The sequence below is a fragment of the Azospirillum melinis genome, from assembly GCF_013340935.1.
Lineage (GTDB): Bacteria > Pseudomonadota > Alphaproteobacteria > Azospirillales > Azospirillaceae > Azospirillum > Azospirillum melinis.
The window spans coordinates 1-57,671 of the sequence record NZ_WHOS01000024.1 but is presented as its reverse complement, the minus strand read 5'-3'; the positions used below and the strand labels follow the sequence as shown (position 1 = coordinate 57,671).

Genomic DNA, 57,671 nt, shown 5'->3' with positions numbered 1-57,671 from the left:
ATGATCCCGGTGGGCTATGCCGACCTTCCCTATCTGCTGCGCTTCCGCGACAGCGCCGTGCTGATCCGTGGGCGGCGGGCTCCGCTGATCGGTGAAGCCTTCATGGGCAAGGTCCTGGCGGACGTCACCGACATCCCGGACGCCGCGCTGGGCGACGAGGCGGTGTTCGTCGGGGCGCAGGGCATCGAGACGATCACGGTGGAAGACATCGGCAAGGCCAACGGCATCCGCCCGTCGGCCATTCTGATGCTTGGGCCGCGCGTGGCGCGCCGCTTCGCCGGAGAGGTTGGGGAACAGGTGGGGGGCGTGGAATGAGCCGATGCGGACGGATGCCGAACCGGCGCCAAGTGATCGCCGGCGCCGGCACAGCGGTCTTGAACGCCCTTCTTCCGGGCGGCGCGCACGCAGGCCGGGCGACCGACAACGCATTGCTGCCGAAGCTGACCGACGGGCGGCACTGGCGCATCGGCTATGCCGAGACGATGCCCTATGGCAATTATGCGGGCACCCTGGCCAGCATCGTGAAGGGGCTGGACGCCCTGTCCTGGCTGAACGGAGCGGCACGGATGCCCTATGACGCCGGCCAGAGCGACAGCGAGGCACTGTGGCGCTGGCTGTCGGCGCGCGACCTGGGGCCGCGCATCCGCTTCGTCGCCGACGGCTGGTACGGCGGGCTGGATCAGGCGTCGGCGGAACCGATCCTCCCGCGGCTGGAGGGCGGCGGCGACATCGACCTGATGATCGTCATGGGCACCATCGCCGGGCGAAAGCTGGCGCTGGACCGCCACGCCGTCCCGACGCTGGTGTTCTCCACGACCAATGCGGTTGCCGCCGGCATCGTGGGCGCCGCGGAACAATCCGGTCGCAATCATGTCTGGGCCCATGTCGATCCCCAGCGCTATCACCGCCAGATCCGCATCTTCCACGAGACCTTCAGCTTCCGCCGGCTGGGGATCGCCTACGAGAACAGCACGGCCGGCCGTGCCATCGCCTCCATCGCAGACATCGAGGCGATGGCGGGACAGCTGGGGTTCGAACTGGTGGCGCGCCATGTCCAGGCGCCCGCCGGGCCCGACGATCAGGAACGCTATTATGCCGACCTCGCCGCGGCCTGGGGCGACCTCTCCCGGCAGGTCGACGCCATGTACATCACCTTCGGCCGCTGGAGCCTGGAGCGCTTTCCGCCCCTGGTCCGCATCTTCCAGGAGCGCGGCATCCCCACCTTCTCGCAGCTTGGACCGGAGGAGGTGGCGCAGGGCGCCCTGATGAGCGTCGCCCGCAGCGATTTCGACGGAATCGGCCAGTTCGGCGCCTCGGTGATCGCCCGGCTGGCCAACGGCGAGAGGTTGGCGGAGATGCGCCAGATCTATTTCGACACGCCGACCATCGCCTGGAATCTGGCGGTTGCGAACCGGATGGGCTACCGCCCGGCGATGTCGGCGCTGCTGGCCGCCGACAACATCTACACCAGCCTCGGCGCCATGCCTTGAGCGGCCCGCCATCAGCCGAGAGGAACCGTCACGTGCAACGCAAGACCGGCCGTTTCCTGGCGACGTTCCTGCCATCCGTGCTGCTGATCGTTGCGGCGCTGGTCTTCAGCGCTGGCGTCAATGTCGGCACCTTCCGGCGGGATTGCGGCGATGCGCTTTTCTCCACCTTCAGCGTCGCCGGCCGAAAGGTGGTCACCAGCATCGAATATGCGGTGAAATACGGCAAGACCATCGACAATTTCTTCGGCATGGAGCGGGCGCTCAACCAGCTGAGGACCTATCTGCCGCAGGCGGACGGGGTCGCGGTGGCATTGCCGAACGGACAGATCGCCTACGCCATCGGCACCTACGGCTTCAAGGATCGCGTCGGCGACCGGCTTTCCGGCTATGAACAGCGCCGGACAGCTGAGGAATTCAAGCGCAACACCTCATTCAACTATCACGATACCGACAACCGGTCGTACGAACTGTATCTGGCGATCCGCGATCCCGGCGATGGGCGCTGGATCGGCACCCTGATGATCGCGGCCAGCGATTCGGTGATCGACGATTACGTCCGCGCCTTCGAACGCCACACGCTGATCCTCGTCGGCGCGCTGGGTGGGGTCGCGATCCTCCTGCTGGGCGGCCTTGCCCTGCTGCCGGACCGCGGACGCGGCGGGCTCGGTCGGCCGCGCTCCGGACGCGCGGCGCTCGCCGTCGCGGCACTGGTGCAGATCGCGGTCGGCGTGACCGGCTACGGCGCCTTCAGCGACGCCTATCTGCGCACCGTGGAGAACACCACCGGGATCGTCGAGAACATCGTGGCGACGGACATCGGCTCCGTCATCGGGCGCGGGGCGACCTACCGCTCCTTCTCGGGCATCGACGATTATTTCCGCGAGATCATCGGCATCGTTCCCCACTTCAAGGGCATGTCGCTGGCCGTTCCGGAAGGGGCAGATCTGTCGGGCTCGCTCGGCTCCGGCCAGCCGGCGGCCAAGGGGGATCTGGTGACGGGACGGGCGCTGGCGACCGACGCGGACTTCGTGACGCCGACCCTGCGCATCGTCATCGACAGCGACTTCATCCAGCGCAACATGCTGGAGGTCGTCGCCAACAACGTGACGATCCTGATCATCTCGCTGATGTTCATCTATGAACTGCATGCCTTCGTCAGCCGGCGGATGCGGCCGACGGTGGAGACGGTAACCGAGACAGAGGCAGCGGTGGCGGGCGCCGATGCCGCCGCCGCGACCGGCCGGTCCCTGGCCGGTCTCCGCTTCCTCACCTTCATGCTCTATTTCGGCATGTTCCTGTCGGCCTCCTTCGTTCCCGTCATCATGCAGACCTTCGACCGCGGCCTGTTCGCACTGGCTCCGCCCCAGGCGGCGGCGATTCCGGTGTCGGTGGAGATGCTGTGCGGCGCGCTGGCGATCCTGCTGGCGGGACGGATCAGCGCGCGGCTGCCCTGGCGGACGATGACCGCCGCCGGTCTGGCAGTCGCCGTGCTGGGCGCCCTGATCTCCGGGGTGACCGGCGATCCGGTCCTGTTCATCGTGGCGCGCGGTCTGGTGGGTGCCGGAACGATGACGGCGCTGATGGGGCTGTACCGCCTGATCGACCGCATCCGCCGGATCGACCCGGCCACGGGCGCCTATTCCGACCTGTTTTCCGGCATGTATGTCGGCGTCAATTGCGGCGCGGTCGTCGGCAGCCTGCTGGCGGACGCAATCGGCCCCCACGCGGTTTTCCTGATCGCCGCGGTCGTCCTGACGCTGGGCATCGCGCAGTTGCTGCTTCTGACCCCCGAACCGGCGGGAGCGGCCGCCATCGCTGCCGCCGCCCCCGCCGTGGCGAAGCCGGACGGCGACACGGCACCGGCGCGGCGGGTGTGGAGCGACGGCTCCTTCCTCGCCTTCCTGCTGCTGGTGTCGGTTCCGACCTCCGCCTGCAGCATGTTCCTGATCTATTATTTCCCTCTGTTCGCCAGCGGGTTGGGACAGCCGGCCTCCACGGTCGGTCAGGCCTTCCTGCTCTATGGTCTGTGCATCGTCTATCTCGGTCCGCTGCTGTCGCGCCGGATGCGGTCGAGCAACCTCGCCCCCGGCCTGCCGGTCCTCGCCTCCGGCCTCATCATGGCGGCGGGACTGACGACCTTCGCGCTGACCGGAAGCCTGGTCGGGGCGTTCCTGGCGATCCTGCTTCTCGGCCTCAGCGACAGTTTCGGCCTGACCGCGCAGCAGCGCTATCTCGAGCGGCTGCCTGTCGTGGGCACCCATGGGCTCGCGGTTCCGCAATCCTATCATCTGAACGCCCGGAAGATCGGTCAGGTCATCGGCCCGATGCTGTTCAGCGCCGCCGCCGTCGCAGGCGGGGCTGGCGCGACGCTGATCGGCCTGGGGCTGGCGGCGGCGCTGCTGCTGCATCTGGGACTGTCCGTCCTGGCCCTGCGCCGGCGCCCGTTCACGGCCAAAACGGCATGAGGGAGATGGCGGTACAGGCACGAACGCAGGGCAGTCCGCTGCACTTGGCGATTCTCGACGGCAGCTGGGCGCCGGCCATCGCCGCGTTGCAGGATGCGGCAATCGGCGACCGCATGTATCCGGTCAGCGGCGACCAGATCGCCGAGATGCTCGGCCCCCGCGGCCTGACGGTGGGGGCGTTGGCCGGCGACAGGCTGGTCGGCTTCTTCTCGCTTCTGTTTCCCGGCCGGCAGCCCGACTCGATGGGCCTTCCTTTCGGGCTTGTGGATGGGGAACTGGATGCGGTGGTCCACTGGACCGCGGTGATCGTCGATCCCGCCTTCCGGGGACAGCGGTTGCAGCAGCGGATGGTCGCAGCCGTCGACTGGCGGCTGTTTCCCGAGTCCCCGCACGACTACGGCTTCGTCACCGTGCGCGCCGACAATCCGCCCAGCCTGCGCAGCATGCTGGCCTGCGGCTTCGCCATCGTCTGGGCCGCTCCCAAATTCGACGGCCACCTGCGCCATACCCTGTTCCGCATCACGCCGGGCGACGGCGCGGTTCCCGGCGGCGGGGAGATGGTGGCGCTGATGGATGTGCAGCGTCAGATGGACCTGATGGCGCGGGGATGGATCGGCTGGCCCCAGGATACCATCCCCGGCCACGTCCGCTTCGCCCCCCCGGTTCCCGGCAGCCTCGTCGACCGCATCAGGGCGCGGAAGCGGTCCGGATAGGCCGGGCGGTCACATCGTCACGCGTTGACGTCGCTGAAGCCGAAGGCATCGCGCAGCCGGGCGAGCATGCCGGTCCCCTGCCCGCGCTGACGGTCGTCCTCGTCCGGACGGCCACTGCCGTGCCCGTCCGCCGAGCGGGTGGATGCGATGCGGCCCAGCAGGTCGCGCAGCGACGGTTGGCCGTCCAGCGCCTGTGCCAGCACCGTCTCGTCGATCTCGTACAGCAGCGCCGGCCCCAAGGTGCGCGCCGAACTCGTCCTCGCGGCCCCGTCCAGCAGGGCGCCTTCCCCGAACAGCGCGCCCGGTCCAAGGCGGGACAGCTCGATCTCCGTGCCGTCCAGGCCGGTGGTGCTGAGCGCCACGATGCCTTCCGCCACCAGGAACAGCGACCGGCCGGCATCCCCCTGGCGGTACAGCGGCGTGCCGATGGCGACACGCTGCGGCCGGGCACCGGCCGCCAGCCTCTCGCGGGCTGACGCGTCCAGCGGCTGGAACAGGGGAGCGGCGGCGATCAGCGATGCCGCGTCCGGATGGGCGTCGGCCGCGTCGGTCCCCCCCTCCACCAGCCGGATGTTGGCGTGGCGCTGCGCCAGCGTCACCCCGGCATGGCGGAAAACGGAATGGATGCTGATCAGCACCGCATGCTCCTGCGATTGCAGGAGGGAGCGGTCGGTCAGGTCGAACGAAACCAGGAAGCGCATCCCGAATTCGTCGATGCCGTTGAACTTCACCCAGACCAGGCCGAGATGCTTGCGGCCGTCGACGCTCTTCACCAGCCGCAGCGCGTCGGTCAGCAGATTGACGATCCGGTCGGGATCGTGGCCCAGCGTCACATGCAGCAGCATCTGGGCAATGAAGCGGTTGTTGGGGTGCGAGCAGTTCTCGATCCGCGTCCCCGCCGCGACCGCGTTCGGAATGCTGACCACCGTGTTGTTGAAGGTCTGGATCTTGGTCGAACGCCAGGAGATGTCGATCACCTGACCGATGGGCGCATCCCCCACCTTGATCCAGTCGCCACGGCGGAACGGCCGTTCGAGATTGAGCACCATGCCGGAGAAAATGTTGGACAGGTTGCTCTGCAGCGACAGGCCGATGATCATCGCCAGCACGCCGGAGGTGGCGAGCAGACTGGTCAGGTCCTTCTGGAAGACCTGCGCGATCACGCCGAAGACCGCCAGGATCAGGATCAGCAGCGACACAGTGCTCTTGACCACCTGCGGGATCGCCCGCTCGCTGGATGCCTCCAGCGGATCCCAGGCGAAGCGGTGCAGGGCCAGATTGATGAACAGGGCCGGGACCAGCCACCAAGCCACGTCGAAGACGGTGACGGTGGCGGCCATCGCCCGTTCGGCATCGATCCGCGCAAAGCCGTCGATCAGCGCCGATTCGGCGGCAAGCAGGCCAACCCCGGTCGCCGCCGACTCGGCGAGCAGGAACAGGCGGGGAAAACGGCGATCCGATTGCCATGCCTCGACCCCGCGCAGGGCCAGCAGCAGCAGACAGGCCCCCCACACCCCGATCAGGGCGGGAAGTCCGCCGATCTGCCGGCGCAATCCGCGGTCCTGCGGCTCGATCGACAGTTCGAAACGGACCGTCGGGGCGTCGCGCCCGGCGCGCCGCTCTTCCGGCCGTATCTGCGCTCCGGGCACCGCCGCCGGAATGTCGGCGGTCAGAACCGCGTCCGTCACCGCCCAGCCCGCCCCGGCCACCTTGCGCCCGCCGAGCACACGCGCGAGGTCGCGGTGGGCGGAGCCGTCGCCTTCGTCGGCGGCGAAGATCATCCGGTCGTGGCTGAGGTCTCTGCTGCGGAACCGCAGGCCGACCCGATGCCCGCCCAGCGGCGGACGGGCGTCCTGCCACGCATCCATCAGGAAACGGCCGGTGACATGGTAGAGCCGGTAATCCTCGTCGCCATTGCGCGCCTGTTCAACGGGAACGCCCAGCATCACCGGCTCCACGGTGTCGAGGAACTGGATGTCGGTGACCGATTCCGGAGGCGGGCTGTCGGGAACGTTGCGGTAGCGGAACCACAGGTCGAACTCGATCCGCGCCGAACGGTTGACGGGATCGATGTCGGAGATGCGGCTGACCGACATGCCGACATGAACCACCGACAGCGGCCTCATCGTGCCGCGGTTGCCGTTTCCGCCGCTGCCATCCGCATCGGCCACATAGCGCAGCTGGGTCAGCGCGGTGGTCAGCCCGTCCTCCGGCCCGGCGCCGGTGGTGAACTGGCCGATGCCGAGCGCCCGTTCCGGCGTTCCGTCCTCGCCGAAATACAGCGGTCCGGTGACGCCGGGCACGGCATGCAGCACCGAGCGGATGGCGGCGAGCTGGTCGCGCACCATGCGCCGCGCCGACGCGCGCGTGCTCCAGCTGCCCGCCAGCCCCGCCCGTCGCACAGCGGCGATCAGAAGCTGCCCGGCGTCGTAGGCGTAGAGCGCCGCCCAGTTGCCGAGCGGCCCGAACCGCGCATCGTAAGCCGCGAGCAGGCGGTTCGCCTGCTGGTTGGCGATGTCCGGCAGGAAGGAGCTGATGACGAAGAGCTTGCCCGTGTAGAGGCCGGGATGGGACGATTCGCGCGGCAGCCGTGACAGCTGCTTGCCGAAGGATGGCGTTCCCAGCCAGTTGGGGCCGAGAATACGATTGGTCACACCCGCATCGCGCAGCGCCTGGATCAGCATGACTGCCGGCTCCTCCGTCGCCAGAAGGACGACGACGGTCTCGGGAGGCAGCCCGCGCAGAGTGCCGACGAAATCGGCGATGTCGCGGGCGAAGCCGCTCGCCGCCGGATTGATCGCAGCATCCAGCCGCAACCCGACACCACGCTGCGGCATGACATCACGCAGGGGAACCGCGAGCCGCTCCGTGACCGTCTGCGGCGTGCGCAGCAGCGCCACCGAATCGGCAAGCAGTCCCAGCCGGACGTAATCGGCCATAAAGGCGGCCTCCCGCTCGTCCGAATGCCCGATGCGGAAATACCAGGCATTGTTCCGCGTCAGGCTGGTCTCGCTTGCCATCGGTGACAGGGCGGGAATTCCGGCGGCGGCATAGATCGGCGCGGCCGCAAGGGACGTGGCGGAGCTGTCGTGGCCGATCACCGCCAGGATGCTGTCGTCCTCCACGATCTCCGCCGCGGCCTTGCGGGCGCTGGGGGAAACGCCGTGATCGTCGAACGGCACGAACTGAAGCTGCAACCCGTCGATTCCACCGGCGGCGTTGATGCCGTCCGCCAGAAGCCCGAGCGCCCTGACGATGTCCTGGCCGCCTTCCGACAGGTTTCCGGCATAGGCGATGCGGACCGTGCCGGCACTTTCCCGAATCGCGGATCGCGACGTCAGCGATGGCACCGCCAATCCTCCGGCCAGCAATGCCGCCAAAAACAGGAGAATGGCGATCAAGCGCATCAGTAGGACAACCCCAGGACTCCACATCGGCGGGAAGGCGGCGGCCAAGCGCCGGGCAACGGCGAAGAACGCAGATCCAGTAGGCCCGACGGCCCGGCGAGGATCAAGCCTTACGCGCGGAGCGCGCGGTGAAGTCCGGGAAATCTCCGGTTATCCTGGTTTCCTCACCTTTAAGTGATAGAGTCTTAATGAATAGCGCAACCTTTCTTTGAAACAAATCAAAAAGTCTGGAATCTAAACATTTCATCGATTCGGTAATTTGTTATTGGCAGGGATAACATAAACCAGCCTTTTTCCAGAGAAGGGGTTGTTGAAACCAATAGGAGCGTTCCCGATGGATATAGCGTGTCTATTGTGGAAAGAATCAGACGGTGAGACTATGTTGCACGCGCTTTCCTGAAGAGGTACGCAAAAATTTCCGCCCGTTGCGCTCTCTGCGCATGGCGGGAAGGCCGGATGAGACCGTGGGGACAGGCGGACGCTCTATTCGTTCGCAGGGTGCGATGTAGACTTGGCAACGCAATGGGTTGGATTTCAAATGACCGAAGCAGTCGAGGATTGCCGCCGTAAATTCGCCGATCTGGTCAAGCTGAATGGGATTTCAAGCAAATATATCGAGCGCGACACCGAGCGGCGGATCCTGGAGGACGGGGTCGTCCGTTGCGGCCTGACGCTGGAGGAAGCACGCGGTGTCATGCGTTGTGTTGCCGACGATTACGATCTTGTTTTCGAAAGCGAAACAGATCGTCGGATCCGGCAGGTGCTGGACAAGCACGCCGGGAAGAAGGGAAAGATCGGCAAGAAGCAGTTCAACCAGACCGCATCGATCCTGCGCGATTTCTCCAACGACAGCATCAGCGAGGAAGAGGCGCGGCGCCACATCAAGCGCATCATGACCGACAACGGATGGCAGCCGAAGCGGGCCGGGCTGATCCCGACCAAGCGCTGGTATCGCAAGATCGAAACCTGATACCTGCCCTGACACCTGCAAGGCTGAGGCCCGCGACGGGGAGCGACGCCCATGGATATCCTAGAGCTGTTCGCGTCGGGAACCGTCATCCTTATCGGGACACTTCTGATCGCGGCACCGCTGATCGTCTACCGGGCGCTGTTCGACACCGCACGGCACTGGCATGCGTACGGCGCCGGCCGCGCCGGCATCGTCGAACTGTGCGGGTTCCTGATCGGCATCTGCTTCATCCTGACCACGCCGCTTCCGGGCGGCGGCCTGAATGCCGATCTGCTGTTCGGCGTCGGCGGCCCCTGGGATCTCGATCCTCCGGCGTTCGAGGCCCTGGTCGTCGACACGCTGGCCGAGGCTCCGGACCGGCTGGCGGCGTGGCTGGCGGAGCGGGACGACCGCCTCAACCTGACCCTGGTCGTCGGTTTCGCCTTTGCCTTGCTGGCCGGACGGGGAGCCTGGGGCTTCTACCGGACCTATTGGCGCGTGGCCCTGCTGACCCTGGCGATGGACCTGACGCTGGCGGCGCTGGCGTCGGTCGCGACGCTCTACGCCATGCTTCTCGGCCTCTGGCTGCTCAACCGCCTGAATTTCTGGGCTTTGGCGGTCGCGGTGCTGGTCATGCAGGAGTACCGCTACAACACGCTGGGCCTGTTCCAGAAGCAGCGCCATTTCCGCGCGCCCAAATCGATGCTGCCGCTGGGCGCACCGGTCAGCAGCGGCAGCGACAACAGCCGGCGGAAACGGGTCAGGGCGGAGGGGTCAGGACGTGCGACTGGCCGGAAATTCGGCGTTTGAAATGCGACCAGCACACACCGGACGCCAGCACCAGCCCCGCCAACACCAGCGCCAGATAGCTGCTCCACAACGGAGCGTCGGCATCGAGCACGCCGAGGTGCCGCAGCGACAGGTAGCCGCTGTAGAGGATCGTCACCGCGGTAAGAATCCCCGGCAGGCGCAGCGCGACCCAGGCGATCCGCAGATAGGCGGCATAGAGGGCGAGGAGCAGCAGGCCGACGGCGATCTTCACCGACAGACGGCTGCCGTCGTCGGTTCCGAGCCAGGCGGCATAGGAATAGCCGGACGGGTTCCAGGTGGCGAACAGCAGGAGGAAGCAGGTTACGGTGCGGATCAGATAGCCGAAGCTCTTCATGGTGACGTCCGGCCGGTCAGGCGATCAGGCGATCAGGTTCTGGGAATCGACCTGACCGCTCAGGCGATAGCGCACGAGCGACCAGGATTGCCCGGCCCCCAGCACGATGGCGACGGTGCTCAGAAGGCCAAGCGAACGGGTGGTGGGATCGGCCAGATCGATCACGCCGAAATCCCACAGGACCCAGCCGAACGACGACACGACCGAAAGCACCAGCAGAATGCCGATCAGCTTCATCGAACGCCACGTGGCCTGCGCATGGATGAAAAGCAGGAAAGCCAACACCGACGCGCCGAACAGCTTGACCGTCCAGTGCCCCTGATCGCCGACGAGCCAGTCGTAATAGGAATAGCCGGACGGATTGTAGATGCCGAAGACCAGCAGGACCGCGAAGATGATCCGGACGATGAAACCCGCTGTCGTCATCATGGCGGCGGCTCTGCACAAATTTTCGGTTTTTCCCGTCCGGAAACCGTACGCCGCCCCAATTGCCCGGTCAATGTCGGGAAGATCCCGCAATTGCCGCACCGTTTCCCCATCCCCCTCCCTGTGCCGGAATGACGCATCGCGATGGATCGGCTGACATGACGCCCGTGAACGCCCTTTTCGGCAAGCCCGCCGCCATCGCCGCAAGCCTGGCACTCGGCGCCCTCTTCCTGTCGGCGGGCTGGACGACGCTGCCGACCCGCCATGCCGCCGCCACCGTCAGCTATCAGTTGGCCACCCCGATGGACGGAACGCCGGCGGCGGCCGCTGCTGCGCCCGCCGCGGCGCCCATTCCGGTGCCGGTCTTCCTGATGCAGCCCGACCACGCGACCATGCGCAGCGGCACCGGCCTGCTGCGGCCGGACGGACGGGTGGATATCACGCTGTTCGATCCGTCCGACCCGCGGCTGATCCACGGCAGCGAGGCTCTGATGTTCAACACCGAGTTCCGCGTCCTCTGGCTGCTCGCCACCGACGAGGAGCGGGCCCGGCTGTGGCGCGGCATCGAGGAGGTGGGGCGCGGGCTGCGCACCGCCATGGACGGCATCCTCGAATCGCCGGAATTCACCGGCGAATACCGCGACGCCTTGCAGGAGATCGGCCGGATGGCGATCGAGGAGGCCTGGCGGGCCCCGTCGACCCGCGCCACCTACGAGGAGTTCCTGCGCAGCGCTGAACCGATGCTGCACGACACCGTCGGCCGCGACCTGAAGGCCATCGCGATGAAGCAGGTCGAGCCGCTGGTGTGGAACCTGATCGGCGCCAATGTCGGCATGGCGCTCGATCCGTTCCGCAGCCAGTCCTGGGATCTCGCCCCCGTCGATCAGGCCATCGACGCCATCCTGCGCGAAGCGCGGGAGGCCGGGCTGGTCAACCGCGCGGCACGGCAGCTTGCCGACAGCTGGCAGGCGAAGGCCTTCCTGAAGACCTTCGCCGGCAATGTCGTCGATGCGCTGGCCCGTCAGCAGCGCCTGCGCGACGTCGCCGGCCGGATGGTGAACGATCCCCGGCTGGGCGCCTATCTGAAGCCGGTTTCCGGCCCGGCCGGCGATCTGGCCCGGCTCGCCCCCGACCTGCTGTTCGGCGTCCAGGCCGGCGCCGATCTCAACGCGCTTGCCGCCCACACCTTCCAGGGCTTCCTGACCGGCCGCGGCGGTCCGCTCATCGTCATGATGAGCGCCCGCCAGCGCGAGGACATCCTCACGCTCGACCGCTACTCGCCCCGCATCCTCCTGCATGCCGTGCCGCAATGACCCAGACATCCCATGCCCTCGTCATCGATGGGTTGACCATTGACCGGCCGAACGGCCAGCCGCTCCTGCGGCACACCAGCTTCGCCATCGACCGGGCGGAGGTCGTGCTGCTGGTCGGGCCGAGCGGTTCCGGCAAATCCACCATCGTCAAGCTGCTCGGCGGTCTTCTGGAGAACGGCCCCGGGGAATGGCGGGTGTCGGGACGCCTGCATTGCGGCGGACAGCCGATGGATCTGGCGACGGAGCGCAGTCCGGTCGGCGGCATCGTCTTCCAGGACCATGCGCTGTTCAACGATCTGAGCGCCGTCGAGAATCTGCGCATCGCCGCCGACCATGCGGCGCACCCGCCGGATGCCGTGCTGATCGACGGCGCCACCGCCCTGCTGGACGGCATCGAGCCGACCCAGACCGTCAGCTCCTGCAGCGGCGGGCAGCGCCAGCGCCTCGCCATCGCCCGCACCCTGCTGGCCGACCGGCCGGTCCTGCTGTTCGACGAGCCGAACTCTGGCCTGGACGTCGCGATGGCCCGGCGGCTGGGCGAGTTGATCCGCGACCTGTGCCGGTCGATGAACAAGCCGGCGCTGGTGGTCGCCCACCACGTCAAGGATCTGCTTCCGGTGGCCGACCGCGTGCTGCTGTTCGATACGCGCAACCACCGGCTGGTCGAGGTGCCGCGCGACGCCGATGCCATCGAGGCTGCCCTGCTGGCCTTGGACGACAGCGTCCCACCCGCCAGCCAGCCGGCCGGGCTTACAGAAACCGGCCTGGCCGAAACGGGCTTGGCCGAAGCCGGAATTCTGCGGAGCGCCGGCAAGGGGCGCGACTGGAGGAAGGAAGTCGGACACCGCTCCCGCTTCCACTGGTTCCTGCGCTATCTCGCCGAATATTTCTGGGAGCTGTGCGTCTCGCCGCTCATGCTGATCTATATGGGGGCCGGCGCCCTGATTATGGGCTTCGTGTCGATGTGGTTCGGCTTCCACTACAACTCCTTCGGCGGCTACCTGAAATCCCTTCTGCACGACGAGACGCTGGTCGGGCTGGGGCTGGTCCAGGGCACCGTGGCGGTTCCGCTGATCAGCAGCATCCTGTTCGTGGCGCGCAACAACGCCATCATCGCCGCAGACATCGGAAACCGCGTCCTGTCGTCGCAGTTCAGCGCCATGCAGAACCTGCGCATCACCGCGCGCGGCTACATCTTTTCGGCCATCCTCATCAACATGGTGGTGGGATCGCTGATCCTGCTGGTCGTCTCGCTGGGAATGGCGAGCTGGGCGTCGATGCAGACCTGGCACATCCAGTTTCCGATGCAGAGCTTCGAGCTGTGGCGCAGCCATTTCTTCCGCAAGCTGCTGCCCGACGGCCTGCATCCCGCCTTCAGCATGGTCTGGGTTCTTTTGAAGGTGGCGCTCAGTTCACTGCTTGCCGGCGGCGCGGCGATTGTTATCGGCTGTGGAAAGAAAGAATCGGTTCTTGAAATAAACGCAGCGATTGCGCGTTCGATCATTGTTGGGGTGACCCTGACCTTGCTGGTCCACGCCGTCATTTCAATTCTGACACTCTGACACACATCCTCTTCGGATATTTCCCAATAGCGCGGGAACTCTTTTGGGGTAACATTGCGGCGAATGGACGCCGTGAAACGGGGAAGCGGATCATGATCACGGATGCGGACATCGAACAGCGGGCCGCGGCGCAGGATGCCAAGACCGCGGCCAGCCAACCGGAACCCTGGCAATCCGCCGGTCAGGCGATTCCACCGGCGCCCCCGCCCGACCTGCCGCCTTTGAAGGCGGCGGCTTCGGACGGGCGAAACTCGTCGCTGCCGCTGATCCTGTCCATCGCGGCGCTCATTGCCACAGTGTCCGCCCCCTACTGGTCGCCACCGCTCTACCGGCTTCTCCGGCTTCAGCCGGCCGGACTGGAATGGCAGGCGCGACAGGAGGTCGAAACCGGCCGTCTCGCCCGTTCCGTCGCGGAGTTGGACCGCAAGGTCAGCGATCTGTCGGCAACACTGGTCAGGACAACCGAACAGGGCCTGTCGGCCAATGCGGTGCTGGCCAATGCCGATGCCAGAATCCGGATGGTGGCGCTCCTGCAGCTGCGCGCGACCTTGCGCCGTCCGGTTCCCTTCGATGCGGAGCTGAAGGCCGTCCGTGCCCTCGGCGGCAAGATGGAAGAGTTGGAGCCGCTGCTGGCCGCGGTGGAGGCCTATGCCGCCAACGGCATTCCAGTGGAAAGCCAGCTCCGGCAGGATTTCGCGGCGGTCACCGAGGCCGCGGGGCGCACCGACCCCCGGCCGACGCCGATCAAGTGGCTGTCCAACGTCACGGGCTGGACACCGGTCGCGGTCGAACCTGAGGCGATCCGGCCGGTGACGATTGCCGAACAGGCCCAGGCGCTGCTGGCCGAAGGCAATCTGCCGGCCGCCATGGCGCAGCTGAGCGCCATCGACCTCGGCTCCACGTCTCCGGCCCGCGCCTGGATGGAGGATGCACGGGCACGGATCGCGGCGAACCAAGCGGTCGACCGCATCGCCGAGATGGTGGTGACGGCGGCAGGCCGGATGTCTCCGAAATCCTGACAGGACTGCATCGGGGTCCATGTGGGGTCCATGCGGGCCCCGTGCACGGCGGCGGTTTCGCGCTCCCGCCGTCAGGGTCGAACTGGCAAAATATGGCTGGCAAGGTATGGCTGGATGAGTTGCGACCTTCTCGTGTCTCGCCTGCTCGGCTCGGTGATCGCCGCGTCGCTCTGGACCGCTTCGGCCGCCTGCGCCAGCCCTCCGACGGCAACGTCGCCCCAGGGCACCGCCGCGCCAGCCGCGACGGCCGTGACACCGCCGGCCAAGGAAGCTGCTGAACAAGGGGGCTGGCTCGACAGCTACAGCCGCGCCGTCTTCGACTTCAATCGGCATCTTTACGACGGCATCGACACGGTGGGCGGCTGGATGCGGGGCGGGCCGCCGGCCACACCGCCGGATTCGGCGGCCGGAAGCGTGCAGAACATGGTCACCAATCTGGTGAACGAGCCGCTGACCGCCGTCACCAGCACGATGATCGGCGAGTTCGGCAACGCATGGCGGTCGGTGGAGCGCTTCGGCATCAACAGCACGGTGGGCGTTCTCGGCTATTACGACACCGCGAGCCAATGGGGATTCACCCCGACCCACACCGACCTCGGTCTAAGCCTGTGCCGCTCCGGCGTGGGTGAGATGGGCTATGTGGTCCTGCCGTTCATCGGTCCGCGCACGGGTCGCGACGCAATCGCCGACATCGTCCTGATGAACGCCGTGCTTTGGACCTTCGCCGGGGTGGCGGCGGGCACGGGCGCCAGCTTGCAGACCATCGTCATTGCCGAGTCGGTCGAGGTGGTGGCGGACATCACAGCGACCCGGCAATTCGACATCGAAGCGAAGAACATCCGCCTGCCGGACTACGATGCCACCCGCACGGCCTATTTGAAGCAGCGGCGGGAACGCTGCGCCCGGACGATCGAGACACCGCCCGCCAAGGGGCCGGTTTCCGCTCCCCCCTCGCTCGACCGGACGCCACCGGGCGGTGGGCGCTCGTCACCCGAGATGGCTTTCCCCGAAGAAGACCGCCCAGGTCCACGCAAAGCACTTTCCGTGCAGCGGGCGTACACGGTCGCAACCCGATAACCGGCTGCGCGCATCGAAGAGCAACCACCCCACCGCTCTTTCGCCTCCCTTCCGACAAGTTGCTCCGCCTTTCAAGGCTGCAAGGTCGATCAAATGCTGAAAGACCTTTCCATCAGCCCCGAACATTTTACTCAAGATCTTACATAACCATATTCGACAGCCGTTGCCGCCATCGCCGAATTGCCACAGCGCTATTTGGGACAGCCGGCAATTGTCCGCTTTTTTAAAATGTTCAATTCAAAGATTGAGTTTATCAAATAATTTAAAACTGAAGATTGGAAGTATGATAGGGGTTGCCCGAATTGACCTAACCTCTCTTTTATAAATAAAGTTTTCCCAATAGTCGTTTAATGACTTAAGCAATTTTTGAGCATTCAAATGAAGACTCTATAGAAATCTCATTTCTATTGGACATTATCTCTTTCAGTTCGCAATTTATTATCGGCGACCTCATTCAAAAATTTCTCCGCACGCTAAAAAAAGATGCCCTGAGGGAGAGGAAGCGCTGTGACAGAGCCTACAATGACGGGATCGGGTCGGAACGATCGATGCCGCGACCGTAGAAGCGGTGAGGCATGCGGCCGGCGGAACGGACTGGCCGGTGCGGTTCTGACCACGCTGCTGTTCATCGCCCTTGCCCAGTTCGCCTTGCCGTCCTGGGCGGCAACCGAAGCCCCCCCGTCCGGCACCGCCGCCTCGCCGCCGCCGGCCTCCGACGGCGCAACGCCGCCTTCCGCCGCACCGGCACGGCCGGACGGGCCGACTGAGGTCAAGGTGGGCATGTACCTGACCCAGCTGCTCGATTTCGACATGTCGAAGCGGTCCTACTACGCCTCGTTCTGGCTTTGGTACCTGCACGACAATCCCGACTACGATCCGCATGCAACGGTCGAAGTCGCGAACGCGAAGTCGGACAGCGTAAAATTCGCCTCGCTCGACACCAGCAAGGGAATCCGCTGGCATCAGGAAAAGCATGGCGCGGTGTTGGCGGAGGATTGGGAAATCACCCGCTTCCCGTTCGACCGGCAGAAGCTGGTGATCATGGTCGAGGACGGCCAGTCCGACACCGGCCGCATCCGCTTCGTCGCCGACGGCAAGAACAGCCGCATCGATCCGGCCGCGACCGTGCCGGGCTGGACAATCGAGGGCTTCGATCTCTCGGCCCAGGACGTCACCTACAACACCTCCTACGGTGATCCCACCCTGACGGAGGACAGCGTCTATTCGCGGGTGGTCGCAACCATCACGGTGAAGCGCCAGGGAATCCGCCTGCTGTGCAGCCTGTTTGTCGGCTTCGGCGTCGCGTTCCTGCTGGCCCTGCTCACCTTCTTCCTCGATTTCGAGTCGATGGCGGGATCGCGGATCGGCCTGTGCGCCGCGGCGGTTTTCGCTGCGGTCGGCAACAAATACGCGCTGGACGGCTATCTGCCGCCGGCCTCGACCTTCACCCTTGCCGATGTGATCGTCAGCACGACCTTCGCCTCCATCCTGCTGGCGGCGCTCGCCGTCGTCCTGATGCAGCTGACGCACAAGCGTGCGCCACGCTTCGCCCGCATCGCCAACCTGTTGCTGTGTCTGGCGACCTTCGCCGGATACATCGGCGTCAACGGCTATGCCGTCGCCTCGGCCGCTTGACGGAACGGTGGAGACGACGATGACCGCCCCGCTCCCGATTGCCGGCCCGACGGCGCCGCGGCCAGCCGCCCGGACGGCAACGGTGACCGTTCGCGTTACCGGGCGGCACCTCGCAGTGCCGGCAAGCCAGGTGGCGGCCGTCGATCTGGCGGTTTCGGCCGCACCGGTGCCGTTCGCTCCGCCCGGCTACGAAGGCGTCGTCTTCAGCCACGGCGTAGCCGCGGCGCAGATCGACCTGGGGGCCCGGAACGGCGGGCAACCGTGTGACGGGCGATGGAGCCTGCAACTGGACCACGCGGCAGGGCCACTGTCGCTGCGGGTCGATGAGGTGAAGGCCGCCGACGGGAACATGGCGGATCCGGCCCCCGGCCCTGTCCTTTCCCTCGATCCGGACGATCTGCTCAGCGGGCTCGCCCCCTGCGGGCCGCAGCCGGCACGGCCGGGACCGGACCATATGGACCGGACGACCGATGAGCTGGACGTGCTGTTGGTCGCCGGTGGCGGACACCGTGTCGCCATCCCCGCGACGCTGATCGACAGTGTCGGCCGTCCAGACGGCCTTCTGACCGCAAATTGCATCGCACCCCGTCAGGTGGTGATGCTGGACGGCGACCTGTTGCCGGCCCACTCCCTTGCCTCCTGGATGGGGACCGGATCGGCGGAGGACGACAGCTGGGCATTGCGCCTGCGCACGGCCGACGGGACCATCGCCCTGACGGTCGCCGAACTGTTCGGTCTGCACAGCCTGCCACGCCGGGATCTGGTGGCCGTCGATGCCGACGGCGAAACCTCCCTGTGGTGGCGGGACGATGCGGGCAACCGCCCGATCCAGGTGGTTCATCCGGGGGCGGGCGGGTTCCTGCCGATAGACCGGCCGGCGGCGCGCGAAGCGGTCTGCACGGCAGTCCGGCCCCTGCCCGCGCCTTCGTCGGGCCATACCCATGTCGCGATGGCGGCCGGCCCCGTGATCCTGGCCGCACCGGCCGCCATGGTGCGGGAGGTGAGGGGAATGCCCTGCCCCGGCGACTTTCACCGGTCGCGCCGCTCCGGATCGATCCCCGCCTTCGACATCGACGCGGCGTTCGGGGGCACGGCCGGGCCGGCCGGTTGCGTGGTTCTGAAGCGCGACGGCCGGCATCCCATCGCCCTGCTGACTGGGCGGATCGAAGCGGCGGATGGCGGCTTCGGCTGGCATGCGCCGCCGCCGCTGCCCCATGCGATGGCCGTGCTGGCCGGGGCGGTCCGTCCTGCGACCGGAAAACCGGCAAACGGCAAGCCTGTCCTTGAATGTCTGCTGCGGCCCGACGCCTTTCGCCGCCCGTGGCGTGCGGACCCCGGAGATGTCGTGCGGACGGCCATGCGGGCGTCATTCGCCGGCTGGCTTTCGAATTGGTGAGCGGACCCTGCAGGAGTGCCCTGGCGCAATGTTCAAGAACCTGAAAATCGGCAAGAAGCTGGCGGTCCTGGTGGTCGTCCTCAATGGCTTCACCGCCATCATCGGCCTCATCTCCCTGCATGGCATGAAGATGGGAAACGACGCGCTCGACACGGTTTACAATGACCGGGTGGTGCCACTGCGCGATCTGAAGGTGATCGCCGACCTCTATGCGGTCAACATCGTCGATATGGCGCACAAGGCCCGGAACGGGAATGTGCCCACCGAGGCCGCGCTCGCCGCCATCGACGACGCCCGGTCCGGAATCCGCGAAAAATGGCGTGGCTATCTGGCAACCTATCTGGTCGACGAGGAAAAGGCGCTGGTGGCGAAAGCCGAACCGCTGATGGCCGACGCCGACCGCGCCGCCGACCGGCTGCGCGGGATCCTCGCTGCCGGCCGTTCCGAACGGCTCGACCGTTTCGTCATCGACGAGCTGTATCCGGCAATCGAGCCGGTTTCCGACGTGATGTCGGCATTGATCGAATTGCAGCTGACGGTCGCCAGGTCGGTCTACCAGCAGAACGACGCCCTGTACGACCTCACGGTCCGCCGGACCATCGGGCTGCTGATCGGTGCGGTGCTGGTCGGCGTGGCGCTCGGGGTGGCGATCATCCGCTCCATCACCGTGCCGCTCGGCCAGGCCCGCGATGTGATCGACCGCATGGCGCGGGGCGATCTGAACGTCACCGTCGCCGACGACGGCCGCCGGGACGAGATCGGCCATATGCTGCGCGCCACCGCAGGCATCGCCGCGACACTGAAGGCGGTGGCCGGCGACCTGCGCGACCTGATCGAGGCGGCCCGCGGCGGCGCCCTGTCCGTGCGGGTGGAGCCGGAACGCCATGCCGGTGAATTCGCCGTTCTGGTGCGCGGCGCCAACGAGCTGGTGGAGGTGCTGACCACCCCGCTGTTCGAGGTGGCGTCGGTGATGGCGCGGCTGTCCTCCGGCGACATCCGCGGCCGCATGACCGGTTCCTATGACGGCGACCTGCGGGCGCTGAAGGGCAACGTCAACCGCAGCATCGACGCGCTGGCCCTGCTGCTCGACGAGATCTCGGGCTTCGCCGGGGCGCTGGCCCAGGGCGATGTGACCCGGACCGTCGACGGTGCGCACCAGGGCGACTTCGCGGCCATCAAGAACAACCTGAACAGCGCGGTCGAGCAGCTCGCCGCCGTGCTGCGCGCGGTGAACGGCTCCACCGAGCAGGTCGCCACGTCGGCGACGGAGACGGCAGCGGCGGCCATCGACGTGTCGCGTCAGGCGGCCGGTCAGATGATGACGCTGGCCGACGTGTCGGGCGCGATCGAGCAGACCGCCGGCGCCATCGGCGAGATCGCCCGCAATGCCGAACGCGGCAGTACCCTGGCGCGCGGTACGGCGGACCTTGCCGAGGACGGGCAGCGGACGCTGATCTCGCTCAGCCGGGCGGTCGACGGCATCGCCGAACGGACGGCGGGGATCGAGCGGATCAGCGCACTCATCGCCGGGATCGCCGACAAGACCTATGTGCTGGCGCTCAACGCCGGGCTGGAAGCGGTCCGGGCGGGGGAGAGCGGCCGCGGCTTCGGCCTGATCGCCGCCAAGATCTCGTCGCTGGCCGAGGATGTCACCGCCGCCACCCGCGACATCGGCACGCTGGTGCGTGAGGCGTCCGCGGGCGTGGAAACCGGTGTGCGGGCCGCCGGCGAGGCGGCGGAAGCGATCGGACGCATCGTCGAGGCCTCGCGCGACAGCGGCTCCACCGCCCAGTCCATCGCCGCCGCCATCGACGAGCAGAACGCCATGGCCAGCCTGCTGAAGGACCGGGTCGAGCAGCTTTCGATGACCGGGCAGGCGACGGCCGGCGCTGCGGAGGAGATCTCCGCCACCATGGCCGCGCTGACCGACATGGCGCAGCGCCTGAAGGCGGAAACCGCCCGCATCCGCACCGCCTGACCACAGCCGCACCGGAGAGGAGGCAACGGGACCGCCATGAAGGAAGGGTTGCGCCGCGCGGCCGGCAAACTGACCGCACCGTTCGTCATCACGCTGGTGGTGCTGTTCGGCTTCTACCTCGGGGGCGACAGCTTCCAGGGGTTCGGGCTGGCCGCGATGGACAGCACGCGCCGCGTGCTGAAATACGTTCTCGGCGTTGCCGCCTTCCTGTCACTGGCCGTGCTGGTGCAGCGGATCGTCCAATATGTGATCTTCGACGGCATCGTCGCGTCCGCCACCGGCTCGCCGGTGCCGAAGCTGCTGAGCCAGATGTCCGGTCTGGTGATCTTCGGCATCGCCGTGTCCGCCTGCGCCGGCATCGTGTTCGAACAGGATCTGACGGTGCTGTGGGCGGCGTCCGGCGTCGCCGGCCTCGTACTCGGCATGGCCCTGCGCGAGCTGCTGCAGGACGTGTTCGCCGGCATCGCGCTCAACATCGACCGTGCGATCCGCATCGGCGAATACATCCAGATCCACCGGTCGGGCGACAGCAAGATCAGCGGTCAGGTGCTGGAGATCAGCTGGCGCACCACCCGCGTGCGCGACTTCATGGGCGATCTGGTGATCTTCCCCAACAGCAAGTTCAGCGCCTTCACCATCACCAATTTCAGCCAGCCGGAGGCCAACAGCTTCCGCTTCGTGACCCTGACGCTCGACGCCCGCGTGCCGCTCGCCCGCGCCACCCGCATCCTCCAGGCGGCGGCGCTGGAGGCGATGACCGGACTTGCCGGCCCGGACACGCCGGTTCCCTGGGTCGAGGTCAAGGCGATCCGGCTGGAAGGCGTCGAATACGCCATCTTCTACAAGGCGGAATGGCGTCATCTGGGCAACGCATCGCCGATGATCCTTCAGACCGTGCTGACCCATCTCGCCTTCGCCGGGCTGGAGACCGCGACCATGCTGACGGACGGCCCATCGGTTGCTGACGGCGCGTTCCGGCAGGCCGGAGGCGCCGGCCCCGACACGGCCGGTCTGACCGCCCTGCTGCGCGCCGCCGCCCTGTTCCGTGGGGTGGGGGATGCACCGCTGCGTCTGCTGGCCTCCCACGCGGCGATGCGGGAGCTGCCGGCCGGTCAGGTGGCGATCCAGGCGGGAGAGGCCGGAACCTCGCTCTATCTCGTGCTGGAGGGGCTGCTGTCGGCGGATGCCGGGCGCAGGTCGGTCCGCGATCCGCTGCCGGCGACGCTGCGTCCCGGCGACCTGTTCGATCCCGCCATCCTGCGCGGCGAAGCCCATGGCAGCACCGTGCGCTGCCGCACGGCGGTCCTGCTGTGCGAATTCGGCCCCGACGCCCTGCAAGCCCTGTTCGGCGCCGGTGCCGGCACGATGGAGTTCGGCGCCGGTGCCGGCGCAATGGAGCGCGTGGCCCGCAACCTCGTCTCCGGCTCTGCCAGCCGCTCCGAGGAGGACGAGGAACGGGTCGCCGACACCCTGCGGCAGATGCGGCACCTGTTTCCCGCCCCCGTCGGTCGGCAGGGCTCAGGCATCGGCCCGGTCGCCAACACCGGCTGACACCACCGACACCCGGCACTGCCGGACAATTTCAACGAAAACGCCAAGGAAGAGGTGACACCATGGATCCCATTTCGCTCGCAGTCGCCTTCATGGCCGCCTTCGGCATCATCTCGACCGATGCCGTCCTGCATGCCGACAGCGTCGCCGTCAGCCTGTACATGCCCGACGAGTTGTCCAAGGGAACCGCCAAGGGCGACGTGATGGAGGACATGTTCATCGCCAAGATGCAGGAGATCGGCGATACCAAATCCTATTTCGGCAGCCCGAGCGTGCGCTCGACCAAGGCCAAGACCATGGGGGCGGTCCTGGCCAAGACGCTGAAGCTGGAGGATATGACCGCCGCCGTTCAGCACACCTTCGGCATGAAGACGGCGACGGTGAACGGCAGCTTCGCCAAGGACGAGAAGGAGGGCAAGCTCCAGCTCGTCGCCATGGTGCGCGACCCGGACGAGCCGCCCTTCCCCGTGATCGTCAAGCGCAAGGATGGAGAGTCGCTGCCCGACATGATGGGCCGCGCCGCACAGGAGGTGATGGAGCATCTCGCCCCCTATGTGACGGTGGTCTACGCGCTCCAGAGCGCCGACCGCCAGCACGACTACACCGAGGTCGACGATCTGATCGCCCGCGAACTGAAGACCTACGCCTCGAAGACCTACTACCGGGAGCGGGCCAGCATTCTGAACATGGCGGGCATCGTCGCCCTTCACAAGCAGAAGCTCGACGAGGCCGCCCGCCTGTTCGAGGAAGCCGACCAGACCGACCCTGCCCTGCTGTTCCCCCGCCTGAACCGCGCCTTCGTCATGCTGGTGAAGGACGACGAGAAGTCGGTGGAAACCTATCTGAAGCCGGCGATGGAGTCCGCCCGCTATCAGCGGGCCTACACGATCCTGGCCGCCGGGGATCTGCTGCGCGCTGGCGCCTTCATGGCAACGGGCCGCTACGATCAGGCGATCACGGCGCTCGACGATGCCGAATATTGGGACCCGACCAGCGCCCTGGTGCCTTCGCTGCGTGCCGAACTGTGCACGGAGCGGGGAGACGTGGTGTGCGCACAGCGCAACCAGACGAAAGCCCGCGCGAACCTCGACAATTTCGAAACCTACCCGGAGGTCGCGAGCCTTTACTACCGCATCTCCTGGCGCAAGGGTGAACCGCTGAAGCCCAGCGATCTGCGCCAGGATCTGGGGAAACCTTCAGCGGCGCAGCCGACACCGGTCAAAGTGTCCAACACCACCGTCAAGTAAGGGAACGGAGCGCCTCGATCAATCATGCGGGAGTCCATCCAGGCTCCCGCCGCCCCCGTGGCGACCGGCTTGCCGGTCTGCACAGCAAGAAAATGCGGAGTTCTGACAGTTTGAACTCCACTATGAATTGGTTTTAATTTTCCAGGATCCTCAAATCCCGCTAGATAACCGTGCCGGGCGTTGGCTTGGGGTCCGGAAACTTCATGAACTCGAATGGAATTCTTCTGTCGCGCTTTCTGCGCGGCGGAGACGCGTGGCGTCGAGATGCCAGTGCGGTCGCGGTGGTGGTCTGGTGTCTGTTCGTGGTGGCGATGGCGGTGCTTGCCGTTGTCCGGCCGGAGCGGCCGATCACCCACATCTACCGCGACGCGGTGGTCGACTGGTGGTCGTCGGTCCCCGTCTATACGCAGGGCATCCACGGCTTCCTCTATTTTCCGTCCAGCGCGGTTCTGCTGGGTCCGCTGGCGGCCCTGCCGCTCGGGCTCGGTGATCAGATCTGGCGGTTGGCGATGGTCGCCGTGTTCTCCGGCGCGGTATACCGGGTGGCGCTGCTGCTGCATCCCTACATGGGGCGGACGCTGGCCGCCTGGGTACTGGTGGCGGCCATTCCAACCGCCTCGATCAATGTCCTGCGCGGCCAGTGCGAACTGATGATGATGTCGGTGGTCCTGCATGCCGCCGTCGATCTGGCACACAGGCGGGATCGCCGGGGCGCGACGATGCTGGCGCTGGCCGTGGCGCTGAAGCCGCTGGCGCTGGTCCCCGCCCTGCTGTTCGCGGTGGTGCGGCCGGGCGTGCGCCGGCCGCTGGCGCTTGGATTGCTGATTGCCGCGGTTGCTCCCTTCCTGCATCCGGACCCCGGCTATGTCGCCGGGCAATATGCGGCGATGATCGGCAAGCTCGCCACCGCCGCGGCGCCTGACAGCGGCCGCTGGTTCGACCTGACCCGCATGCTGGCCGAAGCCGGAGTGCAGCCGGCCTATGCGACCATGACGGCGCTGCGGCTGGCCGGCGCGCTGCTGGTGGTCGGCATCGTGTGGACGGCGGGGCGCCGGCTCGACCATGTGACCGGAATGATCGTCACGGTGATGCTGGGGGCCTGGTATCTGGTGCTGTTCAACCCGAGGACCGAGGAGGGTTCCTATCTCAGCATCGCCGTGCTGACCACCCTGGCGGCGTTGGTGGAGCATCGCCGGCCACGGGCAGGGGCGGTGCCGATGCTGCTCGGTCTGGCCGTGACCGGGCTGGGTCTGCATTTTTATGGGGGCTGGTTCTACCGACCGACCCAGATGTGGCTCAAGCAATCGCTGACGCTCGCCCTGCTGATTTATCCTGTCTGGCTGGTGGTGTCCCGACGAAGCCTGCTTGCCCACCCCGTCCCGGCCGGCGGCCAAGTCCTCCATTGTTTTTCCGGTGAAGTGGAGGAATCATAGGTAAAACGAAGCCGCACCGGCAAAAGAGGGGACGCCACCATGACCGGAACCGACACCGACCCACCCGACATGTCCGCCGATCTGCCGGACACACCGGACCGTGAGCGGCGATACTCCGCCCCGGCTCTGGAAAAGGGGTTGGACATTCTGGAGTTCCTGTCCGAGTGCCGCGATCCCCAGTCGTTGCAGCAGATCGGCGATGGCGTGGGGCGGACCAAGGGTGAGATCTTCCGCATGGTCTCGGTCCTGGCGCAGCGCGGCTATATCGAGCGGTTGGAGGGCGACGACCGTTTCCGCGTCACCGACCGGCTGTTCCGCCTGGGGATGAACCGGCCGGTCAACCGCTCGCTGATCGAAATCGCCCTGCCCTTCATGAACGCCTTCGCCGAGAAGACCGGCTATTCCTGCCATCTCGCTGTTATGTCGGGCACGCAGATCGCGGTGGTGGCACGGGTGGAAAGCACCAGCCACATCGGCTTCACCGTCCGCATCGGCTACCGCCAGCCCCTGGTGCTGACCGGGTCCGGCCATTGCCTGATGGCCTTCATCGGCGCCCGCCGCCGCCACGGCCTGTATGAGGAGCTGCGGCGGGAGGATCCCTGGATCGACCTGGATGCGCTGGACCGCAATCTCGATGCCGTCCGCGCCGCCGGCCATGTCGCCCGCCCCAGCGGCATCACCGAAGCGGTGGTCGATCTCTCCTGTCCCGTGATCGACCGGCGGGAGGGCGGCGCCGTCGCCGCCCTGACCTGTCCCTATCTGCGCACCCGGCAGGTTCCGAAGGAACCGGCGGAGATCCTGGCCGCCCTGGACGAAGCCAGTCGGCGTATATCGGAAATCTTTTCGTTGGACTGACGGATCGATTTACAGGCGCAATGACGATGTGTATATAAAACATGCGATCCGCGCTGCGGATTGTGGCAACAGCGATGCAACCGGCGGATCTGCAACCGCACCCGACATCGCGCCTTAGGGAATAACGCCTGGGGAGAACACACCGCCATGACCGCCAGATTGCAGGGCAAGACCGCCATCGTCACCGCCGCGGCACAGGGAATGGGCCGCGCCGCCGCACTCGCCTTCGCGGAGGAGGGCGCCAGCGTGGTTGCGACCGACATCAATGACGGGCTGCTGGCGGAGCTGTCGGGCATTCCCGGCATCGTCACCCGCCGCCTGGACGTCTGCGATCCGGCGGCGATCCGCGCCTTCGCCGCGGAAGTGCCGGCTCCGTCGGTCCTGTTCAACTGCGCCGGCTTCGTCCATGCCGGCACGGTGCTGGAGTGCGACGAAGACGCCTTCGACTTCGCCGTCACGCTGAATGTCCGGTCGATGTACCGGATGATCCGCGCCTTCCTGCCGGGAATGCTGGAGGGCGGCGGCGGGTCCATCGTCAACATGTCGTCCGTCGCCTCGTCGATCATCGGGGCGCCCAACCGCTTCATCTACGGCACCACCAAGGCCGCGGTGATCGGCCTGACCAAGTCGGTCGCCGCCGATTACGTCACACGCGGCATCCGCGTCAACGCCATCTGCCCCGGAACGGTGGACAGCCCGTCGCTGCACGATCGCATGCGGGCGCTCGGCGATTACGACACCGCGCGCGCCGCCTTCATCGCCCGCCAGCCGATGGGCCGGCTGGGCACGGCGGAGGAGGTGGCGAAGCTCGCCGTCTACCTCGCGTCCGACGAATCCTCCTTCATGACCGGACAGCCCATCGCCATCGACGGCGGCTGGACGAATACCTGAAGGCATCGCACCTGACCGGCAGCGGCCCCGTTGGCCGGGCCGCGAAAACGACAAGAAACAATCTGGGGAAACGCTCGATGAAGCTTCTGCGCCATGGCCCGCGGGGGGCCGAGAAGCCGGGATTGCTGGATGCCCAGGGCCGTATCCGCGACCTGTCCGCCCATGTCGACGACATTGCCGGCCGCTGGCTGCTGCCGGATGGGCTGGCGGAGATCGCGGCCTTGCCGGTGGACAGCCTGCCGCTGGTCGATGCCTCCACCCGGCTGGGTCCTTGCGTGGCCGGCACCGGCAAGTTCGTCTGCATCGGCCTCAACTATTCCGACCATGCGGCGGAAACCGGGGCGACGGTCCCGTCGGAGCCGGTGATCTTCATGAAGGCGACCTCCACCATCCAGGGTCCGGACGACCCGGTGGAAATCCCGCGCGGTTCGACCAAGACCGACTGGGAGGTCGAACTCGGCGTCGTCATCGGCAAGACGGCGAAATATGTGTCGGAGGCCGAGGCGCTGGACCATGTCGCCGGTTATTGCGTCGTCAACGACCTGTCGGAACGCGAATTCCAGATCGAACGCCAGGGCCAGTGGACCAAGGGCAAGAGCTGCGACACCTTCGGCCCCATCGGCCCCTGGCTGGTGACCAGGGACGAGGTTCCCGACCCGCAGGCGCTGGACATGTGGCTGGAGGTCAACGGCCACCGCTACCAGAACGGCTCGACCCGGACGATGGTCTATGGCGTCGCCCACATCGTCTCCTACCTGTCGCAGTTCATGAGCCTGCATCCGGGCGACGTCATCTCCACCGGCACGCCGCCGGGCGTCGGTCTGGGGCTGAAGCCGCCGACCTATCTGAAGCCCGGCGACCGGATCGAACTCGAAATTCAGGGTCTCGGCCGCCAGCGCCAGCAGGTGTACGCGGCGGAGTGACGCCACCCCGGCCGTGACCGGAACAACGGCGCGGCCGGGATAAGCAGCGGTTTGCTCGACAAAGCAGCCAAACGGCGCGCCCCGGAACGAGGGGCCGCACCGGATGGGCCACACCCGATGGGGAGGTGCCATGCAGCAAGCGTCGCTCCACACGGCCCCCGGCCGGTTCCCCACAGCAGCGGCGGGGACCGAGCTGCTGCGGCTGGACAGCATCACCAAGCGGTTTCCCGGCGTGCTGGCGCTGGACGGCGTCGGTTTCGACCTGCGGTGCGGCGAGGTCCATGCGCTGTGCGGCGAGAACGGAGCCGGCAAATCGACGCTGATGAAGATCATCAGCGGCCAGTACCAGCCCGACGAGGGCAGCATCGTCTACAAGGGCGAGGTGCGGCGCTTCGCCTCCTCGCTCGACGCCGAGCGGGCCGGCATCGCCATCATCCACCAGGAACTGAACCTCGTCCCGCATCTGAGCGTGGCCGAGAACATCTTCCTGGCGCGGGAGCCGAAACGCGGGTGGTTCATTGATCGGAACGCATTGCGCCGGCAGGCCCAGGCCTGCCTCGACCGGCTCGGCGTCGACATCCGCCCCGACGCGCCGGTGAAGTCGCTGTCGGTCGCCCAATGCCAGATGGTGGAGATCGCCAAGGCGCTGTCGCTGAATGCCGAAATCGTCATCATGGACGAGCCGACCTCGTCCCTCACCGAATCCGAAACCGCCCTGCTGTTCCAGGTGATCCGGGAGTTGAGGGAGCAGGGGGTGGGGATCGTCTACATCTCCCACCGGCTGGACGAGATGGCGCTGATCGTCGACCGGGTCACGGTGCTGCGCGACGGCCGCTTCGTCGATACCCGCGCCTTCGCCGACACCTGCGTGGACGAGATCGTCGGATTGATGGTCGGCCGCTCGCTGGACGACAAGTTCCCGGAGCGCACCTCCGTTCCCACCGAAGACGTGTTGATGGAGGTGCGCGGCCTGACCCGCCGCGGCGTCTTCCACGATGTCGGCTTCGACCTCAGGCGCGGCGAGATCCTGGGCTTCGCCGGTCTGATGGGTGCGGGCCGCACCGAGGTGGCGCGGGCGATCTTCGGCGCCGACCCGCTGGATGCCGGAACCATCCGGCTCGGCGGCGGCGAGGTCACGGTGAAGACCCCGCGCGACGCCATCGCCCACGGCATCGCCTACCTGTCGGAAGACCGCAAGAGCCACGGGCTGGCGGTCAAGATGTCGGTCACCCAGAATTTGACGCTCGCCAACATGGCGGCGGTGTCCGGCGCACTCGGCTTCATCGACCGCAAGGCGGAGGAGCAGGCGGCGTGGCGCTACATCCAGATGCTGTCGATCCGCACGCCGTCGCCGCATCAGGTGGCGCGCCTGCTGTCGGGCGGCAACCAGCAGAAGATCGTCATCGCGAAGTGGCTGTTCCGCCAGTCGCGCATCCTGTTCTTCGACGAGCCGACACGCGGCATCGATGTCGGCGCCAAATTCGCCATCTACCAGCTTCTCGACCGGCTGGCGGCCGAGGGGATCGGCGTGGTGCTGATCAGCTCCGAACTGCCGGAGATCCTCGGCCTGACCGACCGCGTCGCCGTCTTCCATGAAGGCCGGATCACCGCCGTTCTGAACACGCGCTCGACCAGCCAGGAAGAGATCATGCATTTCGCCTCGGGCCATGGCCGCCCGGCGGCGCCGGGAGCCGAAACGCCATGAGCAATCCCACCACCAAGACCCTCGACGCCACGCCGTCCGCTGCCGCCGCACCGCGCCAGCCGGTGAGCGACGGTCCCCAGGCGATGAATGGCCCCATAAGCAGCCGCGTGACGAACGACCGGCGCAAGGATCTGATCCAGAAATTCGCGGCGCTGGCCGGACTGCTGGTGCTGGTCGCCGTTTTCTCCGCGACCAGCGACGCCTTCCTCAGCGTCGGCAACGGCATGACCATCGCGTTGCAGGTGACCTCCATCGCCTATCTCGGCATCGCCGCGACCTGCGTCATCATCACCGGCGGCATCGACCTCTCGGTCGGCTCCGTCCTGGCGCTGTCCGGCGTGGTGGCGGCGCTGGCGGTCAAGGCCGGCGCGCCGGTGCCGCTCGGCATGGGGCTGGGCATCCTGGTCGGTGCTTTCTGCGGCCTGCTGAACGGGCTGTGCGTGACGCGGCTGAAGCTGCCGCCCTTCATCGCCACGCTGGGCATGATGATGGTGGCGCGCGGCGTCGCCCTGCAGATCACCGGGGCGCGTGCCGTGTCGGGCCTCGGCGACTCCTTCGGCGAGCTCGGCAACGGTGCCATGTTCCGAATCGTCCGCATCGGCGAGGACGGCTTCCCCGACGTGGTCTTTCCCGGCATCCCCTATCCGGTGGTGCTGATGGTGGTGATCGCCATCGCCGTGGCGATCATGCTGAGCCGCACCACGCTGGGCCGCCACATCTATGCCGTGGGCTCGAACGCGGAGGCCGCCCGGCTGTCCGGCGTCAACGTCGCCGGCGTCACCCTGTTCACCTATGTGCTGTCCGGCACGCTGGCCGGGCTGACCGGCTGCGTCCTGATGTCCCGCCTCGTCACCGCACAGCCGAATGAGGGCGTGATGTACGAGCTGGACGCCATCGCCAGTGCGGTCATCGGCGGCACCTCTCTGATCGGCGGGGTGGGGACGATCTCGGGCACCGCCATCGGCGCCTTCGTGATCGGCATCCTGCGCAACGGGCTGAACATGAACGGCGTGTCGGCCTTCACCCAGCAGATCATCATCGGTCTGGTCATCCTGCTGACCGTCTGGATCGACCAGATCCGCAACCGGCGCTGACCGGCGTTTGCGACAAGTACGTGCCTGCCCAAAACAAACCAACAGGGAGTGAAACCATGAAGCGCTTCGTTTCAGCCTGTCTGGCATCCGCCATCGCTCTCGCCACCGGTTCGGCATTGGCTGCGGACAAGGAAATCGCGGTGGTGGTCAAGACGGTGAACTCCACCTTCTGGCAGAATGTGCAGAAGGGTGCCGCCACCGCCCAGAAGGAGGCGGACGGCTACACCATGACCTTCCAGGGTCCGGCGGCTGAATCGGCCATCGCCGATCAGGTCAACATGGTGGAGAACGCGGTGAACCGGAAGGTCGCCGGCATCGTGCTCGCCCCTTCCGACCCCGACGCGCTGGTCCCGGTTCTGAAGAAGGCGTGGGAGGCGAAGATCCCGGTGGTGCTGATCGACTCCCCTGTATCGGACGCCGGCAAGCAGTATTACCAGGCCATGCTGTCCACCGACAACGTCAAGGCGGGCGAGCTGTGCGCCAAGGCGCTGATCGACAAGGTCGGCACCACAGGCAAGATCGCCGTCATGTCCTATGTCGCCGGTGCGGGATCGGAGATCGGTCGGGTCGGCGGCTTCACCAAATACATCAAGGACCACTCCAAGCTTGAGATCGTCGGTCCCTTCTATTCCCAGTCGCAGATGGCGACCGCGCTGAACCAGACCACCGATGTGCTGGCCGCCAACCCCGACCTGAAGGGCATCTTCGGCGCCAACGAGCCGACCGCCATCGGCATGGGCCGCGCGCTGGCCCAGAGCGGCAAGGCCGGCCACATCGCCGCGGTCGGCTTCGACGGCAACCAGGATCTCCAGGGCTTCGTCAAGGACGGCACGCTGGAGGCCATCGCCGTCCAGGGCTCCTACCAGATGGGCTATCTGGGGGTGCAGACGGCGGTCAAGCTGACCAAGCGCGAGAAGGTCGAAAAGGCGCTCGACACCGGTGTTGTGCTGGTGACCAAGGCCAATCTGGCAACGCCGGAGGCCCAGAACGTTCTGTACTGAGCGGTTGCACCACTTCTTTTTCTCCTGGGCCCCTTCTCCTGACCTTGGGCGTGCGCGGCGCCCGGTCCCTCGCCGCGCACGCCATTTTCTTCGCCATCGAGTTTCCACAGTTGGTTTCCGCAGTCGAGGCGTCCCGCATGAACCTCATCGACCGCCGTACCCTGCCGCGTTCCGGCCTGTCGCTCCCGGTGATCGGGCTGGGCTGCGCGCAGCTCGGCGGGCTCTACCGCCCGACCGATCCGGCCGAGGCCGACCGTCTCGTCGCCGCGGCCTGGGATGCCGGCATCCGCTATTTCGACACCGCCCCCTATTACGGCTATGGCCGGTCGGAGCGGCGGCTGGGTGCCGCCCTGTGCGACCGGCCGCGCGACAGGTTCGTGCTGTCGACCAAGGTCGGCCGGCTGATCCGCCCGAATGCCGGCGGTGCGAGGACATCGGGCGTCGATGCCAACGGCTGGGCCGATCCCCTGCCCTTCCACCCGGTCTATGATTACTCCCGCGACGGCATCCTGCGCTCGGTGGAGGATTCGCTCCAGCGCCTCGGCCTTGCCCGCATCGACATCCTCTATGTCCACGACATCGGCCGGGTCACCCATGGCGACGCCCATGCCCATCACTGGGACGCGCTGACCCGCGGCGGCGGTTTCCGCGCGCTGGAGGAGTTGCGGCGCGATGGCGCGGTGTCGGCCATCGGCCTCGGCGTCAACGAATGGGAGGTGGCGCTGGACGCTATGGACGAGGTCGATCTCGACTGCACCATGCTGGCCGGCCGCTACACCCTGCTGGACCAGACCAGCCTGTCTCCCTTCCTGGAACGCTGCCTCGCCACCGGCACGCGGATCGTCGCCGCCGGTGTGTTCAATTCCGGCATCCTTGCCGGCAATGGCAAGTTCAACTACGCCGATGCCCCGCCGGAAACCGTCGCGCGGGTGGAGGCGCTCACCACCGCCTGCCGCGAGTTCGCGGTCGAGCTTCCCGCCGCGGCCTTGCAATTCCCGCTCGCCCATCCGGCGGTGGCCTCCTGCGTCACCGGCGTGCGCAGCGCCGGCCAGCTGGCGGCCAACCTCGCCTGGGCCCAAGCACCGATCCCCGCCGCCTTCTGGCAGGCGTTGAAGGCGCGCGGACTGCTGAACGAGACCGCTCCCACTCCGGCTCAAGTCACGGCGGAGGCCTGACCCCATGCGCATCGACGCTCACCAGCATTTCTGGCTCATGGCCGCCCGCCAAGGCGAATGGCCGCCACCGGAGCTTGGTCCCATCCACCGCGATTTCCTGCCGCCCGACCTGCTGCCGCTGCTGCTGGAGACCGGCATCGACGGCACCATCCTGGTTCAGACCCTGTCCAGCGCGGCCGACACCGACTTCATGCTCGACCTCGCAGCAAAGCACAGCTTTATCCGCGGCGTGGTCGGCTGGACCGACCTGAAGGCGCCGGACGCCCCGCAGCGGGTGCAGGCGCTGGCATCCCATCCCAAGTTGAAGGGGCTGCGACCGATGGTGCAGGCCGAAGCAGCCGACTGGCTGGACGATCCGGCCATCGATCCGGCCGCGGCCGCGATGGCCGAATGGGGCCTGAGCTTCGACGCGCTGGTCCTGCCGCCTCACCTGCCGTCGCTGCTGCGCTTCGCCCGTCGGCATCCGGCGCTGTCCATCGTCATCGATCATGCAGCCAAGCCGGACATCGCCCACGGCGGCACTCCCGGCTGGGCGGAGGACATGGCCGCCCTCGGCGGCTTGCCGAATGTCTGGTGCAAGCTGTCCGGCCTGCTGACCGAAGCGGGCGAGCGCACCGGGATCGACGACATCCGCCCCTATGTCGAGCGCCTGATCGCCCTGTTCGGCACCGACCGGCTGATCTGGGGCAGCGACTGGCCGGTCCTGCGGCTGGCCGGCGACTATCCCGGCTGGCTGGAGATGTGCCGCCAGCTGGTCCCCGCAGCGGCGCATGACGCGGTGTTCGGCGGCAATGCCGCAACCTTCTACCGGCTGGGCTGATCCCGCGTCCGCCTTCCCATTCTATCTTCAAGGACCAAGACCGATGCCGTCTTCCGTTCCCGAACTTCTCCTGCTGAACCCGTCGGACAGCGTGGCGGTCGCCACCCGCGAGATCCCGGCGGGCAGCCCGGTCGCCGTCGGCGGCTTCGCCGGCACCGCCGCAGCCACCATCCCCAGCGGCCACAAGATCGCCATCCGCGCCGTCGCGCCGGGCGAGCCGGTGGTCAAGTACGGGCAGGTGATCGGCACCGCCACCCAGCCGATCCAGCCCGGCCAGCATGTCCACGTCCACAATCTCGGCATGGGCGAAGCCCGGCTGGATCACGGCTCCACCCGCATTGTCGAGGCCGACCGCGGCGCCGAGGAGGCGACCTTCCTCGGCATCCGCCGGCCGTCGGGACAGGTCGCCACCCGCAACTACATCGGCGTCATCGCCAGCGTGAACTGCTCTGCCACCGTCTGCAAGCGCATCGCCGATGCCTTCACCGGCAACGCGCTGGCCGAGTACCCGAATGTCGACGGTGTGGTCGCCATCGTCCACGGCAGCGGCTGCGGCATGAACGGCACCGGCGAGGGCATGGCGATCCTGCGCCGCACGCTGCGCGGCTATGCCGACCACGCCAACTTCGCCGGGCTCCTGCTGGTCGGGTTGGGCTGTGAGATGAACCAGATCGCGCCGCTGGCCCAGACGCTGGCGCCGCGCCCTGACGGGCTGATCGGCACCCTGACCATCCAGGAGGAAGGCGGCACCCGCGAGACCATCGACCGCGGCGTCGCCCTGGTCCGCGCCATGCTGCCCATCGCCAACGATGTCCGGCGCGAGCCGGTACCGGCGAGCCACCTGACGGTCGGGCTGCAATGCGGCGGGTCGGACGGCTATTCCGGCATCACCGCCAACCCGGTGCTGGGTGCTGCGGTCGATCTGCTGGTCGCCCATGGCGGCACCGCCATCCTGTCCGAAACGCCGGAGATCTATGGCGCCGAGCATCTGCTGACCGCCCGCGCCGCCTCCCCCGCCGTCGCCGGCAAGCTGATGGACCGCATCCGCTGGTGGGAGGACTACACCCGCCTGCACAAGGGCGACATGAACAACAACCCGTCGCCCGGCAACAAGGCCGGCGGCATCACCACCATCCTGGAGAAATCGCTGGGTGCGGTCGCCAAGGGCGGCGGCACCCGCCTGAACGCGGTGGTCGATTATGCCGAGCCGGTGGCCGACCACGGCCTCGTCTTCATGGACACGCCCGGCTACGACCCGGTCTCGGCCACCGGACAGGTGGCGGGCGGCGCCAACCTGATCGCCTTCACCACCGGCCGAGGATCGACCTACGGCTGCAAGCCGACGCCGTCGCTGAAGATCGCCACCAACAGCGCGCTCTATGCCCGCATGGGCGACGACATGGACTTCAACGGCGGCGCGGTGTTGGACGGCGGCACCAGCGTGGCGGAGGCGGGTGCCGCCCTGTTCCGCCTGATGCTGGACACCGCGTCGGGACACCGCACCCGCAGCGAGGAGAACGGCATCGGCGACAACGAGTTCGTGCCCTGGCAGATCGGCGCCGTCATGTGACAGAAAGCCGGGAGGCCGGATCCGTTCAGCCTCCTATCGCTTGTGGTTGATTCCGGGCTTGCAATTTAACCATGCTGCGAAGTTGATCGTTCCGGTCACGTCCATGTAAGCTCCATAGGACGGTTATCAGGCGGAGCTTCGCGTCGTGGTTCGCATTAGAGTTTTGATCTTCTCGCTTGCAACCGTTGCCGCGATCGGATGCGCGCCTGCGTCTTCTAGCTTTGCCGCTGTTCCATCGGATGCGGATTATGTGGACGCCCTCGTCGAGGTCAATCGGATCCAGGCTGAACGCAAGGTGGCGGTGGAGCAATTGGAGAGGCTCCGCCGTGAAAGGGAGGTGGCACAGGCCGACCTGAACCGGCGTCAGGAGGAGGCTTCCAGCACGCTGAAGCAGGCGAAGGATGCGGCCATCGGCGCGTTGGATGCATTCCTGAAGGAACCGGACCCCGGCAATCCCGAGGCCGAGCTTCTGCAGTCGGACCTTCGCGCCGCGTTGCTTCAACAGCAATCTGCGGAAGCCGAGGTGAAACGGATCCGCGCGAATCAAGTCGAGGCCCAGAGCCAGATCGCTTTCATCAAGATCAATGCGGGGAAGATCAAAGAGAAGATCGTATCCGACAAGGGGGCCCTGTCGAAGGAGCAAGCCCGCCTGAAGCGGATCGAATCCGGAGACCAGGCCGAACTTGAAGACCTTGCGAAACAGGCCTTGCAGGAGAAAGAGGCTGTAACGGCGGCTCTGAAAATCTTCGGTCCTCCTTTCAAGGCCGCGCAAGTGACGTCACGTATCGCTATCGGCATCCATTTGCCTGATATATATCGGGCGAAACGGGATATCGACGCGATCAAGTCGTCGTTCTGTGGCGTCTACACGATGAAGGCCAGGAAACACATCGGCGATGGCCTGAAAGGGATTGAAACTTTTCTTGTAAGCAAGGAAAGCGACGCCATAATCATCCTCCAAGATGCCATCCGCAATGAGCCCACCGAACAAGAGAGCAATTGCAACAGGGGCATCGCCGATGCCGGGGCGGAGGAAGCTCGTCGGAACATCCGATCCCTTGAAGCCGCGATAGCCGGCCAGGAAGGCGAGATCCTGCATGGCGCATCCATGCTCGAGGCACTTGAAGAGACCATCGCCAAGGCCGGTCCGGAGATTGCCAGACAGGAGGATATCCAACGCGAAGGAAAGAGGCGTGTCGACCTCGTCAATTTGAAGCTGGTGGAGCGGGCGGTCGTTTGGGACGCAGCGGCGGCGGAACGGCACAAGAAGCGGCAGGAGCGCGAACAGGAACTTCGGCGGGATGTCGAGAATGCCGGTCGGGCCTATGAGGCGGCTCTGGCGCCATTTCTGACTGAACGGCAAGGTCTTCCGTCGACCAAAGAGGTAACGGATCGGGTCGTCAGCTTGACAACTGCCCTATTTAAAAAGGAAGAGGATGCGGAGAATAAACTGAATGTATTCACCAGAAATCTGGCCTCCCAAGAAGTGAGCTCAGGAACAAGATTAGAATTAGCGCATAGAGATACAAGCATAAGTCATGTGTGCGCAAGCATATATAATGAAACCTCTATAGCATTTTCGGAAATATATCTTGAAATCACTTACAATGGGCAAGAATTACCAGAAATATCGAAAAATCTAATAACATTCAACAAACCATTTAGCTTTTCATACCAGAAGGACTCATACATAACAAACTCAGAAATAAGTCACCAAGCAGGCAAAGTAACATTCAATAAGATAAATAGATATTCTGAGTCTATTCCGTACCTTCTTCCAAGGATGCGGTCTGAAGTTTTGTGCGCTAATATTGCAAATGCTCTAACGGGCGACAGTTTGAGGGGACTCGAAAAACTGGGGTTTAACGGCAACCTGCAGGCATTCGGTCTGCGTATCGCTGAATTCGAGCCCTACGACGGTTCGGTCTCGGAAGAGAGCAAGGCGGCGAAAGATCTGAGGCCCGTCAATTTCAAGGCCCGCTATCGTGCGCAGATCGATCGGGCCAAAGAAAAGGCGGCGGCTCGCACCAGGGCACAAGCCACGCCGTCGGGTCAGCCGGCTGCCCCCGGTGCTGTGGCAGACGTACCGGAAGCCGTCATTGATAGAAAGCAAGCCGCCATTATCCAGGCGGCATTGATCCAGACCGGCTTCCTAACGGGAACTGCCGATGGCGTTCTTGGTGAAAAGTCGAGAGACGCGATTCGCAAATGGCAGGCCGCTAACAGCCATCCCGTGACCGGTCAATTAACCGCCTCACAGGCAACCGGACTGGCCGCGACCAACCCTCCCGACAAGGCAGCCGATTCCGGAATGATTGCAAGGACCGTGGAAGGTTGGGTTTCCCAAGAAGAAATCAATAAAGTTTCAAGCAAAATAGCAACGCTAGTGTGGAGCGGAGGAAGAGACAGGATAATTCCTGAGGTCGAATCCTGTTACAGATCGGCTATGCCGTCAAAAAATTTTAAATCAAAAAGATATTGCCTTATTCTTGATATGGCTGCCACGATTTTTGACCGAATGATGACTCAGCAAGGATTGGTGGAATATCAGTTTTTCAATGACGATAATTTCGTTTCGAGATTCAACGCCGCCATCGATGACAGCGGTCTTGATCGCAGGCAGATCGACGAGGTATCGAAACGGCTCTCGGCCGATGTTGCCAGGAAGCTTGCGCAGGAGGTCGTGCGCCGACAGCCGAAATGACAAAAAGGACGGCTTCCTCCACACCATCATGCGGAGGAAGCGTGATCGTCGTCCCAGCAATCGTCATTCCATTGACGGTAATCCGGCGCGCGCCGCTCAGCCTTTCAGCGCCCCCCGCCGGACCAGCGAGCGCATCAGCTCGACGATGCCGGTGGTCCAAGGCTCGCAGGCGTCGCTCGGCCGCATGCGGTTGACGAGGGCACCCAGCTTGGGTGCGGCGATGGTGACGAGGTCGCCCTCCTTGTGGGTGAAGCCGCCGCCGGGATTGTCGCGGTCCTGGGTCGGCGCGAACATGGTGCCGAGGAACAGGGCGAAGCCGTCGGGATACTGGTGGACCGGGCCGACGGTCTGGGCGACGAGGTCCTCCGGATCGCGGCTGATCCGCGAGATGGAGGACATCCCCGCCAGTTGGAAGCCCTCCGGCCCCTCGACCGTCAGGGCGACGTCGGTGCTCCGCACGTCGTCCAGCGTGAAGGTCTTGTCGAAGAAGCGGATGAAGGGACCGATGGCGCAGGATGCGTTGTTGTCCTTCGCCTTCGACAGCAGCAGAGCGGACCGGCCTTCGAAATCGCGCAGATTAACGTCGTTGCCCAGCGTCGCCCCGGCGATGCGGCCATCGGGGGCGACGATCAGCACCACCTCCGGCTCCGGGTTGTTCCAGGTCGATTTCGGGTGCAGCCCGGCGTCCATCAGCGTGCCGACCGAGGACAAAACAGGGGCCTTGGTGAAGACCTCCGCATCCGGGCCGATGCCGACCTCCAGATACTGGCTCCAGGCGCCCTGGGCGATCAGCACCTCCTTCAGGCTCATCGCCGCCTCGGAGCCGGGCTTCAGCGCCGCCAGATCGTCGCCGACCAGCCGCTGCACCTCGGCGCGGATCGCCTCGGCGGCGTCGGGATTGCCGCGGGCGCGCTCCTCGATCACCCGCTCCAGCATCGAGACGGCGAAGGTGACGCCGGCCGCCTTCAGCACCTGCAGGTCGGTCGGCGCCAGCAGCCAGGGGGCGTTCGCATTGCGACCGTCCGGCGGCGTGTTGGCGAGAATGTCGGCCAGTGCGCCGATGCGCTCCCCCGCCGCAGCGGCAAGATCCGCCGCCGGATCGGGCCGGGCGGCCAGTTCGCTCATGGTCGGGAAGATCGCGGTCACGTCGTACACGCCATCGGCGCGCACGGCCACCACCGACGGGCCGATGCCCGGCCGCCAGACCCGCCCGGCCAGGGTGCCGGCATAGCCGTCGTTGGGAAGGGTTCGGGTCACATCCACGGGGAACTGGATCATGTCGGAGTCCGAATCTTGAAATTGGGTCGGGTTACGGCACGTCGCCGGCAATGACGCCCTTGCGCAACAGGAAACAGCCATAGGGCCGCGGATCGCCGACCTGCACAACGGCGAAGGCGCGGCGGGCGGCGTCGTAGAAGGCGAAACGCTCAATCCCCTGCAAGAGCTGCGGACGGCCCTCGGCACGGTCGATCTCCGCCTGCACCTCGCCCTGGACGGCGGGAAGCGCTGCGGGATCGCCCACCACCTCCATCCGGCGCACCGGGTCGGGCACGAAGCCGTCGAGCGGGAAGACGCTGAGGATGCCGCGGGCGGCGCGTGCCATCCTCACCCCCGGCAGCACGATCAGCCGGCCGGAAATGGTGGCGCGGGCGATGGTCTCCGCCGGATGGTTGGCATCGACCAGCGCCAGATCGTCGCCATGGCCCATGGCGGCCAGCACCCACAGCAGGTCGGGGGACAGAAGCGGGTCGAGTCCTTTCAGCATGACTCTTATCCTTATCGGTTCAGGCCGGCACCGGCACGTCCGCCGCCAGCAACCCTTCGCCCTTCAGGTCGGACCACAGCGCGCCCGGCACCGCTGCCGCCATGGCGGCGAGGTTGCGGTGCACCTCCCCGGCCGTCACCGCCCCCAGCACCACCGACGACACCGCCGGATGGCCGAGCGCGAAGCGCAGAGCCGCGGTGGCGAGCGGCACGCCATGGGCCCGGCAGACCGCCTCGATCCGCCCCACCCGCTCCAGGATGTGGGCCGGGGCCGGAACGTAATTGTACTTGGCGCCGGGAACGGCACCGCTGGCGAGAATACCTGAATTGAAGACTCCGCCCAGCATCACGCCGATGCCCTTGGCCTGGGCCAGCGGCAGGAACTCGTCCAGCGCCGGCTGTTCCAGCAGGGAATAGCGCCCGGCCAGCAGCATGGCGTCGAAGTCGCCGGCCTTGGCAAAGCGGACGCACATCTCCGCCTCGTTGACGCCGACGCCGATGGCCTTGACCGTGCCGTCGGCCCGCAGCCGGTCGAGCGCGCGATAGGCGCCGTCCATCGCCTCGGCGAAGCGGGCCTCGATGCGGTCGGCACCATGGGTCCAAACATCGACGTCATGGATCAGAAGCACGTCGATGCGGTCGGTGCCGAGCCGCAGCAGCGACTGCTCCACCGACCGCAGCGTCCCGTCATGGGAATAGTCGATCACCGCCCGGTGCGGGAAACCGCCGACATAGCCCGACCCGTCCCCCCTGCCCTGCCGCGGGTCCATCCAGCGCCCGACCTTGGTGCACAGCACGACGCCGTCGCGCCCGGCCTGACGCAGGGCGGCACCGCAGCGCGCCTCCGCCAGCCCATGGCCGTAGAGCGGCGAGGTGTCGAGCAGCGTCACGCCCGCCGACAGCGCGGCGACCGCGGCACCGATGGCGGTGGCCTCGTCGAGACGGCCGTAGAGGTCGCCCAGCGGCGCGGCGCCGAAGCCGATCTCCGAGACGGCGATGCCGGTGCGGCCCAAGCTTCTCATTGGCAGCGTCATCACAGGCGCAGCCCGGTGTCAGGATTGAACAGGTGGGCCAGCGCCGGATCGGGGGCGATCCGCACCACCTCGCCGGGCTTGGCGCCGGTCCGCTCGCGCAAAACCCAGGTCAGTTCGCGCTTGCGGTCTTCCCGCCCGGCCTTCGCTCCCAGCGGGCGCAGCACCATCTGGGTTTCCGACCCGGTCGGCTCGACCACCACCACCTCGGCGGCCATCCCGTCGTCGGCGAGGCGGAAATGCTCCGGCCGCACGCCATACACCGCCGGGCGCCCGTCGGAGGCCGCCGGCACGCGCCCGCCCAGCGGCAGGCGGTCGCCGCCCTCGGTGGTGAAGCCGTCGCCGCCGATGCTGCCGGGAATGAAGTTCATCGCCGGCGAGCCGATGAAACCGGCGACGAACATGTTGGCCGGATTGTCGTAGAGGTCGAGCGGTGCGCCGATCTGCTCGATGATGCCGTCATGCATCACCACGATCTTGTCGGCCATGGTCATGGCTTCGATCTGGTCATGGGTGACATAGACGGTCGTGGTCTTCAGCCGCTGGTGCATCTCCTTGATCTCGGTGCGCATCTGCACGCGCAGCTTGGCGTCGAGGTTGGACAGCGGCTCGTCGAACAGGAAGACCTTGGGGTCGCGGACGATGGCGCGGCCCATCGCCACGCGCTGGCGCTGGCCGCCGGAGAGCTGGCGCGGGAAACGGCCGAGCAGCGGCCCGAGGCCGAGGATGCCGGCCGCCCGCTCCACCTTGGCGGTGATCTCGCTCTTGGCGGTGTTCTTCAGCCGCAGCGCGAAGCTCATGTTGTCGGCGATGGTCATGTGCGGGTAGAGCGCATAGTTCTGGAACACCATCGCGATGTCGCGATCCTTCGGAGGCACGTCGTTGACGACGCGGTCGTCGATGGCGACGGTGCCGCCGCTGATCTCCTCCAGCCCGGCGATCATGCGCAGCAGGGTGGATTTGCCGCAGCCCGACGGGCCGACCAGGATGACGAACTCGCCGTCCTGGATGTCGATGGACACGCCCTTGATGATCTCGACCGTGCCGTAGGATTTGCGGACGTTCCGGATGCTGACGGAGGCCATGGGTCGTCTCTCTTTATGATGTCAGGGCGGGTGCCGGGCTCACCGGCAACCTGACTGTTAGCCTATCGACCGTCATTCCCGCGAAGGCGGGAATCCAGCCATCCCAAGTGCTTGGACCGGCAGCCTGGATCCCCGCCTTCGCGGGGATGACGGGTTTCATCGGATTGGGTCCTGCTCCGCATGTGCGATCACCCGGATGAATGGATCAGCCGCCCTTGACGGCGCCGGCGGTCAGGCCCGCCACGATCTGGCGCTGGGCGGCCACGGTCAGGATCAGCACGGGCAGCGTCACCACCAGGGCTGCGGCGGCCAGCGGTCCCCAGCTCACCTGCTCGAAGGACAGCATGTTGTAGACGGCGACCGGCAGGGTCCGCGTCTCGCGGCTGGCCAGCACGATGCCGAAGACGAAGTTGTTCCAGGAGAAGATCACTGACAGGATGAAGGCGACGACGATGCCGGGCTTGGCGATCGGCAGCGCCACCTTGGCGAAGATCTGCCAGCGTGTGGCGCCGTCGACCATCGCCGCCTCCTCCAGCTCCATCGGCGTCGTCTCGAAATAACCGATCATGATCCAGATCACGATGGGCACGGTGACGACCAGATGGATGATGATCTGCGGCCACAGCGTGCCGAGCAGCCCCAGCCACTGGAACAGCAGGAACAGCGGGATCAGGAAGGACAGGCCCGGCGTCATGCGGGCGATCATGATGACCACCGCCGACTTGTGCGCCTTCATCCGGGCGATGCCGTAGCCGGCCGGCACGCCGACCACCAGCGCGAACAGGGTGGCGGCGCCGGTGACGATCAGGCTGTTCCAGAAATAGAGCAGGAAGCTGTTGCCCTCGAAGATCGTCGTGTAGTTCTTCCAGGCGAAGCGGTCCGGGATCAGGATCGGCGGATAGGCACCGTTGTCGATCTCGAACTTCAGCGACAGCGACAGCATCCAGATGAAGAACAGCAGCGCCGGCGACACCAGCAGCAGGACGCAGACGGCCATGCCGGCCTTGTCCAGAAGCTTCCTCAGCGGCCGGCTCATTGCCCGTCTCCCGTATTCCAGGCGCTGCGCTGGCGCAGGTACAGCAGGATCAGCGACAGCATGATGATCAGCACGAAGAACACCACCGCGATGGCCGAGCCGTAGCCGATGTCGTAGTAGGTGAAGGCGACGCTGTAGAGATAGAGGTTGATCGTCTCCGACGCCGTGCCCGGTCCGCCCTGGGTGATGGTGTAGAGGATGTCGAAGCTCTTCAGCGCGTCGATGCTGCGGATGATGACCGCCACCATCAGGAAGGGCTTGATCATCGGCAGGGTCAGGTAGCGGAAGCGCTGCCAAGCGGTGGCGCCGTCGATCTGCGCGCTCTCGTACGGCTCGGTCGGCAGCGCCGCCAGACCGCCCAGCACGATCAGCATCACCAGCGGCGTCCACTGCCAGGTCTCCACCAGCACCAGCGACAGGATCACCGTGCTGGGGTGGTAGACCCATTGCAGCGGTCCGATTCCGACCAGCGACAGCAGGTAGTTCAGCACGCCCAGCTGCGGGTGGAACATCATCGTCCACACCAGCGCGATGGCGACCGGGGTCGCCATCATCGGCATGACAAAGATGCCGCGCAGCAGGCCTCTCGCCGGCAGCTTGGTGTTGAAGGCCAGCGCCGCCGCGGTGCCGAGCACCAGCGGGGCCAGGACCGACAGCGCGGTGTAGACCAGCGTGTGGAGCATCGCCTCCAGGAAGCGCACATCGGTGAACAGCCGGGCATAATTCTGCAAACCGACGAAACGCTGTTCCTCGCCGATGCGCCATTCCATGGCGCTCATCCACAGGGTGAAGACCCAGGGAAAGACGATGACCCCGATGACGACGATCAGCGCCGGCACCACGAAGGGCCAGTAGGAGGGCCGGAGCCGCTTCGTCCTGCCGACGGAAGCGGCGCCGACCACGCGGTCAGACGAGGTCAGAATGCTCACGTCTTCTCGCTGCGTTCGAGGATCGGCTTGAAGTCGGCGGTGGCGCGCTTCAACTCGGCCGCCGGATCGCTGCCGGAGATCATGTTGGTCAGCGCTCCCCCCAGCACGTCGCGGAACTCGGTGACCGGGATGATGACCGGCAGGGTGAGGCGGCTGATCTTGGCCGATTCGACCACGGCGTCGACCCAGGCCGCCGGCATCTTGACGCCCTTGCGCACCTCGGCGTCCGCCAGGACGGAGGTGCGGAACGGCACGCCGGCCCCGGCCTGCAACAGGCGGGCGCCCATCAGCTTGCCGGTCGCCCACTGGCAATAGAGATAGGCGGCCTCCTTGTTCTTCGACGCGGCGGTGACGCCGATGCCGTCGCCGGTGGTGGCCGCGGCATGCGCCTTCGGTCCCTTGGGCATCAGGCCGTAGCCGACCTTGCCGACGACGCGCGACTTCTCCGGGTCCTCCAGCGGCGGGGCGAAGCCGACGCCGTCGAACCACATGCCGACGCGGCCCTGCAGGAAGGCCGACTGGCATTCCGCCCAGTTGAAGCCGGTGACGCCCGGCGGCGCCGACTTGGTCATCAGCGTCTGATAGAGCTTCGCTGCCTCCACCGCTTCGGGTGTGTCGGTCAGCAGGTTGCGGTTGGCGTCGACGCTGTACTGGTCGTAGCCGAGCAGCAGGCTGGTCCACACCGGGGTGTTGGCGTTCTTCATGCCGCGGGCGACGAAGCCGTAGGTCTGGCTCGACGGGTCGGTCAGCGCGGCGGCGGCGGCCACCATCTCGTCGAAGGTCTTGGGGAAGGACAGGTTCTTCTTCGCGAAGAGATCCTTGTTCCAATAGACGATCCAGTAATCGACCGAGAAGGGCAAGGCGCCGATCCCGCCGTCGGGATTGCGGGCGAAGGTCACCCCGGCTTCCGAGAAATCGTCGAGGAAGCCGGCATCGGTCAGCGCCGGGTCCTTGATGAAGGGCGTCAGGTCGGCCAGCCACTTGCCCTTCTCGAACTGGCGCTTCTGGACGTGATAGCTGATGTGGACGACGTCGAAGCTCGGCCGGCCGGAGGTCAGCTCGATCACCGCCTTCTGGCGCTGCTGCTGCTCCGGCGTCTGTTCCGACACCACGGTGATGCCGGTCAGCTCCTCGAATTCCTTCTGGTGTTTGGTCAGGGTGTCGCCGCGCGGGCTCTTGATCAGGTTCACCTCGATCTTGGTGCCGGCATATTTGCGCCAGTTGACCCCATTGGTCTGGGCGAAGGCGGGAAGCCCCGGAAGACCGAGAGCACCGCTGAAGCCCAGCGCACCGGCCGCGGCGCCCGACGCCAGAAGCCGGCGGCGCGACAAAGACATTCCGTTCGACATCGACATGCACTCCTCCCCGTTATCGCCCGGGCCTTCGATGCCCGGCCTTGTCCTGACCGGCGAACACTGTGAGCGACACGGATCCGCGCCGCCACCGATTTGATTGCTTGGTCAACGTATAAATCCAGCGCAGCCCCCTTGCAAACGAAAAACATCCTAGTAACATGTTAGTCGTAACGCGGTGGCCGTTCGGCCGGCCGTCCAGCCGCCCCTGGGAGAAATGCAAAGTGAATCAATCCACTGGCCGCTTCGGCCTGTCCTGCGCGCTGACCACGCCCTACCATGAGGACGGCAGCGTGGATCTGGCCCGCCTGACCCGGCATGTTGCCTGGTGCCTCGCCAGCGGCTGCGACTCGGTCACGCTCTTCGGCACCACGGGAGAGGGTCCGCTGCTCGGCCATGTGGCGCGCGAGCAGATGATCGGCGCGCTGAAGGGCGCCGGCATCGATTTCCGCAGCCATGTGGTCGGCGGCGTCATCGCCGCGTCGCTGCACGACGCGCTGGCCCAGGCCAACCAACTGCTCGATGCGGACGCGCGGGCGCTGCTGGTCGCCCCGCCCTTCTACTTCAAGGGCGTGTCGGACGACGGGCTGTTCGCGTGGTTCTCCAGCTTCATCGCCAAGCTGGGCGACCGGGCGCGCGACATCATCCTGTACCATATCCCGTCGGTCACCGCGGTTCCGCTATCGATAGACCTGATCGGCCGGCTGAAGGCCGCCTTCCCGCAGGCAATCGCCGGGGTGAAGGATTCGGCCGGCGACTGGGGGTACAGCCAGCAGCTTCTCGCCGCCCACCGCGACAATCTCGCCGTGCTGATCGGCGACGAGCGGGTGCTGGCCCAGGCGGTGCGCGACGGCGGCCAGGGCGCCATTTCCGGCATGGCCAATCTGGTGCCGGGACGGCTGCGGACGGTGGTCCATCAGGGCCGCGACGATGCGGCCCTGGTCGAGCTGGTGGACGCCGTGCTGCGCTACCCGGTCACCCCGGCGGTCAAGGCGCTGGTGTCGCACGCCACCGGCGACAGCGCATGGTTGACGGTAAGGGCGCCTTTGCTGCCTATGTCGGTGGCGGACACCGCGACGCTCGGCCATCTCTTCGACCGGGTGTTCGCGGATAGGGCCGCCTGATGGGGCCCTCCTGACGGGACAGCACACGGATGACGACCTCCGCCAACAGCGACCGGGCCAAACGCGACCGGGACTCGGTCAACCTGCGCAGCCGGGCTTATGAGAGCTTCACGCAGCGGCTGCTGGCGGACGAGATCCGCCCCGGGCAGTTCATCTCGCAGCGCGAGCTGGTCGAGCTGACCGAACTGCCGCTGGGGGCGATCCGCGAACTGATCCCCCGGCTGGAGGCCGAAGGGCTGGTGAAGACCGTGCCGCAGCGGGGGATGCAGGTCGCCCATGTCGACCTCAACCTGATCCGCGACGCCTTCCAGTTCCGCCTGTTCCTGGAACGCGAAGCGGTGGCGGTCTTCGCCCAGGAGGCGCCGGAGGCGACGGTCCGCGCTCTGCTCGACGATCACGAGCGTATCATCGCCGCCTGCGCCGAAGCGGAGGCCGACACGGGTGGCGGCGGCATCCGGCCCGCCCTGTTGCAGGAGGCGCAGGACATAGACTGGGCGCTGCACCTGACGATCATCGACGCGCTGGGCAACGCCATCATCTCCGACGCCTACCGGGTCAACCAGATCAAGATCCGGCTGATCAAGCAGTCGAAGACCAAACTGAACACCACCGTGCTGGTGCCGACGATGCGCGAGCATCTGGCCGTCATCCACGCCATCCAGGCCCGCGACCCGGAGCGGGCCCAGGACGCCATCGGCACGCACATCCTCAGCGCCCGCGACCGCGCCATCGGTCTGCGCTGAGGCCATACCGGTTACGGGACGCCGCCCGCCGGCTGCGTCAGGCGGCGCAATGCCTCCACCGCCGCCGCGGGTGTGGTCAGCACCGGGACGGACAGCAGGGGCTGAAGCCTCGGCTGCGCCCGTGCCATCGAGAACTGGCCGAGAATGACGACATCGCAGCCGCGCAGCTGCTCCGCGGTCCCTGCGACGCGCTCGTCGTGCCCCTCTCCGTCACCGCTCTTGAGCGCGGCCAGCGCGCCGTCGGCGACCGCGACGGTGACCTCGATCCGGCGGCCGGCGGCGGCGGCCATCGCCAGCAGCTCGGTGCGCAGGGACAAGGCTGACGGGCCGAAGCTGACGACGATGCCGATCCGGTCGCCGACCGCCATCGCCGCCTCGAAGGCGGATTCGTTGGGCCGCAGCACCGGGATCGGCAGGTGCCGCTTGACCGCGTCGATGGCCGGGGCGAAAGCGGAACAGGTGAACAGGATGCCCGCCGTGCGCCCGCTGGCACCCGCTGTGCCGGCGGCATAGTCGGCCAACGTCCGGAACCGCCCCATCATCGCCTCGTCGAGCCGGCCTGCCTCCGCCAGATCGACGGCCAGCGAGGTGTCGAGCAGGTCGAAAATCCGCGCTTCCGGCCAATGCGCCCGGAAGGCGGCTCGTGCCGGCGCCACCGATTCCTCCAGCGCATGAATGAGCGCGATGCGCGGCCCCGGCAAGGCGGCACCCGTTTCGGCGGTCATGCATCCTCTCCCTGCTTTGCAGTCTGTCGGGCGGCCAAGGCCAGCATCAACCCGCGGTCGCGTTCGGCCTCCAGCGTGGATATCGAACGGCCAGCGGCTTCCTCTGCAATTCCATCGACCAGCAGTTGGCGAACCTCCGGCGTCAGGCTTGGGCTGCCGAGCGTCGCCCAGCGCCGTTCCTGGCTCGCTCCGAGATGGTCGAGGTAATGAGCGATGCCGCCGGGGCCGCCGCCCAGATGATAGGCCATGTGGGCGCCGATCACCGACCAGCGCAGTCCCGGACCATGCACCAGCGCCGCATCGACGTCGGCGACATCGGCAATGCCCTCCGCCACGATGTTGACCGCCTCGCGCCACAGGGCGGACGCTAGCCGGTTGGCGATGTGGCCAACCGCATCCTTCTTCAGCGCCACCGTCTCGCGGCCGAGACCGCGATAGAAGGCCTCTGCCCGCGCCAGAACCTGCGCGTCGGCGGCGAACAGTTCGACCAGCGGCATCAGGTGCGGCGGATTGAAGGGGTGGGCGGTGATGAGGCGCTCGCGCCGCACCACGCCCGCCGCCAGATCGCTCCAGGTCAGCGAGGAGGTGCTGCTGGCGATCACCGCATCCGGCCTTGCTGCCGCCTCTACTTCCGCATAGAGGCTGTGCTTGACCGCGGTCTTCTCCGGCGCGTTCTCCTGAATCCAGCCGGCATCCTCAACGGCCGCCGCTACCGATGGCGCGACGGACAGGCGGCCGGGCCGGGCGGCGGTCCCGAGCGCCTGCAACTGATCGAGCAGCCGCTCCACGCGCTGCGGCAAGGCGGCCAGCACGGCGCCGTCGGGGTCCCAGGCAACCACGTCCAGCCCGTGGGCAAGGAACAGGGCCGACCAGCTTTCGCCGATCAACCCGCAGCCAAGCACGGCAACGGGTGTGGTGGACGGCGGAGGTGGCGGCATTGCGGGAGCACTCCTGCACAAAGGGGTCGAAAAGAAGTCCGGGCACGGGGGTGCACGGCAGGGACAGCTTGACCTCCCTCCGCGACCGGGTCAATATGATGCATCATACAGCAAGGCAAGATGGCCGGGTGACGGGCAGACGATGAGCGGGTTCGACCTCAGCCTTCTTGAACACGACAATCTCGGCAGCACAATTTACCAGAAATTGTGCGAGGCGCTGATGCGGGGCGTGTTCAAGCCGAATGACCGGCTGAAGATCCGCGATCTAGCCGAACGGCTGGGGACCAGTGTCACCCCGGTGCGCGACGCCATCCTGCGTCTGGTGCAGGACCAAGCTCTGGTGCTGCGCTCGCCGCGCGACATCCGCGTCCCGATGCTGACCCGCGCCGCCTATCTGGAAATCCGGGACATCCGCGTCAATCTGGAGGGGTTGGCCGCCGCCCGTGCCGCCGAGCGGGCCACACCCGCCCAGATCGAGCAGCTGGAAGCCCTGCTGACGCAAAATGAGGACGCGATGGCCGCCGGCAACACCGCGCTGGCGACCGAACTCAACCAGATCTTCCACTTCAAGCTGGCCGAAATCGCGGACATGCCGGTGCTGGGCGACATTCTGCGGCGGCTCTGGCTCCAGATGGGGCCGTTGATCGCCGACGTCTATGGCGGAGCCGGCCGCACGATGATCGACCATCACTATCCGCTGATGGACGCCATCCGCCGTCATGACGGCCCGGCCGCCGCCCGCGCCATCCAGGACGACATCCAACTGGCGAGCGGTCCGATCCTGGAGAGGATCGATGCCGAACGCCGGGACGCCCAACCGCAAGCCCAAACCGGAATCCTGGTTTCCTGACCCCTTTCACCGGCGCCCGAAGCCGGCCCCTGCATGACGATGATGCATCAAATATTGACGTTTCGAATGACGAGGAGAGTGCGGCCATGACACAGGGTGATGTACTGACCACCGTCGCGCCGCCGATCTCCGGTGACGAGGCCGGCGCCATGATGCTGCGGCATTTCGGGCTGACCGGCGGCGTCCGTGAACTGAGCAGCGAACGCGACCGCAACTTCCACATCACCACGCCCGACGGGCACGGCTATGTGCTGAAGTTCACCAACCCGGCCGAACCGCAACCGGTCACCGCCTTCCAGACCGGCGCCATGCAGCATGTGGCCTCCCGCGACCCGACCCTGCCGGTGCCGCGCGTCGTGCCGACCCGGGATGGCGAGGCGCAGACGACGATTCTGATCGACGGCCATCCGATGATCCTGCGGCTGCTGACCTATCTCGACGGCACGCCGCTCCATGCGGCACCGGCCTCACCGGGACTGATGCGGGCACTGGGGGCCACGCTGGCCCGGCTCGACCTCGCGCTGGCCGACTACGAGCATCCGGGCTCGCAGCGCGACCTGCTGTGGGACATCACGCGCACCGCCAGCGTCGCCGACAAGCTGCATTATCTGGCCGAAGGTCCGCGCCGCCGGATGGTGGAGCGCTTCATCGCCCGTTTCACCGACCGGGTCGCCCCGCGTCTGCCCGCCCTGCGCCATCAGGTGATCCACAACGACCTCAACCCGCACAATGCGGTGGTCGATCCGGCCGGGCACCAGGCGGTCACCGGCATCATCGATTTCGGCGACGCGCTGAAGGCCCCGCTGATCAACGATCTGGCGACGGCGCTCGCCTACCACGTCACCAGCGGCGAGACACCCTTCGGCTCCATCGTCGAGATGACCCGCGCCTACAACGCCGTGCTGCCGCTGACGGCGGATGAGACGGAGTTGCTGCCCGACCTGATTGCGGCCCGCCTTGCCCTGACCATCTCCATCACCGGCTGGCGGGCGGCCGAATATCCCGAAAACGCCGCCTACATCCTGCGGAATGCCGAACGTGCCTTCGCCGGGCTGGAAAAGCTGACCGGCGACGAGGCCGCCACCGCACGCACTCTGCTCCACCTTGCCTGCCAGGAAGTGTGACCCGCCATGACCATGATCAACGCCTATGCCCCCGATGCCGCCGGTTCCCTGCCGGAGCGCGAGCGCGCCCTGATCGCCCGCCGCGAAAGGCTGCTCGGCCCGGCCTACCGGCTGTTCTACGCCGATCCGATCCATGTCGTGCGCGGCGAGGGCTCCTCCCTCTATGACGCCGACGGCAACCGCTATCTCGACGCCTACAACAATGTCGCCTCGGTCGGCCATTCGCGGCCCGAGGTGGTGGAGGCGATGGCAAAGCAGGCGGCGGTGCTGAACACCCACACGCGCTACCTGACCGACGGCATCCTCGATTTCGCCGAAGCCTTCCTGGCGGAATTCCCGTCTGAACTGTCGCACCTGATGCTGACCTGCACCGGCAGCGAGGCGAACGATCTGGCGCTGCGCGTCGCCCGCGTCCACACCGGCGGCACGGGCGTCGTCATCGCCCACAACGCCTATCACGGCGTCACCTCGGCGCTGGCGGAGATGTCGCCCTCGCTGGGCGCCGCGGTGAAGCTGGGGGACCATGTCCGGGTGGTGCCGTCGCCCGACAGCTACCGCATTCCGGCTTCGGAGGTCGGCGCCGCCTTCGCCCGGTCCGTCGAGGAGGCCATCGCCGACCTGCGCGAGAAGGGCATCGCCCCGGCGGCGCTGCTGGTCGACACCATCTTCTCCAGCAGCGGCGTCTTCACCGATCCGGCCGGCTTCCTGGCCCCGGCGGTCGAGGTCATGCGCAAGGCCGGCGGCATCTTCATCGCCGACGAGGTACAGCCCGGCTTCGGCCGGCTCGGCACCCACATGTGGGGCTTCGCGCGCCATGGGCTGGTGCCCGACGTCGTGACGGTCGGCAAGCCGATGGGCAACGGCCACCCGGTGGCCGGTGCCATCTTCCGTCCGGAGGTGATCGAGGCGTTCGGCCGCAGCCAGCGCTATTTCAACACCTTCGGCGGCAACCCGGTGTCCTGCGCCGTGGCGCATGCCGTGCTGCGCGTCATCAAGACGGAACGCCTGCAGGAAAACGCCCTGACCGTCGGCACGCAGATGATCGACGGCATCCGCGCGCTCGCCGCCAAGCATGACCTGATCGGCGACGTGCGCGGCAGCGGCCTGTTCATCGGCGTCGAAATGGTGCGCGACCGCAAGGCGAAGACCCCGGCGCCGGAGGAAACCGCCCGCGTGGTCAACGACATGCGGCGGCGCCGGGTGCTGATCAGCGCCACCGGCCAGGAAGGGCACATCCTGAAGATCCGCCCGCCGCTGGTCTTCTCGGCCGACGACGCCACCCTGTTCCTGAGCACGCTCGACGAGGTGCTGGCGGCGCTGTGACGGACGCGGCCGGAACGCCACCGTTCCGGCCGCACCCCATCCGTCAGCTGTGGCGGGAGAGCTTCACCCCGGGAAAGTCGACCGGCACATCGAGGGCGACGTTCACGTAGTTCGTAAAGAGGTTCAGGGCGACATGCGCCAGGATTTCGACGATGGCCTCATCGTCGAATCCGGCGTCGCGCAGGGCGGCGACATCGGCGGCATCGACCGCCGCACGATTCTCGACCAGCTTCACCGCGAAGGCGAGCGCTGCCGCCGTCCGGGGATCGGCCGAGCGGCCGTGCTGCGCCTCGGCCATTTCCGCTCCGCTCGCCCCCGCCTTCTGGCCGAGCAGAGTGTGGGCGGCGAGACAATAGGTGCAGTCGTTGCGGTCGGCGACCGCCACCGCGATCTGCTCGCCCAGCTTCGCGCCGAGCTTGCCCTGGCCGAGCGCGCCGAACGATCCCCACATGCTGGCGAGTGCCGCCGGCGAATTCGCAACGGCCTTGAACATGTTGGGGACGACGCCGAAGGCGCCCTTGATCCGGTCGAGCGTCGGCTTGACCGTCGCGGCAGACGAGGCTGGATCGACAAGATTGACGTGTGCCATGATGTTTTATCCTTCTCTGATGCTTGGAGGAGGGTATTCGGGCGGTCCGGCGATGGCAGTCGCCGGGCCGCTTTCACTTTTGCACGCTAATTCGCCAACGTTACTTGGCCGGAACGACCTTGCCCGGCAGCGACAGGGTGCCGGAGGCGACCTTGTGGATGTTGGTGACGCACAGCAGCGGCGCATGCAGGTTGGCATTGACCCGCAGCCCGGCGGTCACACCGTCGAAGGATGCGGTGGCGATCGCTCCGATCTTTTCGAGCGGGATGTGGACCTCGACCAGATCGGCCTTGAGATCGGTTCGGTAGTCCGGGCTGTCGATCAGGATCGGCGCGCCGGGCCAGGTTTCCGGCAGCCTAGGCTTCGTGCCCTCCGGAATGTCCTTGACCTTCAGTCCGCCGGGACAGGCCTTGTCCTCGTTGAGGACGACCCAGTGGGAGTGCCAGCGGTCGCGGTTCTTCCCACCATAGGCGGCATCGTCAAAATCGGGGTGGAAGGTCACCGCGAGCGCGACGATGCCCTGATCCTTCTCGAAGCCGACATCGGCGGAGTTGAGGGAGGTCGGCCAGACATAGGCGTAGACCTCCGAGCCTTCGAATTTGCCGGTGGCGGACGGCGTCGCCTTGCCGGCATCGGCGCGGACGCGGGTGCTGAAGACGGCATGGCCGTGATCGGTGACGATGCGCGTCTCGACGATGTCGAACGAGGCCATGACCGCCTGTTCGGGGGCGGTCTCGATCCCATGCGCGGCGGCCGCCGAGAGCCCGGAAACAAGGCCGGTCGTGAGGCAACAGAGCGCCGTTGCCACGAGGCCGATGCCCCGTGGAGTTCTGAAGGTCATGATGATGTTTTCCCTTTCTGAAGGCTTGCTTGGAGGGGGTGGCTATCCTTCGGCAAAGGCCATCCAGGTGGCAGCCTGGACGGCAGGATCAGCCTCTTCATGCTCACCGCAATCGAGCCGGAGATCCCGGTCGCCGATGGCGGCGTTCACAAAAGCGCAGTGATGGGGGGCGGCCTCGCCCGGATGGGCGTTCGGCCGGAAATGGCGGCAACTGACGCACAGGCGCTGGACCGGAATGGCCCCTGCCTGTTGCAGCGACCGGATGATCTTGATCTGCGCCCGCAGCAGCCCGGCCTGCTCGGCGGCGGTCAGCTGCACGAGCGCCGCCGCGATCTGGGAGGCGGAGGAGGCGAGGCCGCGGCCCAGTTCCAGCCCCTCGTCCGTCAGGCGGGCGATCTGCGCCCGCGCATCGCTGGGATCGGGCGCGCGCCGCAACAGCGACTTGCGCTCCAGCGCCGCCAGCGTGTCGGCCATGCTGGCGGCGGAAACCGCCAGATGCGCGGCGACCTCCTTGGGGCGAAGGCCGGCGGGCCGGGCCGCCAGCAGGGCCAGCACCTGCGCCTGGGTGGGGTTGAGCCCGGCCGTGCCGGCAGCCGACCAGAGATCGGCGCGCAGCACCAGCGCGATGCGCTCGAAGCCTTCCCGAAGGCGGTGCGGAACAGGGTCGGGGTGCGATGCGTGGTCCATGGGATTTAACTTAGGACTCCTATTTAAATTTGTCAATCGGTCGATTTCCGACCGTGCCATTTCGTGGACAGGATCCGGATCGACGGGTGCCGGATGGAGCCTGCCCCGCCGGGAACTCCGGTTCGCCGGGCGCGCCCAAAATCAGACGTCACGAGCGAAGTGGGTCTACACATTCGGACTATCGGACAGAGGAGGGGCATGTCCAGATTTGCAGCATTTTCGCAAGTGAAGACATGAACAATTCCGATCAACCCTTGTCGATTTGTGAATATTTCCTGGCATGGTTTTTTAATACCTAGGGATAGCTTTGAAAAATGCCTATTTCCGGTGCTCAATGCAGGCATCGGCATTCCGCGGCGCCAAGCGACCGGGTCCAGGCCGGCCAATCACCAACGCACTGACAGGGAGCATCACGATGCCATCCGAAGAAGCCCTGGCGCCGGGCGCCACCCGACGCAGCCTGATCGTCGGCGCGGCCGCTGCCGGCGCTGCGGTCGCCGGCGCAACCGTGATCGGGGCCGCCGATGCCACCGCGGCCGAACGTCGCCATGCCGGAGACGCTGCGGCCCACAAGAGCGAAGGGAAACGGACGATGACCAACGGCAAGACCGAAGACGGGTTCGTCACCGCCAAGGACGGCGCCTCGATCTATTACAAGGATTGGGGACCGCGCGACGCCCAGACCGTCATGTTCCACCATGGCTGGCCGCTCAGCGCCGACGACTGGGACGCCCAGATGCTGTTCTTCCTGAACCACGGCTACCGTGTCGTCGCCCACGACCGGCGCGGCCATGGCCGCTCGACCCAGACGGCGAACGGCAACGAGATGAACACCTACGCCGACGACGTGCTGGCGGTGGTTGCCGGGCTGGGGCTGAAGAACGTCTTCCATGTCGGCCATTCGACCGGCGGCGGCGAGGTCGCGCGCTATCTGGGCCGTCACGGCACCTCGCGCGCCGGCAAGGCGGCGCTGCTGGGCGCCGTTCCCCCGATCATGGTCAAGACGGAGGCCAATCCCGGCGGCCTGCCGCTGGAGGTGTTCGACGGCTTCCGCGCAGCACTCGCCGCCAACCGCGCCCAGTTCTTCCGCGACATCCCCTCCGGCCCCTTCTACGGCTTCAACCGGGACGGCGCCAAGGTCTCGCAGGGCGTCATCGACAACTGGTGGAGGCAGGGCATGATGGGCGGGACCAAGGCCCATTACGACTGCATCAAGGCCTTCTCCGAGACCGACTTCACCGAGGATCTGAAAAAGATCGACATTCCGGTCCTGGTGATGCACGGCGACGACGACCAGATCGTGCCGATCGCCGATTCCGCGCTGCTGTCGTCCAAGCTGCTGCCGAAGGGCACCCTGAAGGTCTACAAGGGCTTCCCGCACGGCATGGCGACCACCCATGCCGAAACGATCAACGCCGACCTGCTGGCCTTCTTCAAAGCCTGATCCCGCCCACGCCCCCGCAGGGCCGGGACGGCGCTACGGGGGCAACCCGCAGGCAGGTATGACTGGCGCAGTTCATCGCCGATCCCTGCATCGCCTCGTATCCGCAACAATCGCCACAACGGACCAGGCCGCCGGACGAAAGCCCGGCGGCCTGGTCTGCTTCGTGCCAGATCGGACAGGGCCAATCAAACCGGAATGGGATTCTCGGCGATGTAGCTGTTGAATCCCATGACCAGCGCATGCTCGTTCGGGCCGGCATTGTCGCGCATCGGACGGGCGCTTTCGACGATGGCCTCCTCGGCGTCGGTGCCCAGTGCCGCCATCGTCTGTTCGATGAAGGCGTCCAGCGGCATGGCGCGCGGATCGTCGCCCTTCTTGATCAGGTCGGTGTTGACCCAGGGCGGCGCGATCTCCTGCACGGTGACGCTGGTGTCGCGCAGCATGAAGCGCTGGGACAGCGTGTAGCTGTGCAGCGCCGCCTTGGTGGCGGAATAGACCGCGGTGGTGGCCAGCGGCGTGTAGGCGAGCACCGAGGTGTTGTTGACGATCACCGACCGCGGCTGCGCCTTCAGATGCTCGATCAGCGCCGAGGTCATGCGGATGGGTCCAAGCAGGTTGGTGGCGATGATCGCTTGCGCCTGCGCATCGTCGATGGCGCCGGAAGCGTCGTCGAACGGCATGATGCCGGCGTTGTTGATCAGGACGTTCAGCGTCGGATTCTCGGCAACCAGCCGCTCGGCAGCGGCCCGGATGCTGATCGGGTCGGCGATGTCCAGTTCGATGCCCGTCATGCCGGGATTTGCGGCGGTCACCTCGTCCAGCAGGGCCTTGCGCCGACCGGCGATGATGACCTGATTGCCCAGCTTGTGGAACGCCTCGGCCAGACCGCGGCCGATGCCGGAGGTCGAACCCGTGATGAAGATGGTGTTTCCGGTGAGCTGCATGACCTGATGTCCGTCCTTGTCTGAAGTTTTGCAAGTGAAGGCATTCGGGGAACGGAAGTATTCCCCGGAGAAACCCTGTGCTGGATGGTGTGGAAGACTAAGGAGCCCGCAGTGTCGGTGGAGCCGTATCTAGGTATCGATGGCCCCGGCAAAGGCGCGAACCACCGCCACCAACTACTCCAGCGCCGAGGCTCGGCCGGTTTCGACGGCGCGGCGGACCATTTGCGGCGGCTGGCCGTAGGCCCGCAGGAAGGCGCGGCGCATGCGCTCGCGGTCGGCGAAGCCGGTCTCGCGGGCAATGACATCCATCGGATGGCGCCCTTCCTCCATCATCACGCGCGCCGCCTCCAGCCGGAGATGCTCGACGGCCTTGGCCGGGGTCTGGCCGGTTTCTTGGCGGAACAGCCGGCTGAACTGGCGCGGGCTGAGATTGGCCGCCTCCGCCAGTTCCTCCACCGACAACTCGTTCGTCAGATTCTCCTTGGCATGGACCAGCGCCCGCCGGACGCGGTCGGAGCGCGGTTCCAGATCCAGGAGGGCGGAGAATTGCGACTGACCGCCCGGCCGGCGCAGATAGACCACCAGCTTGCGCGCCACCGCCTTGGCGACCTCCGCACCGAAATCATCCTCGACAAGCGCCATGGCGAGGTCGATGCCGGCGGTCATCCCGGCCGAAGTCCAGACATTGCCGTCGACGCTGAAGATGCGGTCCTCCTCCACCTTCACAGCCGGATAGAGCCGCTGGAGGTTGCGGGCATGGCTCCAATGGGTGGTGGCACGGCGGCCGTCGAGCAGCCCGGCCTCCGCCAGCACATAGGCGCCGGTGCAAATGCCGGCGACCCGGCGCGAGGCAACGGCGGCATCGCGCAGATAGCCCAGCAGCCCCGGCGTGCTCGGCTTGACCCGCAGCGACCTGATGGTGACGGTCGTGTCGAAGAAATCCTCGCCGAACGGGGCGGTGTCGATTGCGAAGCCCAGCGAGTTGCGCACCGGTCCACCCTGCTCCGACAGGACATGGACCCGGTAGGCAGGGCGGCCGAGCACAAGATTCGCCATCTCGAACGCCGACAGCGCGGCCATCCCCATCACCTGGAAATCGTCGAACACCACGAACCCGATGGTGAGCATGTTCTTCTCCGGCCCGACCTTGGTCTTGTTCCGCAGCCGGCGGGCCCGATGGCCCGCGGCTGGAACCAGACTATGCGGCGGCCGGCTTGTCTGGAATGTCAAAGATCCGACGATTCCAGACATCATGTTGGCCGCATCGCACTCTAAGCCCCGATGCGCCCAGGGGCTATGGCGGCTCGGCGCCGGCCGGCAGAAGAAGGGATCGATTTGCACCGGCGCGGCGGCATACCGGTGACTGGACGTCGTCGGTCCGGTCAGTGACCGACCGGCAGGGCGATGGCGTCGGCCGGTCCCCACTCCACCCCATAGCGGCCGCCCGGACGGACATGTTGGTGGTCGGCATTGTTGGGAATTTTCACGACCAGCCCGGCGGCCGGACCGTCCGCCAGATGCACGCGGATGTGATCGCCCAGATAGATCAGCTCGCAGACATGGCCGAACAGGCCCCGC

General features: G+C 66.6%; 50 protein-coding genes (1 of these 50 running past the window's edge). 32 read left to right on the top strand and 18 right to left on the bottom strand.

Annotation, left to right across the window (positions count from 1 at the left end):
- The 4 genes in view from alr to GBZ48_RS18790 are tightly spaced (at most 59 nt apart) and all read left to right on the top strand, a layout consistent with a single transcriptional unit that may run on beyond the window.
- Positions 1 to 315, top strand: partial view of an alanine racemase gene (gene alr / locus GBZ48_RS18805; protein ID WP_174472389.1) — the 3' end only. Its footprint begins 873 nt before the window's first position; only the last 315 of its 1,188 coding nucleotides appear in the window; the start codon falls outside the window, past its left edge; it ends in the stop codon at positions 313 to 315.
- Between the two features lie 59 nt (positions 316 to 374).
- Positions 375 to 1,490, top strand: coding sequence for an ABC transporter substrate binding protein (locus GBZ48_RS18800; RefSeq protein WP_246307291.1), 1,116 nt, complete (start codon positions 375 to 377; stop codon positions 1,488 to 1,490).
- Between the two features lie 32 nt (positions 1,491 to 1,522).
- Entirely contained in the window at positions 1,523 to 3,955 is a 2,433-nt protein-coding gene (locus GBZ48_RS18795) for an MFS transporter (RefSeq protein WP_343049595.1), read from the top strand.
- Between the two features lie 44 nt (positions 3,956 to 3,999).
- On the top strand, positions 4,000 to 4,668 hold the full coding sequence (locus GBZ48_RS18790) for a GNAT family N-acetyltransferase (protein ID WP_174472386.1): 669 nt from the start codon (positions 4,000 to 4,002) through the stop codon (positions 4,666 to 4,668).
- 17 nt (positions 4,669 to 4,685) lie between these two features.
- Here the strand turns inward: GBZ48_RS18790 and GBZ48_RS18785 are convergent, their stop codons facing one another.
- Entirely contained in the window at positions 4,686 to 8,018 is a 3,333-nt protein-coding gene (locus GBZ48_RS18785; protein ID WP_343049594.1) for an ABC transporter substrate-binding protein, read from the bottom strand.
- A 568-nt stretch (positions 8,019 to 8,586) separates the two neighbouring features.
- On the opposite strand from GBZ48_RS18785, the gene GBZ48_RS18780 reads away from it, so the two are divergent.
- A complete protein-coding gene (locus GBZ48_RS18780; protein WP_246307289.1) occupies positions 8,587 to 9,045 on the top strand; it encodes a hypothetical protein in 459 nt (152 codons plus the stop codon).
- A gap of 51 nt (positions 9,046 to 9,096) precedes the next feature.
- Positions 9,097 to 9,834 carry a hypothetical protein gene (locus GBZ48_RS18775; protein WP_174472385.1) on the top strand — a complete coding sequence of 246 codons (738 nt, stop codon included), beginning with the start codon at positions 9,097 to 9,099 and terminating at the stop codon, positions 9,832 to 9,834.
- On the opposite strand, the gene GBZ48_RS18770 is transcribed toward GBZ48_RS18775, so the two are convergent.
- Both GBZ48_RS18770 and GBZ48_RS18765 read right to left on the bottom strand, forming a co-directional pair.
- Positions 9,785 to 10,189, bottom strand: coding sequence for a DUF6524 family protein (locus tag GBZ48_RS18770; RefSeq protein WP_174472384.1), 405 nt, complete (start codon positions 10,187 to 10,189; stop codon positions 9,785 to 9,787). The genes GBZ48_RS18775 and GBZ48_RS18770 overlap by 50 nt on opposite strands.
- Positions 10,190 to 10,213: 24 nt before the next feature.
- A complete protein-coding gene (locus tag GBZ48_RS18765) occupies positions 10,214 to 10,618 on the bottom strand; it encodes a DUF6524 family protein (RefSeq protein ID WP_049976149.1) in 405 nt (134 codons plus the stop codon).
- A gap of 155 nt (positions 10,619 to 10,773) precedes the next feature.
- Here GBZ48_RS18765 and GBZ48_RS18760 point away from each other — a divergent pair, with 155 nt between their 5' ends.
- The 20 genes from GBZ48_RS18760 to GBZ48_RS36945 all read left to right on the top strand — a co-directional run bounded on the left by GBZ48_RS18760 (position 10,774) and on the right by GBZ48_RS36945 (position 37,564).
- Entirely contained in the window at positions 10,774 to 11,928 is a 1,155-nt protein-coding gene (locus GBZ48_RS18760; RefSeq protein WP_174472383.1) for a hypothetical protein, read from the top strand.
- Positions 11,925 to 13,490: an ATP-binding cassette domain-containing protein gene (locus tag GBZ48_RS18755; protein WP_174472382.1), complete on the top strand. Its 1,566-nt coding sequence runs from the start codon at positions 11,925 to 11,927 to the stop codon at positions 13,488 to 13,490. Before GBZ48_RS18760 ends, GBZ48_RS18755 begins: the two co-directional genes overlap by 4 nt.
- Before the next feature lie 92 nt (positions 13,491 to 13,582).
- On the top strand, positions 13,583 to 14,509 hold the full coding sequence (locus GBZ48_RS18750) for a COG4223 family protein (protein ID WP_246307288.1): 927 nt from the start codon (positions 13,583 to 13,585) through the stop codon (positions 14,507 to 14,509).
- 114 nt (positions 14,510 to 14,623) lie between these two features.
- Entirely contained in the window at positions 14,624 to 15,586 is a 963-nt protein-coding gene (locus tag GBZ48_RS18745; RefSeq protein ID WP_174472381.1) for an MlaA family lipoprotein, read from the top strand.
- Positions 15,587 to 16,108: 522 nt separating this feature from the next.
- Complete coding sequence (locus tag GBZ48_RS18740) at positions 16,109 to 17,221, top strand: ligand-gated ion channel (protein WP_174472380.1); 1,113 nt, start codon at positions 16,109 to 16,111, stop codon at positions 17,219 to 17,221.
- Positions 17,222 to 17,240: 19 nt separating this feature from the next.
- Complete coding sequence (locus GBZ48_RS18735) at positions 17,241 to 18,617, top strand: chemotaxis protein CheW (protein ID WP_174472379.1); 1,377 nt, start codon at positions 17,241 to 17,243, stop codon at positions 18,615 to 18,617.
- Positions 18,618 to 18,645: 28 nt separating this feature from the next.
- Positions 18,646 to 20,595 (top strand): HAMP domain-containing methyl-accepting chemotaxis protein, encoded by a 1,950-nt coding sequence (locus GBZ48_RS18730; RefSeq protein ID WP_174472378.1) that lies wholly within the window; start codon positions 18,646 to 18,648, stop codon positions 20,593 to 20,595.
- 36 nt (positions 20,596 to 20,631) lie between these two features.
- Positions 20,632 to 22,146: a mechanosensitive ion channel family protein gene (locus GBZ48_RS18725; RefSeq protein ID WP_174472377.1), complete on the top strand. Its 1,515-nt coding sequence runs from the start codon at positions 20,632 to 20,634 to the stop codon at positions 22,144 to 22,146.
- A gap of 62 nt (positions 22,147 to 22,208) precedes the next feature.
- Positions 22,209 to 23,393, top strand: coding sequence for a tetratricopeptide repeat protein (locus GBZ48_RS18720; protein WP_174472376.1), 1,185 nt, complete (start codon positions 22,209 to 22,211; stop codon positions 23,391 to 23,393).
- 203 nt (positions 23,394 to 23,596) lie between these two features.
- On the top strand, positions 23,597 to 24,826 hold the full coding sequence (locus tag GBZ48_RS18715) for a glycosyltransferase 87 family protein (RefSeq protein WP_174472375.1): 1,230 nt from the start codon (positions 23,597 to 23,599) through the stop codon (positions 24,824 to 24,826).
- A 39-nt stretch (positions 24,827 to 24,865) separates the two neighbouring features.
- Complete coding sequence (locus GBZ48_RS18710; RefSeq protein WP_209798388.1) at positions 24,866 to 25,681, top strand: IclR family transcriptional regulator; 816 nt, start codon at positions 24,866 to 24,868, stop codon at positions 25,679 to 25,681.
- Positions 25,682 to 25,828: 147 nt separating this feature from the next.
- Positions 25,829 to 26,572, top strand: a complete 744-nt coding sequence (locus tag GBZ48_RS18705) for an SDR family oxidoreductase (protein WP_174472374.1) — start codon at positions 25,829 to 25,831, stop codon at positions 26,570 to 26,572.
- Positions 26,573 to 26,649: 77 nt separating this feature from the next.
- The gene (locus GBZ48_RS18700) at positions 26,650 to 27,495 is read left to right on the top strand and encodes a fumarylacetoacetate hydrolase family protein (protein ID WP_174472373.1); all 846 of its coding nucleotides are present in this window, start codon (positions 26,650 to 26,652) and stop codon (positions 27,493 to 27,495) included.
- A gap of 130 nt (positions 27,496 to 27,625) precedes the next feature.
- Positions 27,626 to 29,200, top strand: coding sequence for a sugar ABC transporter ATP-binding protein (locus tag GBZ48_RS18695; RefSeq protein ID WP_174472372.1), 1,575 nt, complete (start codon positions 27,626 to 27,628; stop codon positions 29,198 to 29,200).
- A complete protein-coding gene (locus GBZ48_RS18690) occupies positions 29,197 to 30,294 on the top strand; it encodes an ABC transporter permease (RefSeq protein WP_209798389.1) in 1,098 nt (365 codons plus the stop codon). Before GBZ48_RS18695 ends, GBZ48_RS18690 begins: the two co-directional genes overlap by 4 nt.
- A 56-nt stretch (positions 30,295 to 30,350) precedes the next feature.
- A complete protein-coding gene (locus GBZ48_RS18685; RefSeq protein ID WP_174472371.1) occupies positions 30,351 to 31,295 on the top strand; it encodes an ABC transporter substrate-binding protein in 945 nt (314 codons plus the stop codon).
- A 137-nt stretch (positions 31,296 to 31,432) separates the two neighbouring features.
- Positions 31,433 to 32,470: an aldo/keto reductase gene (locus tag GBZ48_RS18680; RefSeq protein WP_174472370.1), complete on the top strand. Its 1,038-nt coding sequence runs from the start codon at positions 31,433 to 31,435 to the stop codon at positions 32,468 to 32,470.
- 4 nt (positions 32,471 to 32,474) lie between these two features.
- Positions 32,475 to 33,290, top strand: a complete 816-nt coding sequence (locus tag GBZ48_RS18675) for an amidohydrolase family protein (protein ID WP_174472369.1) — start codon at positions 32,475 to 32,477, stop codon at positions 33,288 to 33,290.
- A gap of 43 nt (positions 33,291 to 33,333) precedes the next feature.
- Positions 33,334 to 34,860 (top strand): UxaA family hydrolase, encoded by a 1,527-nt coding sequence (locus GBZ48_RS18670; protein ID WP_174472368.1) that lies wholly within the window; start codon positions 33,334 to 33,336, stop codon positions 34,858 to 34,860.
- A gap of 145 nt (positions 34,861 to 35,005) precedes the next feature.
- Positions 35,006 to 37,564, top strand: coding sequence for a peptidoglycan-binding protein (locus GBZ48_RS36945; RefSeq protein WP_174472367.1), 2,559 nt, complete (start codon positions 35,006 to 35,008; stop codon positions 37,562 to 37,564).
- 96 nt (positions 37,565 to 37,660) lie between these two features.
- Here GBZ48_RS36945 and GBZ48_RS18660 read toward each other — a convergent pair whose 3' ends face one another.
- The 7 genes from GBZ48_RS18660 to GBZ48_RS18630 form a co-directional block, all read right to left on the bottom strand.
- Entirely contained in the window at positions 37,661 to 38,842 is a 1,182-nt protein-coding gene (locus GBZ48_RS18660; RefSeq protein ID WP_174472366.1) for a fumarylacetoacetate hydrolase family protein, read from the bottom strand.
- 31 nt (positions 38,843 to 38,873) lie between these two features.
- Complete coding sequence (locus GBZ48_RS18655; protein WP_174472365.1) at positions 38,874 to 39,329, bottom strand: RbsD/FucU family protein; 456 nt, start codon at positions 39,327 to 39,329, stop codon at positions 38,874 to 38,876.
- Positions 39,330 to 39,348: 19 nt separating this feature from the next.
- Complete coding sequence (locus GBZ48_RS18650; protein ID WP_246307287.1) at positions 39,349 to 40,350, bottom strand: aldo/keto reductase; 1,002 nt, start codon at positions 40,348 to 40,350, stop codon at positions 39,349 to 39,351.
- An 11-nt stretch (positions 40,351 to 40,361) separates the two neighbouring features.
- Complete coding sequence (locus GBZ48_RS18645; protein ID WP_174472363.1) at positions 40,362 to 41,444, bottom strand: ABC transporter ATP-binding protein; 1,083 nt, start codon at positions 41,442 to 41,444, stop codon at positions 40,362 to 40,364.
- Between the two features lie 205 nt (positions 41,445 to 41,649).
- Entirely contained in the window at positions 41,650 to 42,480 is an 831-nt protein-coding gene (locus GBZ48_RS18640) for a carbohydrate ABC transporter permease (protein ID WP_174472362.1), read from the bottom strand.
- A complete protein-coding gene (locus GBZ48_RS18635) occupies positions 42,477 to 43,409 on the bottom strand; it encodes a carbohydrate ABC transporter permease (protein WP_343049589.1) in 933 nt (310 codons plus the stop codon). The genes GBZ48_RS18640 and GBZ48_RS18635 overlap by 4 nt, the downstream gene beginning before the upstream one ends.
- On the bottom strand, positions 43,406 to 44,758 hold the full coding sequence (locus GBZ48_RS18630; protein WP_174472361.1) for an ABC transporter substrate-binding protein: 1,353 nt from the start codon (positions 44,756 to 44,758) through the stop codon (positions 43,406 to 43,408). Before GBZ48_RS18630 ends, GBZ48_RS18635 begins: the two co-directional genes overlap by 4 nt.
- Before the next feature lie 227 nt (positions 44,759 to 44,985).
- Here GBZ48_RS18630 and GBZ48_RS18625 point away from each other — a divergent pair, with 227 nt between their 5' ends.
- Both GBZ48_RS18625 and GBZ48_RS18620 read left to right on the top strand, forming a co-directional pair.
- The gene (locus GBZ48_RS18625) at positions 44,986 to 45,885 is read left to right on the top strand and encodes a dihydrodipicolinate synthase family protein (protein ID WP_343049588.1); all 900 of its coding nucleotides are present in this window, start codon (positions 44,986 to 44,988) and stop codon (positions 45,883 to 45,885) included.
- 29 nt (positions 45,886 to 45,914) lie between these two features.
- Positions 45,915 to 46,628 (top strand): GntR family transcriptional regulator, encoded by a 714-nt coding sequence (locus tag GBZ48_RS18620; RefSeq protein WP_174472359.1) that lies wholly within the window; start codon positions 45,915 to 45,917, stop codon positions 46,626 to 46,628.
- Between the two features lie 11 nt (positions 46,629 to 46,639).
- On the opposite strand, the gene GBZ48_RS18615 is transcribed toward GBZ48_RS18620, so the two are convergent.
- Together GBZ48_RS18615 and GBZ48_RS18610 are read right to left on the bottom strand one after the other, a co-directional pair.
- Positions 46,640 to 47,353 carry an aspartate/glutamate racemase family protein gene (locus GBZ48_RS18615; protein WP_174472358.1) on the bottom strand — a complete coding sequence of 238 codons (714 nt, stop codon included), beginning with the start codon at positions 47,351 to 47,353 and terminating at the stop codon, positions 46,640 to 46,642.
- Entirely contained in the window at positions 47,350 to 48,291 is a 942-nt protein-coding gene (locus tag GBZ48_RS18610) for a 3-hydroxyacyl-CoA dehydrogenase NAD-binding domain-containing protein (RefSeq protein ID WP_174472357.1), read from the bottom strand. Before GBZ48_RS18610 ends, GBZ48_RS18615 begins: the two co-directional genes overlap by 4 nt.
- 142 nt (positions 48,292 to 48,433) lie before the next feature.
- On the opposite strand from GBZ48_RS18610, the gene GBZ48_RS18605 reads away from it, so the two are divergent.
- The 3 genes from GBZ48_RS18605 to GBZ48_RS18595 all read left to right on the top strand — a co-directional run bounded on the left by GBZ48_RS18605 (position 48,434) and on the right by GBZ48_RS18595 (position 51,588).
- Positions 48,434 to 49,141, top strand: coding sequence for a GntR family transcriptional regulator (locus GBZ48_RS18605; RefSeq protein WP_174472356.1), 708 nt, complete (start codon positions 48,434 to 48,436; stop codon positions 49,139 to 49,141).
- Positions 49,142 to 49,227: 86 nt separating this feature from the next.
- Entirely contained in the window at positions 49,228 to 50,265 is a 1,038-nt protein-coding gene (locus GBZ48_RS18600) for a phosphotransferase (protein WP_174472355.1), read from the top strand.
- A gap of 6 nt (positions 50,266 to 50,271) precedes the next feature.
- Positions 50,272 to 51,588, top strand: a complete 1,317-nt coding sequence (locus GBZ48_RS18595) for an aspartate aminotransferase family protein (protein ID WP_174472354.1) — start codon at positions 50,272 to 50,274, stop codon at positions 51,586 to 51,588.
- A 43-nt stretch (positions 51,589 to 51,631) separates the two neighbouring features.
- On the opposite strand, the gene GBZ48_RS18590 is transcribed toward GBZ48_RS18595, so the two are convergent.
- From GBZ48_RS18590 to GBZ48_RS18580, 3 genes are all read right to left on the bottom strand, one after another.
- Positions 51,632 to 52,177: a carboxymuconolactone decarboxylase family protein gene (locus tag GBZ48_RS18590; RefSeq protein WP_174472353.1), complete on the bottom strand. Its 546-nt coding sequence runs from the start codon at positions 52,175 to 52,177 to the stop codon at positions 51,632 to 51,634.
- Between the two features lie 100 nt (positions 52,178 to 52,277).
- On the bottom strand, positions 52,278 to 53,018 hold the full coding sequence (locus GBZ48_RS18585) for a hypothetical protein (protein ID WP_209798390.1): 741 nt from the start codon (positions 53,016 to 53,018) through the stop codon (positions 52,278 to 52,280).
- 42 nt (positions 53,019 to 53,060) lie between these two features.
- Positions 53,061 to 53,705 (bottom strand): MarR family winged helix-turn-helix transcriptional regulator, encoded by a 645-nt coding sequence (locus GBZ48_RS18580; protein ID WP_174472352.1) that lies wholly within the window; start codon positions 53,703 to 53,705, stop codon positions 53,061 to 53,063.
- Between the two features lie 415 nt (positions 53,706 to 54,120).
- On the opposite strand from GBZ48_RS18580, the gene GBZ48_RS18575 reads away from it, so the two are divergent.
- Positions 54,121 to 55,149, top strand: coding sequence for an alpha/beta fold hydrolase (locus tag GBZ48_RS18575; protein WP_425486001.1), 1,029 nt, complete (start codon positions 54,121 to 54,123; stop codon positions 55,147 to 55,149).
- Positions 55,150 to 55,334: 185 nt separating this feature from the next.
- Here the strand turns inward: GBZ48_RS18575 and GBZ48_RS18570 are convergent, their stop codons facing one another.
- The 3 genes from GBZ48_RS18570 to GBZ48_RS18560 all read right to left on the bottom strand — a co-directional run.
- A complete protein-coding gene (locus tag GBZ48_RS18570; protein WP_174472351.1) occupies positions 55,335 to 56,093 on the bottom strand; it encodes an SDR family oxidoreductase in 759 nt (252 codons plus the stop codon).
- Positions 56,094 to 56,267: 174 nt separating this feature from the next.
- A complete protein-coding gene (locus GBZ48_RS18565) occupies positions 56,268 to 57,221 on the bottom strand; it encodes a GlxA family transcriptional regulator (protein ID WP_174472350.1) in 954 nt (317 codons plus the stop codon).
- A 254-nt stretch (positions 57,222 to 57,475) separates the two neighbouring features.
- A partial coding sequence (locus tag GBZ48_RS18560; RefSeq protein ID WP_174472349.1) for a TOBE domain-containing protein occupies positions 57,476 to 57,671 on the bottom strand: 196 nt, incomplete at its 5' end.

Bases quoted from the DNA above. Each gene is read 5' to 3' on its own strand.
- GBZ48_RS18710 (WP_209798388.1), top strand. From the start codon at position 24,866: ATGACCGGAACCGACACCGACCCACCCGACATGTCCGCCGATCTGCCG.
- GBZ48_RS18605 (WP_174472356.1), top strand. From the start codon at position 48,434: ATGAGCGGGTTCGACCTCAGCCTTCTTGAACACGACAATCTCGGCAGC.
- GBZ48_RS18735 (WP_174472379.1), top strand. From the start codon at position 17,241: ATGACCGCCCCGCTCCCGATTGCCGGCCCGACGGCGCCGCGGCCAGCC.
- GBZ48_RS18730 (WP_174472378.1), top strand. From the start codon at position 18,646: ATGTTCAAGAACCTGAAAATCGGCAAGAAGCTGGCGGTCCTGGTGGTC.
- GBZ48_RS18725 (WP_174472377.1), top strand. From the start codon at position 20,632: ATGAAGGAAGGGTTGCGCCGCGCGGCCGGCAAACTGACCGCACCGTTC.
- GBZ48_RS18655 (WP_174472365.1), bottom strand. From the start codon at position 39,329: ATGCTGAAAGGACTCGACCCGCTTCTGTCCCCCGACCTGCTGTGGGTG.
- GBZ48_RS18620 (WP_174472359.1), top strand. From the start codon at position 45,915: ATGACGACCTCCGCCAACAGCGACCGGGCCAAACGCGACCGGGACTCG.
- GBZ48_RS18645 (WP_174472363.1), bottom strand. From the start codon at position 41,444: ATGGCCTCCGTCAGCATCCGGAACGTCCGCAAATCCTACGGCACGGTC.
- GBZ48_RS18755 (WP_174472382.1), top strand. From the start codon at position 11,925: ATGACCCAGACATCCCATGCCCTCGTCATCGATGGGTTGACCATTGAC.
- GBZ48_RS18705 (WP_174472374.1), top strand. From the start codon at position 25,829: ATGACCGCCAGATTGCAGGGCAAGACCGCCATCGTCACCGCCGCGGCA.
- GBZ48_RS18715 (WP_174472375.1), top strand. From the start codon at position 23,597: ATGAACTCGAATGGAATTCTTCTGTCGCGCTTTCTGCGCGGCGGAGAC.
- GBZ48_RS18685 (WP_174472371.1), top strand. From the start codon at position 30,351: ATGAAGCGCTTCGTTTCAGCCTGTCTGGCATCCGCCATCGCTCTCGCC.
- GBZ48_RS18610 (WP_174472357.1), bottom strand. From the start codon at position 48,291: ATGCCGCCACCTCCGCCGTCCACCACACCCGTTGCCGTGCTTGGCTGC.
- GBZ48_RS18745 (WP_174472381.1), top strand. From the start codon at position 14,624: ATGAGTTGCGACCTTCTCGTGTCTCGCCTGCTCGGCTCGGTGATCGCC.
- GBZ48_RS18575 (WP_425486001.1), top strand. From the start codon at position 54,121: ATGCCATCCGAAGAAGCCCTGGCGCCGGGCGCCACCCGACGCAGCCTG.
- GBZ48_RS18615 (WP_174472358.1), bottom strand. From the start codon at position 47,353: ATGACCGCCGAAACGGGTGCCGCCTTGCCGGGGCCGCGCATCGCGCTC.
- GBZ48_RS18580 (WP_174472352.1), bottom strand. From the start codon at position 53,705: ATGGACCACGCATCGCACCCCGACCCTGTTCCGCACCGCCTTCGGGAA.
- GBZ48_RS18770 (WP_174472384.1), bottom strand. From the start codon at position 10,189: ATGAAGAGCTTCGGCTATCTGATCCGCACCGTAACCTGCTTCCTCCTG.
- GBZ48_RS18675 (WP_174472369.1), top strand. From the start codon at position 32,475: ATGCGCATCGACGCTCACCAGCATTTCTGGCTCATGGCCGCCCGCCAA.
- GBZ48_RS18700 (WP_174472373.1), top strand. From the start codon at position 26,650: ATGAAGCTTCTGCGCCATGGCCCGCGGGGGGCCGAGAAGCCGGGATTG.
- GBZ48_RS18600 (WP_174472355.1), top strand. From the start codon at position 49,228: ATGACACAGGGTGATGTACTGACCACCGTCGCGCCGCCGATCTCCGGT.
- GBZ48_RS18695 (WP_174472372.1), top strand. From the start codon at position 27,626: ATGCAGCAAGCGTCGCTCCACACGGCCCCCGGCCGGTTCCCCACAGCA.
- GBZ48_RS18565 (WP_174472350.1), bottom strand. From the start codon at position 57,221: ATGCTCACCATCGGGTTCGTGGTGTTCGACGATTTCCAGGTGATGGGG.
- GBZ48_RS18630 (WP_174472361.1), bottom strand. From the start codon at position 44,758: ATGTCGAACGGAATGTCTTTGTCGCGCCGCCGGCTTCTGGCGTCGGGC.
- GBZ48_RS18660 (WP_174472366.1), bottom strand. From the start codon at position 38,842: ATGATCCAGTTCCCCGTGGATGTGACCCGAACCCTTCCCAACGACGGC.
- GBZ48_RS18570 (WP_174472351.1), bottom strand. From the start codon at position 56,093: ATGCAGCTCACCGGAAACACCATCTTCATCACGGGTTCGACCTCCGGC.
- GBZ48_RS18670 (WP_174472368.1), top strand. From the start codon at position 33,334: ATGCCGTCTTCCGTTCCCGAACTTCTCCTGCTGAACCCGTCGGACAGC.
- GBZ48_RS18740 (WP_174472380.1), top strand. From the start codon at position 16,109: ATGACGGGATCGGGTCGGAACGATCGATGCCGCGACCGTAGAAGCGGT.
- GBZ48_RS18760 (WP_174472383.1), top strand. From the start codon at position 10,774: ATGACGCCCGTGAACGCCCTTTTCGGCAAGCCCGCCGCCATCGCCGCA.
- GBZ48_RS18595 (WP_174472354.1), top strand. From the start codon at position 50,272: ATGACCATGATCAACGCCTATGCCCCCGATGCCGCCGGTTCCCTGCCG.
- GBZ48_RS18690 (WP_209798389.1), top strand. From the start codon at position 29,197: ATGAGCAATCCCACCACCAAGACCCTCGACGCCACGCCGTCCGCTGCC.
- GBZ48_RS18720 (WP_174472376.1), top strand. From the start codon at position 22,209: ATGGATCCCATTTCGCTCGCAGTCGCCTTCATGGCCGCCTTCGGCATC.
- GBZ48_RS18640 (WP_174472362.1), bottom strand. From the start codon at position 42,480: ATGAGCCGGCCGCTGAGGAAGCTTCTGGACAAGGCCGGCATGGCCGTC.
- GBZ48_RS18750 (WP_246307288.1), top strand. From the start codon at position 13,583: ATGATCACGGATGCGGACATCGAACAGCGGGCCGCGGCGCAGGATGCC.
- GBZ48_RS18650 (WP_246307287.1), bottom strand. From the start codon at position 40,350: ATGAGAAGCTTGGGCCGCACCGGCATCGCCGTCTCGGAGATCGGCTTC.
- GBZ48_RS18775 (WP_174472385.1), top strand. From the start codon at position 9,097: ATGGATATCCTAGAGCTGTTCGCGTCGGGAACCGTCATCCTTATCGGG.
- GBZ48_RS18585 (WP_209798390.1), bottom strand. From the start codon at position 53,018: ATGACCTTCAGAACTCCACGGGGCATCGGCCTCGTGGCAACGGCGCTC.
- GBZ48_RS18680 (WP_174472370.1), top strand. From the start codon at position 31,433: ATGAACCTCATCGACCGCCGTACCCTGCCGCGTTCCGGCCTGTCGCTC.
- GBZ48_RS18590 (WP_174472353.1), bottom strand. From the start codon at position 52,177: ATGGCACACGTCAATCTTGTCGATCCAGCCTCGTCTGCCGCGACGGTC.
- GBZ48_RS18765 (WP_049976149.1), bottom strand. From the start codon at position 10,618: ATGATGACGACAGCGGGTTTCATCGTCCGGATCATCTTCGCGGTCCTG.